45 protein-coding genes and 2 pseudogenes (1 of these 47 cut by a window edge) are annotated in these 49,501 nt (G+C 59.7%); 25 read left to right on the top strand and 22 right to left on the bottom strand.

The window, feature by feature from the left end:
* A protein-coding gene (locus tag GWQ22_RS04555) for an EAL domain-containing protein (RefSeq protein WP_275929573.1) crosses the window boundary here: on the top strand, window positions 1–1,036 show its 3' portion. 1,415 nt of this gene lie to the left of the window's left edge; only the last 1,036 of its 2,451 coding nucleotides appear in the window; the start codon falls outside the window, past its left edge; the stop codon is at window positions 1,034–1,036.
* Between the two features lie 25 nt (window positions 1,037–1,061).
* Here GWQ22_RS04555 and GWQ22_RS04560 read toward each other — a convergent pair whose 3' ends face one another.
* The gene (locus GWQ22_RS04560) at window positions 1,062–1,367 is read right to left on the bottom strand and encodes a hypothetical protein (RefSeq protein WP_042035839.1); all 306 of its coding nucleotides are present in this window, start codon (window positions 1,365–1,367) and stop codon (window positions 1,062–1,064) included.
* 168 nt (window positions 1,368–1,535) lie between these two features.
* Between GWQ22_RS04560 and acs the strand changes: the two genes are divergently transcribed.
* The 7 genes from acs to GWQ22_RS04595 all read left to right on the top strand — a co-directional run bounded on the left by acs (window position 1,536) and on the right by GWQ22_RS04595 (window position 9,675).
* On the top strand, window positions 1,536–3,482 hold the full coding sequence (gene acs / locus GWQ22_RS04565; RefSeq protein ID WP_042035840.1) for an acetate--CoA ligase: 1,947 nt from the start codon (window positions 1,536–1,538) through the stop codon (window positions 3,480–3,482).
* Between the two features lie 378 nt (window positions 3,483–3,860).
* Entirely contained in the window at window positions 3,861–4,310 is a 450-nt protein-coding gene (gene aroQ, locus GWQ22_RS04570) for a type II 3-dehydroquinate dehydratase (RefSeq protein WP_065402637.1), read from the top strand.
* A gap of 36 nt (window positions 4,311–4,346) precedes the next feature.
* Window positions 4,347–4,802, top strand: a complete 456-nt coding sequence (gene accB, locus GWQ22_RS04575; RefSeq protein ID WP_042035842.1) for an acetyl-CoA carboxylase biotin carboxyl carrier protein — start codon at window positions 4,347–4,349, stop codon at window positions 4,800–4,802.
* A 15-nt stretch (window positions 4,803–4,817) separates the two neighbouring features.
* Window positions 4,818–6,158 carry an acetyl-CoA carboxylase biotin carboxylase subunit gene (gene accC / locus GWQ22_RS04580; protein WP_275929574.1) on the top strand — a complete coding sequence of 447 codons (1,341 nt, stop codon included), beginning with the start codon at window positions 4,818–4,820 and terminating at the stop codon, window positions 6,156–6,158.
* Between the two features lie 274 nt (window positions 6,159–6,432).
* Window positions 6,433–6,711, top strand: coding sequence for a YhdT family protein (locus GWQ22_RS04585; RefSeq protein ID WP_275929603.1), 279 nt, complete (start codon window positions 6,433–6,435; stop codon window positions 6,709–6,711).
* Window positions 6,701–8,158: a sodium/pantothenate symporter gene (gene panF, locus GWQ22_RS04590; RefSeq protein WP_275929575.1), complete on the top strand. Its 1,458-nt coding sequence runs from the start codon at window positions 6,701–6,703 to the stop codon at window positions 8,156–8,158. The genes GWQ22_RS04585 and panF overlap by 11 nt, the downstream gene beginning before the upstream one ends.
* Window positions 8,159–8,247: 89 nt before the next feature.
* On the top strand, window positions 8,248–9,675 hold the full coding sequence (locus tag GWQ22_RS04595; RefSeq protein ID WP_275929576.1) for a PTS transporter subunit EIIC: 1,428 nt from the start codon (window positions 8,248–8,250) through the stop codon (window positions 9,673–9,675).
* A gap of 2 nt (window positions 9,676–9,677) precedes the next feature.
* Here the strand turns inward: GWQ22_RS04595 and GWQ22_RS04600 are convergent.
* Window positions 9,678–9,863 (bottom strand): annotated as a pseudogene (locus tag GWQ22_RS04600) (LysR substrate-binding domain-containing protein); the annotation flags it as partial.
* A gap of 20 nt (window positions 9,864–9,883) precedes the next feature.
* Here GWQ22_RS04600 and GWQ22_RS04605 point away from each other — a divergent pair.
* From GWQ22_RS04605 to GWQ22_RS04620, 4 genes and pseudogenes are all read left to right on the top strand, one after another.
* Window positions 9,884–10,084 (top strand): annotated as a pseudogene (locus GWQ22_RS04605) (zinc-binding alcohol dehydrogenase family protein); the annotation flags it as partial.
* A 142-nt stretch (window positions 10,085–10,226) separates the two neighbouring features.
* Complete coding sequence (prmA, locus tag GWQ22_RS04610; RefSeq protein ID WP_212513051.1) at window positions 10,227–11,105, top strand: 50S ribosomal protein L11 methyltransferase; 879 nt, start codon at window positions 10,227–10,229, stop codon at window positions 11,103–11,105.
* Window positions 11,106–11,313: 208 nt separating this feature from the next.
* On the top strand, window positions 11,314–12,288 hold the full coding sequence (locus GWQ22_RS04615) for a D-2-hydroxyacid dehydrogenase family protein (RefSeq protein ID WP_275929577.1): 975 nt from the start codon (window positions 11,314–11,316) through the stop codon (window positions 12,286–12,288).
* A 110-nt stretch (window positions 12,289–12,398) separates the two neighbouring features.
* The gene (locus GWQ22_RS04620; RefSeq protein WP_275929578.1) at window positions 12,399–12,953 is read left to right on the top strand and encodes a sugar O-acetyltransferase; all 555 of its coding nucleotides are present in this window, start codon (window positions 12,399–12,401) and stop codon (window positions 12,951–12,953) included.
* 395 nt (window positions 12,954–13,348) lie between these two features.
* Here GWQ22_RS04620 and GWQ22_RS04625 read toward each other — a convergent pair whose 3' ends face one another.
* Window positions 13,349–13,897, bottom strand: a complete 549-nt coding sequence (locus GWQ22_RS04625) for an NAD(P)H nitroreductase (RefSeq protein WP_108536450.1) — start codon at window positions 13,895–13,897, stop codon at window positions 13,349–13,351.
* A gap of 114 nt (window positions 13,898–14,011) precedes the next feature.
* Window positions 14,012–16,039, bottom strand: coding sequence for an NADPH-dependent 2,4-dienoyl-CoA reductase (locus GWQ22_RS04630; RefSeq protein ID WP_275929604.1), 2,028 nt, complete (start codon window positions 16,037–16,039; stop codon window positions 14,012–14,014).
* Window positions 16,040–16,369: 330 nt separating this feature from the next.
* Here GWQ22_RS04630 and sppA point away from each other — a divergent pair, with 330 nt between their 5' ends.
* Complete coding sequence (gene sppA, locus GWQ22_RS04635; protein WP_275929579.1) at window positions 16,370–18,214, top strand: signal peptide peptidase SppA; 1,845 nt, start codon at window positions 16,370–16,372, stop codon at window positions 18,212–18,214.
* A gap of 263 nt (window positions 18,215–18,477) precedes the next feature.
* Here sppA and GWQ22_RS04640 read toward each other — a convergent pair whose 3' ends face one another.
* Entirely contained in the window at window positions 18,478–19,035 is a 558-nt protein-coding gene (locus GWQ22_RS04640; RefSeq protein ID WP_275929580.1) for an NUDIX domain-containing protein, read from the bottom strand.
* 6 nt (window positions 19,036–19,041) lie between these two features.
* Window positions 19,042–19,842: a DUF2989 domain-containing protein gene (locus tag GWQ22_RS04645; RefSeq protein ID WP_275929581.1), complete on the bottom strand. Its 801-nt coding sequence runs from the start codon at window positions 19,840–19,842 to the stop codon at window positions 19,042–19,044.
* Window positions 19,843–20,039: 197 nt separating this feature from the next.
* On the opposite strand from GWQ22_RS04645, the gene GWQ22_RS04650 reads away from it, so the two are divergent.
* Entirely contained in the window at window positions 20,040–21,470 is a 1,431-nt protein-coding gene (locus tag GWQ22_RS04650) for a glyceraldehyde-3-phosphate dehydrogenase (RefSeq protein WP_275929582.1), read from the top strand.
* A gap of 39 nt (window positions 21,471–21,509) precedes the next feature.
* A complete protein-coding gene (locus GWQ22_RS04655) occupies window positions 21,510–21,803 on the top strand; it encodes a DUF1315 family protein (RefSeq protein ID WP_275929583.1) in 294 nt (97 codons plus the stop codon).
* Between the two features lie 245 nt (window positions 21,804–22,048).
* Here the strand turns inward: GWQ22_RS04655 and ansA are convergent, their stop codons facing one another.
* Complete coding sequence (gene ansA / locus GWQ22_RS04660) at window positions 22,049–23,056, bottom strand: asparaginase (RefSeq protein WP_042035704.1); 1,008 nt, start codon at window positions 23,054–23,056, stop codon at window positions 22,049–22,051.
* Window positions 23,057–23,531: 475 nt separating this feature from the next.
* On the opposite strand from ansA, the gene gltS reads away from it, so the two are divergent.
* On the top strand, window positions 23,532–24,731 hold the full coding sequence (gene gltS / locus GWQ22_RS04665) for a sodium/glutamate symporter (RefSeq protein ID WP_275929584.1): 1,200 nt from the start codon (window positions 23,532–23,534) through the stop codon (window positions 24,729–24,731).
* A 235-nt stretch (window positions 24,732–24,966) separates the two neighbouring features.
* Here gltS and GWQ22_RS04670 read toward each other — a convergent pair whose 3' ends face one another.
* A complete protein-coding gene (locus GWQ22_RS04670) occupies window positions 24,967–26,838 on the bottom strand; it encodes a methyl-accepting chemotaxis protein (RefSeq protein WP_275929605.1) in 1,872 nt (623 codons plus the stop codon).
* A 262-nt stretch (window positions 26,839–27,100) separates the two neighbouring features.
* Here GWQ22_RS04670 and prfB point away from each other — a divergent pair.
* Together prfB and lysS are read left to right on the top strand one after the other, a co-directional pair.
* Window positions 27,101–28,199 (top strand): peptide chain release factor 2 gene (prfB, locus tag GWQ22_RS04675; protein ID WP_275929585.1). Its coding sequence is split into 2 segments (ribosomal slippage): window positions 27,101–27,175 and window positions 27,177–28,199, totalling 1,098 coding nucleotides; the frame shifts between segments, so codons are not numbered across the junction.
* A gap of 22 nt (window positions 28,200–28,221) precedes the next feature.
* A complete protein-coding gene (lysS, locus tag GWQ22_RS04680; protein ID WP_275929586.1) occupies window positions 28,222–29,760 on the top strand; it encodes a lysine--tRNA ligase in 1,539 nt (512 codons plus the stop codon).
* A 120-nt stretch (window positions 29,761–29,880) separates the two neighbouring features.
* Here lysS and GWQ22_RS04685 read toward each other — a convergent pair whose 3' ends face one another.
* A complete protein-coding gene (locus GWQ22_RS04685) occupies window positions 29,881–30,621 on the bottom strand; it encodes a PhzF family phenazine biosynthesis protein (protein WP_275929587.1) in 741 nt (246 codons plus the stop codon).
* Between the two features lie 242 nt (window positions 30,622–30,863).
* On the opposite strand from GWQ22_RS04685, the gene GWQ22_RS04690 reads away from it, so the two are divergent.
* Genes GWQ22_RS04690 through GWQ22_RS04700 form a run of 3 tightly spaced genes read left to right on the top strand, consistent with a single transcriptional unit; the run spans window position 30,864 to window position 35,162 of the window.
* Window positions 30,864–32,654, top strand: coding sequence for an assimilatory sulfite reductase (NADPH) flavoprotein subunit (locus tag GWQ22_RS04690; RefSeq protein WP_275929606.1), 1,791 nt, complete (start codon window positions 30,864–30,866; stop codon window positions 32,652–32,654).
* Window positions 32,654–34,378 carry an assimilatory sulfite reductase (NADPH) hemoprotein subunit gene (gene cysI / locus GWQ22_RS04695; RefSeq protein WP_275929588.1) on the top strand — a complete coding sequence of 575 codons (1,725 nt, stop codon included), beginning with the start codon at window positions 32,654–32,656 and terminating at the stop codon, window positions 34,376–34,378. The genes GWQ22_RS04690 and cysI overlap by 1 nt, the downstream gene beginning before the upstream one ends.
* On the top strand, window positions 34,368–35,162 hold the full coding sequence (locus GWQ22_RS04700; protein ID WP_275929589.1) for a phosphoadenylyl-sulfate reductase: 795 nt from the start codon (window positions 34,368–34,370) through the stop codon (window positions 35,160–35,162). The genes cysI and GWQ22_RS04700 overlap by 11 nt, the downstream gene beginning before the upstream one ends.
* Window positions 35,163–35,260: 98 nt before the next feature.
* Here the strand turns inward: GWQ22_RS04700 and proX are convergent, their stop codons facing one another.
* The 7 genes from proX to GWQ22_RS04735 form a co-directional block, all read right to left on the bottom strand.
* Window positions 35,261–36,232, bottom strand: a complete 972-nt coding sequence (gene proX, locus GWQ22_RS04705) for a glycine betaine/L-proline ABC transporter substrate-binding protein ProX (RefSeq protein WP_275929590.1) — start codon at window positions 36,230–36,232, stop codon at window positions 35,261–35,263.
* Window positions 36,229–37,383 (bottom strand): glycine betaine/L-proline ABC transporter permease ProW, encoded by a 1,155-nt coding sequence (proW, locus tag GWQ22_RS04710; RefSeq protein WP_275929591.1) that lies wholly within the window; start codon window positions 37,381–37,383, stop codon window positions 36,229–36,231. Before proW ends, proX begins: the two co-directional genes overlap by 4 nt.
* The gene (proV, locus tag GWQ22_RS04715; RefSeq protein WP_275929592.1) at window positions 37,380–38,576 is read right to left on the bottom strand and encodes a glycine betaine/L-proline ABC transporter ATP-binding protein ProV; all 1,197 of its coding nucleotides are present in this window, start codon (window positions 38,574–38,576) and stop codon (window positions 37,380–37,382) included. Before proV ends, proW begins: the two co-directional genes overlap by 4 nt.
* Window positions 38,577–39,053: 477 nt before the next feature.
* Window positions 39,054–39,548 (bottom strand): type 3 dihydrofolate reductase, encoded by a 495-nt coding sequence (gene folA, locus GWQ22_RS04720; RefSeq protein WP_275929593.1) that lies wholly within the window; start codon window positions 39,546–39,548, stop codon window positions 39,054–39,056.
* 24 nt (window positions 39,549–39,572) lie between these two features.
* Window positions 39,573–40,040: a threonine/serine exporter family protein gene (locus GWQ22_RS04725; protein WP_042035715.1), complete on the bottom strand. Its 468-nt coding sequence runs from the start codon at window positions 40,038–40,040 to the stop codon at window positions 39,573–39,575.
* Window positions 40,037–40,834: a threonine/serine exporter family protein gene (locus tag GWQ22_RS04730; protein ID WP_108536287.1), complete on the bottom strand. Its 798-nt coding sequence runs from the start codon at window positions 40,832–40,834 to the stop codon at window positions 40,037–40,039. The genes GWQ22_RS04725 and GWQ22_RS04730 overlap by 4 nt, the downstream gene beginning before the upstream one ends.
* Before the next feature lie 232 nt (window positions 40,835–41,066).
* Entirely contained in the window at window positions 41,067–41,408 is a 342-nt protein-coding gene (locus GWQ22_RS04735) for a DUF3135 domain-containing protein (RefSeq protein ID WP_275929594.1), read from the bottom strand.
* A gap of 409 nt (window positions 41,409–41,817) precedes the next feature.
* Between GWQ22_RS04735 and mog the strand changes: the two genes are divergently transcribed.
* Window positions 41,818–42,348, top strand: a complete 531-nt coding sequence (gene mog, locus GWQ22_RS04740) for a molybdopterin adenylyltransferase (protein ID WP_108536289.1) — start codon at window positions 41,818–41,820, stop codon at window positions 42,346–42,348.
* A gap of 38 nt (window positions 42,349–42,386) precedes the next feature.
* Here mog and GWQ22_RS04745 read toward each other — a convergent pair whose 3' ends face one another.
* The 4 genes from GWQ22_RS04745 to GWQ22_RS04765 form a co-directional block, all read right to left on the bottom strand.
* Window positions 42,387–42,701, bottom strand: a complete 315-nt coding sequence (locus tag GWQ22_RS04745) for a DUF2541 domain-containing protein (protein WP_345893620.1) — start codon at window positions 42,699–42,701, stop codon at window positions 42,387–42,389.
* A gap of 192 nt (window positions 42,702–42,893) precedes the next feature.
* Window positions 42,894–43,019 (bottom strand): hypothetical protein, encoded by a 126-nt coding sequence (locus GWQ22_RS04750; RefSeq protein WP_275929607.1) that lies wholly within the window; start codon window positions 43,017–43,019, stop codon window positions 42,894–42,896.
* 253 nt (window positions 43,020–43,272) lie between these two features.
* Entirely contained in the window at window positions 43,273–44,028 is a 756-nt protein-coding gene (locus GWQ22_RS04760) for a DNA/RNA non-specific endonuclease (protein WP_042035741.1), read from the bottom strand.
* Window positions 44,029–44,277: 249 nt separating this feature from the next.
* Window positions 44,278–45,255: a cytochrome-c peroxidase gene (locus GWQ22_RS04765; protein WP_275929596.1), complete on the bottom strand. Its 978-nt coding sequence runs from the start codon at window positions 45,253–45,255 to the stop codon at window positions 44,278–44,280.
* Window positions 45,256–45,703: 448 nt separating this feature from the next.
* Here GWQ22_RS04765 and GWQ22_RS04770 point away from each other — a divergent pair, with 448 nt between their 5' ends.
* The gene (locus tag GWQ22_RS04770) at window positions 45,704–46,429 is read left to right on the top strand and encodes a carbonic anhydrase (RefSeq protein ID WP_275929597.1); all 726 of its coding nucleotides are present in this window, start codon (window positions 45,704–45,706) and stop codon (window positions 46,427–46,429) included.
* Between the two features lie 71 nt (window positions 46,430–46,500).
* On the opposite strand, the gene GWQ22_RS04775 is transcribed toward GWQ22_RS04770, so the two are convergent.
* Complete coding sequence (locus GWQ22_RS04775) at window positions 46,501–47,409, bottom strand: pseudouridine-5'-phosphate glycosidase (protein ID WP_042035745.1); 909 nt, start codon at window positions 47,407–47,409, stop codon at window positions 46,501–46,503.
* Window positions 47,403–48,494 carry a PfkB family carbohydrate kinase gene (locus GWQ22_RS04780; protein ID WP_042035746.1) on the bottom strand — a complete coding sequence of 364 codons (1,092 nt, stop codon included), beginning with the start codon at window positions 48,492–48,494 and terminating at the stop codon, window positions 47,403–47,405. The genes GWQ22_RS04775 and GWQ22_RS04780 overlap by 7 nt, the downstream gene beginning before the upstream one ends.
* Before the next feature lie 197 nt (window positions 48,495–48,691).
* Here GWQ22_RS04780 and GWQ22_RS04785 point away from each other — a divergent pair, with 197 nt between their 5' ends.
* Window positions 48,692–49,213 (top strand): RNA methyltransferase, encoded by a 522-nt coding sequence (locus tag GWQ22_RS04785; RefSeq protein ID WP_275929598.1) that lies wholly within the window; start codon window positions 48,692–48,694, stop codon window positions 49,211–49,213.
* 13 nt (window positions 49,214–49,226) lie between these two features.
* Window positions 49,227–49,325, top strand: a complete 99-nt coding sequence (locus GWQ22_RS04790; protein ID WP_275929599.1) for an RNA methyltransferase — start codon at window positions 49,227–49,229, stop codon at window positions 49,323–49,325.
* Window positions 49,326–49,501: the final 176 nt, after the last annotated feature.

Raw genomic sequence — 49,501 nt, forward strand, 5'->3', positions numbered from 1 at the left:
GCTGATCCCCTATTTCGAGCAGCAGGAAGAGCTGGAACGGCTCGCCGATCAGCTGCTGGCCCGCCTGCGCGAGCCGGTCGAGCTGGCACACGAGCAGGTCGCCGTCTCCGCCAGCATAGGCATAGCCCTCTACCCTGAACACGCCCAGAACCCGGATGCCCTGGTCAGCGCAGCCGACAACGCCATGTATGAGGCCAAGAGCCGGGGCCGCAACGGCTATCTGTTCTACACCCCCGACATGGCCGAGCAGCTCCGTGAGCGAATGAGCATGGAGCAGGGACTGATCAAGGCCATAGAACAGCATCAGCTCTGCATCATGTACCAGCCACTGACGGACCTGAACAGCAACCGCCTGAGCGGGCTGGAGGCTCTACTGCGCTGGCAACATCCCAACGAGGGCATGATAGCCCCCGCTCGCTTCATCCCGGTGGCCGAGGAGTGCGGTCTGATAGAGCAGATTGGGGAGTGGGTGATGCGCACCGCCTGTCAGCAGGGACAGACGTGGCTGACGGCTGGCCTAGCGGTGCCACGGCTCTCGGTCAATGTCTCGGTGCGGGAGATGCGAACTCCTGGCTATGTGGAGCGGGTCGCCGCCATTCTGGCGGAAACAGGTTTCCCGCCGGATCGGCTGGAGATAGAGGTCACAGAGAGCATCATACAGCGGGTCGATCAGAGCATGCAGCTGTTCACCCGCCTGAAGGCGCTGGGGGTGCAGATCGCCATCGACGACTTCGGGACCGGCTTCTCATCCCTGAGCCTGCTGAAAAGTCTGCCCATCGATCGCATCAAGATAGACCGCACCTTCGTGCAGGCCCTACCGGATGACAAACACAGCCGGGAGTTGTGCCGTACCATCATCAACCTGGCAGACAGCCTGAACATGGCGGTCACCGCCGAGGGGATCGAAACCCAGGCTCAGCGCCAGTTTCTGCAATCCCTGCACTGCCAGGAGGGACAGGGCTATCTGTTCAGCCATCCCTTGACCGAGCCCCATCTCGCCGCTCAACTGGCCCCCGGCAAGGGGGTCTGGTGTTGACCTGGGATAGAACCGGGCACATCACTTATTCGTTGAACGTCAACCCTAACTCTGTATCCCAAACCTCACTCCGGGCCTGGTGCGGATCAGCCAGCAAGGGATCCTGAGGGTAACGTAAGTCGGGCTGTCGAAGCGTCACTGTCACCGGGGGCTTGCGCGCCAGAAATGCATTGCCCATCTGATCGGCAATACGCTCCCGCACTGCTGGCGAGCCGCCCTGCACGCGAGTCACGGGGAACTCTTTGGGCTGGGGATCAGCAAGCGCGGCTTCATCAACCAGCGTAGAGGCATCGGACTGCCAGAGGGCGGTGCAAAGGAGCAGGGACAACATAGCGATCTCCATCGATAAAACCGATGTTTTTACGCTATCACCTATGAGTTGTCACGAATGGCACTGTAAGTAACTGTTTCCATCTATCCAAAAGTCTAATTGCCCTCCCTCGCCAAAGGTATAAGTTGTTACTTAATCATTACAAGAATGTATCAAAAGGAGTGACACATGAGCGAGAGCAAGGTCTACCCGATCAAGGCCCACATCAGCAAGGACGCCCTGTTGGACAAGGCAGGCTACGAGGCCATGTACCAGGCCTCGGTGCAGGATCCGGATGCCTTCTGGGGTGAGCAGGGAAAGATCCTCGACTGGATCAAGCCCTATACCAAGGTCAAGAACACCTCCTACGACCCGGGCCACGTCTCCATCAAGTGGTATGAAGATGGCCTGCTCAACGTCTCGGCCAACTGCCTGGATCGCCATTTGGCACAGCGCGGTGACAAGGTCGCCATCATCTGGGAAGGGGACAACCCCGCCGAAGATCGCAAGCTGACCTACCGCGAACTGCACAGCGAAGTGTGCAAGTTTGCCAACGTATTGAAAGCACAAGGGGTTCACCGAGGTGACGTGGTCTGCCTCTATATGCCCATGGTGCCGGAAGCCGCCATCGCCATGCTGGCCTGTACCCGTATCGGCGCCGTGCACAGCATCGTCTTCGGCGGCTTCTCGCCGGAGGCCCTGGCCGGTCGCATCATCGACTCCGGCTCCTCCATCGTTATCACGGCCGACGAGGGGCTGCGCGGCGGCCGCCCGGTCCCGCTCAAGAAGAATGTGGATGAAGCGCTCACCAACCCGGATACCCAGGTCAGCAAGGTGATAGTGCTCAAGCGCACCGGCGGCAAGGTCGCCTGGCATGGCCACAGGGACATCTGGTGGCACGAAGCCATCGCGACCGTCAGCGCCGACTGCCCGCCCGAAGCCATGGGTGCCGAAGATCCCCTGTTCGTCCTCTACACTTCAGGCTCGACCGGCAAGCCCAAGGGCGTGTTGCACACCACAGGCGGCTATCTGGTCTATGCCACCCTCACCTTCAAGTACATCTTTGACTACCACGAGGAGGACATCTACTGGTGTACCGCCGACGTGGGCTGGGTCACGGGCCACTCCTATCTGGTCTACGGGCCGCTCGCCAACGGCGCCACCACCATCATGTTCGAAGGGGTGCCCAACTACCCGGCCACCAACCGTATGAGCCAGGTGGTGGACAAGCACCAGGTCTCCATCCTCTACACGGCACCGACGGCGATCCGCGCGCTCATGGCCAAGGGCCGGGATGCGGTCGAGGGCACCTCTCGCCAGAGCCTGCGCATCATGGGCTCCGTGGGTGAACCCATTAACCCGGAAGCCTGGGAGTGGTACTACCGCACTATAGGCGAGGAGCGCTGCCCCATCGTCGATACCTGGTGGCAAACCGAAACCGGTGGCATCCTCATCAGCCCGCTGCCCGGCGTCACCGATCTCAAGCCAGGCTCAGCCACTCGTCCCTTCTTCGGTGTGCAGCCAGCGCTGGTAGACAACATGGGCGAGCCGCTGGAGGGGGCCACCGAGGGCAATCTGGTGATCTCCGACTCCTGGCCGGGTCAGATGCGCACCGTGTTCGGCGATCACGAGCGCTTCGAGCAGACCTACTTCTCGACCTTCCCAGGTCGTTACTTTACCGGCGACGGCGCCCGTCGCGATGAGGATGGTTACTACTGGATCACGGGGCGAGTGGATGATGTACTGAACGTCTCGGGACACCGCATGGGCACAGCCGAAATTGAATCGGCGCTGGTCTCCCATCCCAAAATTGCCGAAGCGGCTGTGGTGGGGGTGCCTCACGAGATCAAGGGTCAGGGCATCTACGCCTATGTCACCCTGATCGCCGGGGAAGAGCCGAGCCGCGAGCTGCACAAAGAGGTGAAGGAGTGGGTCCGCAAGGAGATTGGCGCCATCGCCACCCCGGATGTGATCCACTGGGCCGAGGGGCTGCCCAAGACCCGTTCCGGCAAGATCATGCGCCGAATTCTGCGCAAGATCGCCACCGGTGAAACCGATAGCCTGGGGGATATCTCCACCCTGGCTGATCCGGGTGTAGTGGACAAGCTCATTCGCGAGAAGTCGGAAGCCGCATGATCATGCCCCATATCCTGCCGCCGGCGAAACCGATAGCTTGGGGGATATCTCCACCCTGGCGGATCCGGGTGTAGTGGACAAACTCATCCGCGAGCAATCCGAAGCGGCCTGATCCCGCCCCTTCGCAGCCCCCAAAGCCGGCCCAGTGCCGGCTTTGTCGTCTCTGCTACCGAGCCATTGAATAGCGAGCCCAAGAGCTCAAAAAAACAGACAGATGTAGAGATTAGACCAGTAAAATGCTGCTAATTTTCACGAAATCAATATAATTGCGAAATCTGTGTACCAGTGCACACCGAATTGCTCAGAAAATGGCTAGATTTCTGGTAGTCCACAAGATAGCGGATAGATAGCAGCATTATCATCGAGGATGTACTCAATATGTCGCAAAATCACCGTATTCTCCTGCTCAACGGGCCGAACCTGAACCTGCTGGGCAAACGGGAACCGGGCATCTACGGCAGCAAGACGCTCGACGAGATCGTTGCCGATCTGACGCACAACGCCAGCGAACTCGGTGTCACACTGGAACACCTGCAATCCAACGCCGAACATGAGTTGGTCAGCCGCATTCATCAGGCCATGGGCCAGGTGGATTTTATCATCATCAATCCGGCAGCCTTCACCCATACCAGTGTCGCCATCCGCGATGCACTGCTGGGTGTGGCCATCCCCTTTATCGAGGTTCACCTGTCAAACGTCCATGCCAGGGAGCCCTTCCGTCATCACTCCTATCTGTCTGATGTCGCCAGGGGGGTGATCTGCGGGCTGGGTGCCGATGGCTACCAATTCGCTTTAACCGCGGCCGTGCATCAGTTGCGCGCGGCTTGATAATCACTGATCAGATAAAGAAGAAAGAGAATGCTAATGGATATCCGCAAAATCAAGAAGCTGATTGAACTGGTTGAAGAGTCCGGCATCGCCGAACTGGAGATCTCCGAGGGTGAAGAGTCCGTTCGCATCAGCCGCAACTTCTCCGGTCAGGTGACCACCGCCATGCCGCAGATGATGATGCAGCCAGCCATGGCCCCTGCCGCCGCACCGGCCGCCGCCGCCACAGCACCGACCGCCGATGCGGCCGCGCCGAGTGGCCATCTGATGCGCTCCCCCATGGTGGGCTCCTTCTATCGCTCCTCCAGCCCGGAAGCCAAACCGTTCGCGGAAGTGGGTCAGCACGTCAATGTTGGCGATACCCTGTGCATCGTCGAAGCCATGAAAATGATGAACCAAATCGAGTCTGACAAGGCCGGCGTGATCAAAGCGATCCTGGTTGAAAATGGTCAGGCCGTCGAATTTGACGAGCCGCTGTTCATCATCGAATAAGGGAAATTGCCACCCATGTTGGACAAAGTAGTCATCGCCAACCGCGGTGAAATTGCCCTGCGGATCCTGCGCGCTTGCAAAGAGCTCGGGATCAAGACAGTGGCCGTTCACTCCACCGCCGATCGGGAGCTCAAGCATGTGCTCCTCGCCGACGAAACCATCTGCATCGGCAAGCCTGCCAGCGGTGAATCCTACCTCAATGTGCCGGCGATCATCGCCGCCGCCGAGGTCACGGGAGCCGTTGCCATCCACCCGGGTTATGGCTTCCTCTCCGAGAACGCCGATTTCGCCGAAGTGGTCGAAAAATCCGGCTTCATCTTCATCGGCCCTAGGCCTGAGACCATTCGCCTGATGGGTGACAAGGTCTCCGCCATCGAGGCGATGAAGAAGGCCGGCGTACCTTGCGTACCAGGCTCCGACGGTCCCGTCGACAGCGATGCCAAGCACAACGCCGCCATTGCCAAGCGCATCGGTTATCCGGTGATCATCAAGGCCGCCGGTGGCGGTGGTGGTCGCGGCATGCGCGTGGTACGCAGTGAAGCCGAGCTGGCTGCCGCCATCGCCCTGACCAAATCCGAAGCAGGCCAGTTCTTCAAGAACGACATGGTCTACATGGAGAAGTACCTGGAAAACCCGCGCCATATCGAAATTCAGATATTGGCAGACGGCCAGGGCAACGCCCTCTATCTGGGCGAGCGTGACTGCTCCATGCAGCGTCGCCACCAGAAAGTGGTCGAAGAGGCACCGGCACCCGGCATCACCGAAGAGATGCGCAAGTTCATCGGCGAGCGCTGCGTGCGCGCCTGTATCGAGATCGGCTACCGCGGCGCGGGGACCTTCGAGTTCCTGTACGAAAACGGCGAGTTCTATTTCATCGAGATGAACACCCGTATCCAGGTTGAGCATCCGGTCACCGAGATGGTCACCAGCGTGGATCTGATCAAGGAGCAACTGCGCATCGCCGCCGGTCAGCCCCTGTCGATCACCCAGCAGGACATCCTCATCCGTGGCCATGCCATCGAATGCCGGATCAACGCCGAAGACCCGGCTACTTTCATGCCGTCTCCGGGCCTGATCCAGCGCTTCCATGCGCCGGGTGGTCTGGGCGTACGTTGGGATTCCCACATCTACGCCGGTTACAAGGTTCCGCCTTACTACGACTCCATGATCGGCAAGCTGATCTGTTACGGCGAGAACCGTGACGTCGCCATCGCCCGCATGCGCCAGGCGCTGGACGAGCTGGTGGTGGAAGGGATCAAGACCAACGTCTCCCTGCAAAAAGAGATCATGAAAGACGAAAACTTCCAGCACGGTGGCACCAATATCCACTACCTGCACAAGAAGCTGGGTCTGTAAGGATCGCGGATAGAGACCCGATGACATTGCACGGTGGCAGTACCAACGCCCACTACCTGCACAAGAAGCTGGGTCTGTAAGGATCACTGATAGAGACCCGATGACATTGCACGGTGGCGCAGTACCAACGCCCACTACCTGCACAAGAAGTTGGGTCTGTAAGGATCTAAGGCAGAACAATGACTTCCGATAGAAGTCAGCTCCGTAAGGAGCCTCTGTTGAAAAAGGGCCATGGCGACATGGCCCTTTTTTGTTATCCTTGCGCCCCTCAAAATTGTCGGAGGCCAAGGTGAATCGTTTCGCGCTCGCTCGCCGGGAAGCAGCCCTCTGCCTGCTGCTGACCCTGCTCTACTTCCTTGCCTGGTATGGCACTGCGTACTTCATCCCCGAAGAGATCGAATACTGGGACATGCCGCTCTGGTTCCTGCTCAGCTGCATGGTTATGCCACTGTTGTTCATCGTGCTGTGCGGCCTGATGGTGGATCGCCTGTTTGTGGATATTCCCCTCGATACGCCCCCCCCCCATGCCAAGGAGCCCCCCCATGAATCTTGAGCTGATGCTGCCGCTCATCCTCTATCTGGTGCTGGTGCTCGGGATCGGCTTCTGGGCCAGCCGCCACCGCGCCGGCGGCGACTTCGTGCAGGAGTACTTCATCGGCAACCGCAGCATGGGCGGCCTGGTACTGGCCATGACGCTGGTAGCCACCTATACCTCGGCGTCCTCTTTCATCGGCGGCCCGGGGGCAGCCTACAAAATAGGCCTTGGCTGGGTGTTGCTGGCGATGATCCAGCTGCCCACCGTCTGGCTCACCCTGGGGGTGCTCGGCAAGAAGTTCGCCATCATAGCCCGCCGGGTCAATGCGGTGACCATCAACGACATGCTGTGGGCCCGCTATCAGAGCAAGGCCGTCGTCGTGCTGGGCTCGGTCACCATCATCCTCGCCTTTATCGCGACCATGGTGGTGCAGTTTATCGGCGGCGCCCGCCTGCTGGAGACGGCGACCGGCCTGAGCTATCAGCAGGGGCTTTTCCTGTTTGCCAGTTGCGTGCTGCTCTATACGGTGATCGGCGGCTTTCGCGCCGTGGTGATGACCGATGCCCTGCAGGGGATCATCATGCTGATCGGCACCGGCGCCTTGCTGGCGGGGATTTTGATTGCCGGTGACGGCATGCCCAATCTCATCCACCAGCTCAGGGAGATCGATCCCAAGCTGGTGAGCCCGCAGGGGGCCGGCGACATGCTGACCCAGCCCTTCATGCTGAGCTTCTGGATCCTGGTCTGTGTCGGGGTTGTGGGGCTGCCACACTCGGCCTTGCGCTGCTTTGGCTACCGCGACAGCAAGGCGCTGCACAGAGGCATTCTCATCGGCACCGTGGTCAGTGCCCTGCTGATGTTCGGCATGCACCTGGCCGGGGCGCTCGGTCGCGCCATCCTGCCCGGCATGGACAGCCCGGACAAAATCATGCCCTCGCTGATGATGGAGGTGCTGCCCCCCTGGCTGGCCGGGGTCTTCCTGGCGGCGCCCATGGCAGCCATCATGTCCACCATCGACTCCCAGCTGATCCAGGCCTCTGCGACCCTGGTGAAGGATCTCTACCTCAACTACCTCAATCCGAAGCAGGAGAAGCTGGAGGTGCACATTCCCCGCCTCTCCCTGCTCTGCACCCTGATCCTGGGCACCCTGGTGCTGCTCGCGGCGCTACAGCCCCCCGAGATGATCATCTGGCTCAACCTGCTCGCCTTTGGCGGCTTGCAGGCGGTATTCCTCTGGCCGCTGGTGCTCGGCCTCTACTGGTCACGGGCCAACGGCCCGGGCGCGCTGGCCAGCATGGTGTCCGGCATCGTCTGCTATGGCGTGTTGAGTCAGTGGGGGATCAAGCTGGCCGGACTGCACGCCATAGTGCCGAGCCTGGGGCTGGGATTGGCTGCCTTCGTGGTGGTCAGCCTGCTGACACCACCACCCGATCAGGGCGTGCGGCGATTGTTTGAGCAGCAATAACAAATAGATTAATGAAGGGCTCCAAAACCATCCTCAAATGGGTGTTTTGCAGGTAAAATGTGCGCCACGTCACAAAACCACGTTCCCTTATGCCAATACAGAACGCCAGACAGATCCTGACTCAAGCCCTGCAACGACTCGGTTATGCCCTGCTGTTGCCGGTCTCCATAATGCCGCTGGCGGCCATGTTCTATCGGCTCGGTCAACCGGATGTGCTGGATCTGGCGGTGCTCTCCCTCACGGGACGTGCCCTGTTCAGCCAGATGCCGCTCATCTACGCGGTGGCCATCGCCTTCGGCCTGAGCCGGCAGGGAGAGGGTACCCAGGCGCTGGCCGGGGCCGTCAACTTTCTGTTGCTGAGTTCGGCACTGGGCACCCTGGCCCCCGGCCTGCATGCGGACATGATCTGCGGCCTGCTGGCGGGCATGACCACGGCCATCGTCTACCCCTGGGTGAAGCGGCATACACTGTCGGGCTGGTTGCAGAGAGTGAATCGGGACTTTCTCTGCCTGTTCGCCTCGGCGCTCAGCTGCCTGTTGCTGGCGTTCCCTCTCTCCCTGTTCTGGCCCCTGCTGGAGCAGGGCATCACGCTGCTGGCCTCAGAGCTGCTCACCACCCCGCTGGGGGCTTTCTGCTATGGCGTGCTGAACCGCTTGCTGATCCCCCTTGGCCTGCATCAGGTATTGGGCAGCCTCATGGGGCTGGGCGAGAGCAACCTGCAGGCGCTGGCCTCTGCCCAGCCTCTGCACGAAGGGTATGTGGCCGGGCTCTACCCCATCATCATGTTCGGCCTGCCGGGCGCCTGTTTTGCCATCTGGCTGCACCGCCAGCGCATGCAGCGACTGCCGCAAGGGGGCCTGCTGCTCACCCTGGCACTCACCTCGGCACTGGTGGGGATCACGGAGCCCATCGAGTTTCTGTTCGCCTTCACCGCCCCCTGGTTGTTTCTGGCCCATGCCCTGCTGACCGGGCTGTCGCTCGCCATCTGCAATGCTCTGGGCATCCAGGTGGGCAGTTACTTCTCCGCCGGCCTGCTGGATCTGATGCTGAGCTATCAGTCCGGCGTGCACAGCTTCTGGCTCATTCCGGTCGGTATCCTGTTCTTCGTCGCCTATACCCTGCTCTTCTATCAACTGCTGGAGCGCGCCCCCCTCAGACTGCCGAGCAAGCCCATCGCCAACGAGTATCCACGGCTGGCGAGCGTCGCCCCCTCCGACCCCCAGATGCTGGCGATCCAGTACCTCAAGGTGCTGGGCGGGATGGACAACCTGCAGGCCATGAGCGTCTGCCTGACCCGCCTCAGCCTGCGGGTCCGCGACATAGCGCGGGTGGATCAGTCTCGTCTGCTGGGGCTGGGTTGCCTCTCCTGGCTCCAGCTCAACGATCACCAGCTGGTACTGGTGCTGGGCCCCAATGCCAGCCTGATCGAAGGGCAGATCCGCATGCTGGCGGAGCGCCAGTCGGTACCGCTCGGCCTCAAGCCCAACCAGGAGTCCGCCAGCCAGAGCAACTGGTAACCTCAGGCAAACGGCAGCCGCTCGGCGACGAAATCCATCAGCGAGCGCAAGGCGGGCGCCAGATGTTCCCTGCTCGGGTAGATGAGGTAAAGGGGATTGGGCGGTATGGGGTGATCCGGCAGCACCTTGTGCAACCGCCCCGTCGCCAGATCCTGCTGGCAAACGTGGTGTGGCAACAGGGCAATCCCCCTTCGTGCAACGCCATTGCTGTACCAATGCCACCGAGCAGCACTGGGATGCCATGGCCAACCTCATTCGCCCGTTCGGCCATATCTGCACTATCGCCGAATCGAGCGAGCCCTGGGATCTCTCCCTGCTCAAGAGCAAGAGCGTCACCTTCAGCCAGGAGTTTATGTTCACCCGCGCCCTGTTCCAGACCCCTGACATGATCGAGCAGCACAGGTTGCTTCCCGTCACCCAATGAGAAAGACATTAACCGAGCCGACTCGGCGGCGTTCTCTTCCTGCGTCATGCCGACATGGGCAAACCACGACAGCACAGGCCCATGATGGTAGAATCTCGCGGTTTCACATTTATGAAGAGTCGACGCCATGCCCTGGATACAAATTCGAATCAACGCCACTGCCAAGACAGCAGACAAGGTGAGCAACATGCTGCTGGGGCGTGGAGCCCAGGCCGTGACCTTTATGGATGCCCAGGATGTGCCCGTGTACGAGCCGCTGCCGGGTGAAACCCCGCTCTGGGGCGAGACCGAAGTGATGGGCTTGTTCGATGCCGAAACCGATCCGGCCCCCACCATCGCCTTCTTCCAGCAGATCTTCGGCGAAGACATGGGCTACAAGGTCGAGCAACTGGAAGACAAGGACTGGGTGCGCGAGTGGATGGATCACTTCCACCCCATGCAGTTTGGCGAGCGCCTCTGGATCTGCCCGAGCTGGCGCGATGTGCCGAACCCCGATGCGGTCAACGTCATGCTGGATCCGGGGCTGGCCTTCGGTACCGGTACCCACCCCACCACGGCGCTCTGCCTGCAGTGGCTGGACGGGCTGGATCTGACCGGTAAAACCGTGGTCGACTTTGGCTGTGGCTCCGGCATTCTCGGCATCGCCGCCCTGAAACTGGGTGCCGCCCGCGTCATCGGCATCGACATAGACCCGCAGGCCATCCAGGCCAGCCACGACAACGCCGAGCGTAACGGCGTGGCGGGCCAGATTGAACTCTACCTGCCTGCCGACCAGCCGCAAGACGTCGAAGCGGATGTCGTCGTAGCCAACATCCTGGCCGGCCCGCTGCGCGAACTGGCACCGCTTATCGCCGGCCACGGCAAGGCGGGCAGCCTGATGGCCCTCTCCGGCGTGCTGGAAAGCCAGGCCCCGGAGCTGGAAACCATCTACGGCCAGTGGTTCGACATGGACCCGACCGCAGTGAAAGAGGAGTGGTGCCGCCTCTCCGGCCGCAAGCACGGCTGATAAAATCCGCCACGTCCTATACAAGCAGGGCTCCCGTACGGGGGCCCTGCTCGTTTCAGTCCCCATGAAACCTGACCAGCCAATACGAGGCTCGTTGGCTTGCCCATAGTGCTAACCCGCCGAGAAAAATATCCACTCGAGAACAAATTCCGATTCGATTCCGGTAGGATGACCATCAAACGAGGAATGAGGGGAACGGAGACTCTTTATGCGCATTGCCATTCTGGATGATTATCAGGATCAGGTTCGTCATCTACCCTGCTTTGCCATGCTGGCGGGACATGATGTCATGGTACTCAACCAGAGTGAGCCAGATGCAGCACGTCTTGCCGCCATGCTGGAAGGCATTGAGGCTCTGGTACTGATCCGCGAGCGTACTCGCATCGACGAACACCTGCTGATGGGGCTTCCCTCACTCAAGCTCATCAGCCAGACCGGCAAGATCAGCCAGCATATAGACCCGGTACAGTGCCAACAATACGGTGTTGCCATCGCTGAAGGGGTCGGCAGCCCCATTGCGCCTGCCAAGCTCTGCTGGGCACTCATCATGGCGGCCTCGCGCCATATTCCCGCTTACAGCAAAGCGTTGGGCCAAGGCCAATGGCAGCAATCTGGCAGCCTCGGTCTGGGTCGAACTCTGCACGGTCTGACACTCGGCATCTGGGGCTATGGCAAGATAGGCCAGCACATAGCCCGCTATGGCAAAGCATTTGGCATGTCGGTACTGATATGGGGCAGTGACTCATCCCGTCAGCGGGCAGAGCAGGATGGGCTGGAGGCCGCTGCTGGCAAGGACGCATTTTTCCGGCGGGCCGATGTCTTGTCCCTCCATCTGCGGCTCAACGAGATCACTCGAGCCTGCGTTACCCGTGCCGATCTGGCTCGCATGAAAGCAGACTCTTTGCTGGTCAATACCAGCCGGGCCGAGCTCATCGAGCCGGGAGCCCTTTATGCCGAGCTCACCGCCAATCCGCTCAAGCAAGCTGCGCTGGATGTGTTCGATCTCGAACCAGCCACACTCGACAGCGAGCCCCTGCTGCGTCTGCCCAACGTGCTGGCCACACCGCATCTGGGTTATGTGGAGCAAAACAGCTATGAGCTCTACTTTCGCAAGGCATTTGAAAATGTGCTGGCCTTTGCCGATGGCAGGCCACAAAACCTGGTGATACCGGCGCAGGGCTGAAGCTCACGCTTATTCTGCTGACAAGGCAGTCATATATGCCTCTGTCCGTACGCGTGTGCGGCAGCCAGCTGCCCCACTCACCTCATGCCAATCAGAGAGCAGAATGCCCCATGACCGAATATCAAAAGATGATCAGTAGCCAAGTCTATAACTGCATGGCGCCGGAGCTGGATGTCCTGCGCCGCGAGACGGCGCGCCGCTATCGCCGTTTCAATCGCAGCGAGGAGGAGGAGGAACTGCTGACGCTGCTGCAGGAGATAGTCGGCGAGCTGGCGCAGGGGGCCTTTATTTGTCCGCCCCTCTACTGTACCTATGGCCGCCATATCAGCCTGGGAAAAAATTCCTATATCAACATGGGGGCCACTCTGCTGGACAACGCACCGATCCGCATCGGCGCCAACGTCATGATAGGACCGAACGTGCAGATCTACACCGCCGCCCACGCGCTGGCAGCCGATGAGCGCATTCAGGGGATGGAGACGGCATTGCCGGTGACCATAGAAGACAAGGTCTGGATAGGTGGCGGCGCCATCCTGCTGCCCGGCGTCACCATAGGGCGGGAGGCCATCGTCGGCGCGGGCGCCGTGGTGACCAAAGACGTGCCAGCCGGTGCGCGGGTGGTGGGCAACCCGGCCCGGATCCTGCCTGCCAACGCGGGGCGCTGACCTCTTCCCGTTGCCAGGCGGTCGCAGCAACTGCCGAGCGGGCCGCGCAGTGAAGTAAGGGCAGGCATGCGGCAGTTAACAGGAACCCATAAAAATGAAGCCCAATGTCACGAAGACGTTGGGCTGTAAAAAGGTGCTACGGAATTGCGACTCTCATCGCAGAAAATCAGAAGGGGTCACCTTCTAAACTGGCATAGAGATATTAATAAGGCGCAAACGTTTTACATAGCGTAATCAACCAAGATTGAGAACAGCCTCTCACTATTTAAAAAATTCCCTGCCAAGCCCCATCCCCCTCTTGGCAAGTATTTATTTATCAGTACAGCCTTAGGAACATAATCGGGCAGGCTCAAAAAAGCCCTGACAAGTCAGGGCTTTGGCTAAAAAGATGCCGATTAGAAACGACGGACAAACTCATCTGGCGGCAGTTCGCGCAACTTGCGCGCCTCCAGCATGGGGGTACCGAGGTAGAGGAAACCCACCAGTTGATCCTCCGGTGCCAACCCCAACCCCTCGTTGACCCGCTCATCGAAGATGAACCAGCCGGAGCGCCAGATACCGTTGAAGCCCTGCGCCTGCGCTGCCATCTGCATCGCCATCAGCGCGCAACCGGCAGAGAGCTCCTGCTCCAGTTTCGGCACTTTGGGGTGGGCCTGATAGCGGGTGGCGACGGCCACCAGCAAGGGCGCGCGCAGCGGCGCCTCCTGGCACTTCTTGATGCTATCGTCATCCTCGCCACGGGCGCGGGCGGCCTCGGCCAGCAGGTTACCCAACCGCTCACGACCCTCCCCTTCAAACAGAATGAACTGCCAGGGGGTCAGGGTGCCGTGATCCGGCGCGCGCAGTCCCGCCTTGAGGATATTGTCGAGCACCTCACCGCTCGGGGCGGGATCGGCGAGACGGCCACAGGAGTGGCGGTTGAGCAACAGGGTGAGGGCATCCATGGGCAATTCCTTCTCTGGGGCAATGATGGCGCTACCTTAGCACAGCACCGAATGAAGAAAACCCCTGAGGCTCAGGGGTTTATCGCACGATAGAGGGTCAGAGGGTATGGCTGGCTAGATAACGGCAGCCAGCTCGGCCCCTTGCCGGATAGCGCGCTTGGCATCCAGCTCGGCCGCCACGTCGGCACCACCTATGATATGCACCGGCTTGCCTGCCGCCTGCAACCCGGCCTGCAGCTCCTTGAGTGGCTCTTGCCCTGCGCAGATGATCACCTGATCCACCGGCAGACACTGTTTGGTCTCGCCCACCTGAATGTGCAAGCCCTCGTTATCGATCCCCAGATATTGCACCCCGGAGAGCATCTGCACCTTGCGGTTCTTGAGCACGGTACGGTGGATCCAGCCGGTGGTCTTGCCAAGGCCGTCACCCACCTTGCTCTCCTTGCGCTGAAGCAGCCAAACCTGGCGCTCGGGGGCGTCGATCTCGGGGGCGATCAAGCCGCCACGCTGGTCGAGTTGCTTGTCGATGCCCCACTCCTTGAGCCAGTGATCACGATGGCCGTTGGCATCCATCTCCACCTTCTTCTCCACCAGATATTCGGCCACATCGAAACCGATGCCACCGGCACCGATCACCGCCACCTTCTGGCCAACCGGCTTGTGATCCCGCAGCACATCGAGGTAGTTCATCACCTTGGGATGCTCAATGCCCGGAATATTTGGAGAGCGCGGGCGGATACCGGTGGCGAGGATCACCTCGTCAAAACCGCCGCCGAGCAGGCTCTCGGCACTCTGGCGCTGGCCGAGGTAAAGCTCGACGCCACACTTCTCCAGTCGCTTGGCGAAGTAGCGCAGGGTTTCGTGAAACTCCTCTTTACCGGGGATCTGCTTGGCGAAGTTGAACTGACCGCCAATCTCGCTCGCCTGATCGAACAGGCTCACCTGATGGCCGCGCTCGGCAGCGTAGCAGGCAAACGCCAGCCCGGCCGGGCCCGCCCCCACCACCGCCAGCCTTTTGGGCTGGGGCACGCGACCAAACGTCAGCTCGGTCTCGAAACAGGCGCGGGGATTGACCAGACAGGAGGCCCGCTGCTGCTTGAACACATGATCAAGGCAGGCCTGATTGCAGGCGATGCAGGTGTTGATCTCGTCCGCCCGGTTTTCGGCCGCCTTGATGACAAATTCAGGATCCGCCAGGAAGGGGCGCGCCATGGAGACCATATCCGCCTCACCACCCGCCAGAATACGCTCGGCCACCTCGGGGGTGTTGATCCGGTTGGTGGTGATAAGTGGCACTGTGAGGTGCTTTTTCAGCTCGGCAGTGACCCAGCTGAAGGCACCGCGCGGCACGCTGGTGGCGATGGTGGGAATGCGCGCCTCATGCCAGCCGATGCCGGTGTTGATGAGGGTCACCCCCACCGCTTCCAGCGCTTTGCCAAGGGCGATCACCTCTTCCAGGGTGGAGCCCTGCTCCACCAGATCCAGCATGGAGAGGCGGAAGATAATGATGAAGTCAGTGCCGACCCGCTCGCGGATGGCGCGCACTATCTCCACCGGGAAGCGCATCCGGTTCTCGTTGCTGCCGCCCCAGCCATCGGTGCGCTTGTTGGTGCGCTCGCAGATGAACTGGTTGATGAGATAGCCTTCCGAGCCCATCACCTCGACGCCGTCGTAACCGGCCGCCTTGGCCAGCGCAGCGGTAGCGGCGAAGTCGCGAATGGTGCCGCGGATCTGCCGCTCACTCATGGCGCGCGGCTTGAACGGGGAGATGGGCGCCCTGAGGGAGCTCGGCGCCAGACTGAACGGATGGTAGGCATAACGACCGGCATGGAGGATCTGCAGCGCTATCTTGCCCCCCTCCTGATGCACGGCCTGGGTCACCTTCTTGTGCTTGGCGACCTGCCAGGGGAAGCTCAGTTGCGAACCGTGGGGCACCAGCCGCCCACGCAGGTTGGGGGCGATGCCGCCGGTGACGATGAGACCGACACCGCCGCGGGCGCGCTCGGCATAGAAGGCGGCCAGCTTGTCAAAGCCGCCCTTCTCCTCTTCGAGGCCGGTGTGCATGGAGCCCATCAATACCCGGTTGCGCAACTGGGTAAAACCGAGATCGAGGGGGGTCAGCAAAGTCGGATAACGGCTCATCATGAACTCCTTTTCGAGGCCGGTGCGCAGGAATCCATACGCAATACCCGGTTCTTGAGCTGGGTGAAGCCAAGGTCGAGAGGAGTCAGAAGCGTAGGGTAGCGGCTCACAAGGCCTCCGGTTAACTTTTTGTTATCAAATTGAAGCTAGAGTAAAGAATCGAAAATGCTTTTTCAAACAAATGTTTGGACATTTTTTCAGCGAACAGACGTGTTCCGAAGCAAGAAAGGACGATGACGCTGCCGATCGCCCCAAGCGGAAATGGCAATTGGTGGGCCAACTGGTTAATAATGATCCTTCTCTACCCATTAACAGGGCGATAACGCGACTATGTCTATTTTCAAAGGTCTGGGTTGGTTGTTCCGCAGCCTGTGGCGCCTGCTCAATTTCACCCGGCTGATGCTGGTCAATCTGCTGTTTCTCATCGTAGTGCTGGTCATCGTCTACAGCGTGGGCCAGAAAAAAGCCCCTCAGGCTCCCATCGAAGGGGCGCTGACCCTCAATCTCAATGGGATACTGGTGGAGCAACGCTCGCAGACTGATCCCACAATGCAGTTGCTGCGCCAGCTGAACAGCAGCGAAGAGCAGCCGGGCGAAATCGTCCTCTCCGATCTGCTGTGGGCCATCAAAAGTGCCAAGGATGACGATCGCATCAAGGCGCTGGTGATCAAACCGCAAGGGCTACAGGGTGCCAGCATCTCCAAACTGCAGGAGGTGACGAGTGCCATCGATGAGTTCAAGGAGAGCGGCAAGCCGGTCATCGCCATGGCCGACTACTACAACCAGGGCCAGTACCTGCTGGCCGCCCACGCCGATCACGTGCTGCTCAACCAGAGCGGCGCCGTGGTGATCGAGGGGCTCGGCGTCCACCAGACCTACTTCAAGTCGGCGCTGGAAAAGTTCAACATCACGCCGCATGTGTTCAAGGTCGGTACCTACAAATCCTTCGTTGAACCCTATATCCGCGACGACATGTCCCCCGAGAGCAAGGAGGCCAACCAGCGCTGGCTGGATCAGCTGTGGCAATCCTATGTGACGGACGTAGCCGGGCAGCGGGAGATAGAACCCGAGGCAGTCGCGCCGACCAAGGATCGCTTCCTCGAGCTACTGCGCAAGGCTGGTGGCAATGCTGCCAACTACGCCCTCGACAACGGGCTGGTGGATCAGCTGGCAACCCGCGACGAGATGACCCAGGCGGTCATTAAAGAAGTCGGGGAAAACGACGATCACGGTTGGAAAGGGGTCGGCCTGAAAGAGTACCTGGCCGCTGCGCCCGAGCAGTATCCACAAAGCGGCAAGGATGAGGTGGGTCTGGTGGTCGCCAGCGGTGCCATCATGGATGGCGTGCAGCCTGCCGGTACCATCGGCGGCGACACCCTCTCCGAACTGCTGGCTGATGCCCGTCGCGACGACAAGATCAAAGCTGTGGTGCTGCGGGTAGACAGCCCGGGCGGTAGCGCCTTTGCCGCCGAGCAGATCCGTGCCGAACTGCTGGCCCTGAAACAAGCTGGCAAACCGGTGGTGGTCTCCATGGGCAGCTATGCGGCTTCCGGTGGCTACTGGATCTCTGCCGATGCAGACAAGATCTTCGCCTCCCCCACCACCCTCACCGGCTCCATCGGGGTGTTCGGCATGTTCGCCACCTTCGACAAGGCGCTGGCTCATTTCGGTGTGCATACCGACGGCGTCGGTACCACCGATTTCGTCGGGGTCGGCCCGACCCGCGCCCTGCCGGATCACGTGGGTCAGGCAATCCAGCTGAGCGTGGAGGATACTTACCAGCGTTTCGTCGGTCTGGTGAGCAAGGGCCGCGGCCTGAGCCAGCAAGACGCAGAGAAAGCGGCCGAAGGTCGGGTCTGGACTGGCGAAGATGCCAAGGCCCTTGGTCTGGTGGACGAGTTCGGTAATCTGGATGACGCCATCAAGGCAGCGGCCGAACTGGCCAACCTCAAGGAGTGGCAGGTCACCCCCATCGAGCAGGAAGAGTCAGCCAAAGACAAGTTCCTGCGCCAGCTGTTCGACAGCAGCGCCCAGGCGCTGGCCCCACACCTGCAAAGCTGGTTGCCCGCAGGCGTTGGCAAGACACTGCAGGAGGTGAACCGCAGCCTGGATCCGCTGACCCGCTTCAACGACCCGCAGGGCACCTACGCCTTCTGCCCGGTCTGCGTGCAGTAATCGTTAACTCGCAAAAAAACCGCCCTTGGGTGGTAAGAATGTGAGTCTCAGCCCGCGAGGTATAAGGGCCAAAGAGTGAGGGAGGCATCATGCCTCCCTCTTTTAATTGGATGCCAGTCAGGGCAAAGGTGTCAGCCACATTGATGCTTTGACCATGGCACCGTTCCTGCCATTCAAACTTTCCAATATTCAGTCACAAAAAATCCTTAGCTGACTGGCATGACCCTTGGGCGGTTTTTTATATCTGCCTCAAGGGGCCTGAGTCATGCCAGCAGGCCGGATTCGTGCCAGTAGTGCAACTCGGCCAGCACCCGGGTCTCCCGCGCCGTCCACTGAGGGCAAGGGCCCGCCAGCTGGGTCTTGTTGGTCTGCAGGGCATCATCCAGCTCGAACCAGCCGGGAGTGAAGCCGAGCCGCACCTCGTAAGGCTGTGGCTGGGGCTCGTTCCAGTCTTCCCCCACTTGACAGAGGTAGTAAAAGGAGCGGATGCAGTAGGCATCATAGTCGGCCTCGCGGGCGGCGCGATACTCCCGCGTCTGCCCGAGCAGGGCACCGATCGCCACCAGCTCGGCGCCACACTCCTCCCGCAGCTCGCGCGCCAGAGCAGCACTGTGACACTCCCCCTGCTCGATGCCGCCACCGGGAAACATGAGATCGCCGTTGACCCGGGAGTGAACCAGCAGCAGCCGGTCACCGCGCAGGACGATGGCCCTGACGGTGACGCGCTCCAGCTGGCGACCACCGGTGGTCACCTGGCCGTGCAGGAACTGGATGTCGAAGGGGTGAGGCCAGTCACTGGCCAGTTGTTCAATGTGATTCATCAGGATTCAAGGACGGTAAGTCCCGCTTTTTAGCTGCTCGACTATGGTGGCGGCCTGGCTGTCCCAGGCCTCCTGATCGGCTTTGCTCAGGGAGTGATAGAGGCCGAAGCGCTTGGCCGAGACCTCGGGCGTATTCTGGAACGACTCGCTCACCTTGCCCCACAGATAGGCCAGGCCGTACTCCTTCTGGCCCATATAGAGGGTGCTGAGAGAGGTGAGGATCCTGCCGTTGACCGCATCCCCTTCCCGATAGAGGGAGAGTGCATGATGCATGAACGCGATGGCCTTCTGCGGCTCGCTCTTGGCATGGATACCTCCCAGCGCCAGCTGCAACTCGGGCTCTTCCAGCACGGGCTGCCCCTCCAGCGCCAAGAAGTGCTGGCGTGCCAGCTCGTTGGTGTTGTTGGTCCAGTGCCAAAGCAACAGGTAGGGATCCTGCGAATTGCGGGTAGCGGCATCGAGCTGGGCAAGCTGATCGCCCGCCGCCAGCATTCCCTCCACCCGAGGGCTCTTCTGCTCCCGGGCTGTCTTGTATTCGATATTGGTAGAGCGCTCGGCGCACTTGAGGTAACGCTCTAGGCTGCGCATCAAATCATATTTGCGCCTGTCCGTCCCCTCTTCCTGCAGATGGTAGCGAGCCCGAATGATGTCGGTCCGCTCATAGCGACACCAACCGTCGTCCACCAAGTCCTGACAAAGAGTCGGATGATTGGCACAGATGTTGTGGATCCTGTCGTCGTTGCAGGCGGTGAGGGTCAGACCGCAACTGAGGCCGAAGAGCAGGGAACGCGCTGAAAAATGGGTCATGGCTCACATCTTGTTGGTAACAATTGCAGCCTGTCACGGCCACCCTTGGCTAGCAAACAGATTACATATCCATTACAATGCGCGCGCCATATAAGGCCGCGACTGCAGAATAATATAACGAAATCTACATCCCTACACTGATCTGCATTCGACGAATTTCTATTTGCCCCAACAACGTGAAATAAAGGATCTGGTTAATGACCCACGAGCACTACTTGCAAGCGTGGCAGGAGAGCCAGGAGCTCGCCGAAGCCATGCAACCCTTGATAGGTCGCCTCTACCGACAGCAAGGGATCGAGATCACCGTCTACGGACGTCCCCTGCAAAATGCCTCCACCATCGACATTCTCAAAGCCCACAGAGTCGTTCGCCGTCATCAGGGCGCCCCGCTACCAATCCAACAGAGCTTCCCCCTGCTGCAGGCCATCCTGGCCCTGAACCCGACCGCTGCCGAGATCGATCTGGGCAAGCTGGCGGTCGACTACTGGCAGGATCACCAGGACGAGGCAGGCATAGACGACTACCTGCGCGCCAAGCTGGCACCGGCCCTGGGGCGCGACGTGCCACCTGCCACCGACGTAGTGCTGTACGGCTTTGGCCGCATCGGCCGCCTGCTGGCCCGACTGCTGATCGAGCGCACCGGCGCCGCCAACTCTTTGCGTCTGCGGGCCATAGTGGTGCGCGGTGGTCGCGAGGGGGATCTGGAGAAACGCGCCAGCCTGCTGCGCCGCGACTCGGTACACGGCCCCTTCAACGGCTCCATCGAGGTAGATGTGGAGCGCAGCGCCATCATCGCCAACGGCACCTTCATCCAGGTGATCTATGCAAACAGCCCGGCCGACATCGACTACACAGCTTACGGCATTCACGATGCGCTGATCGTCGACAACACCGGCGTCTGGCGTGACGAAGCGGGTCTTTCCGAGCATCTCAAGTCACGCGGTGCCGCCCGTGTGCTGCTGACCGCCCCCGGCAAGGGCGAGATGAAGAACGTGGTGTTCGGGGTTAATCACGAGGTGATCGGACCGGATGACAAGATCATCTCGGCCGCTTCCTGCACCACCAATGCCATCACCCCTGTGCTCAAGGTGATGCAGGACAAATATGGTATCCGCCACGGCCACGTGGAGACGGTGCACTCCTACACCAACGATCAGAACCTGATCGACAACTATCACAAGGGGGAACGACGCGGTCGCAGCGCCGCCCTCAATATGGTGATGACCAGCACGGGCGCAGCCAAGGCGGTGGCCAAGGCACTGCCTGAGCTCAAGGGCAAGCTGACCGGTAGCGCCATCCGGGTACCAACTCCCAACGTGTCGCTGGCCATCATCAATCTGTCGCTGGAGCAGGCCACAGATAGGGAAAGCCTCAACGCCTATCTGCAGCAGATGGCGCAAAGCTCCGCCCTGCATCGCCAGATCGACTTCAGCGCCAGCACAGAGCTGGTCTCCTCTGACATGGTGGGATCGCGCTTCGCGGGCATCGTCGACTCCCAGGCGACCATAGCCGAAGGGGATCACTGCGTGCTCTACGTATGGTATGACAACGAGTTCGGTTACAGTTGTCAGGTAGTGCGGGTGATGGAGCAGATGGCTGGCGCGGTTCGCCAGGATCTGCCCGTCTGATCCCGCGGTTCATGGCGCAATAGTTCAAGGAGAGGCCGGATGTCGTTTCAACTGGGTGAGTTTCAACAGGCCATCAGACAGATGCCCAAAGAAGTGTATGAGCGGCTCAAGACCGCGGTTGAGCTGGGCAAATGGCCCGATGGCAAGCCCCTCACCGACGACCAGAAGGCCACCTCGCTGCAGGCGGTGATGGCCTGGCAGGCGATGCACATCGACAATCCCGAGCACATGAACATAGGTCGTGACGGCAAGATAGTAATGAAGAGCAAGAGCGAGCTCAAGCGTCAGTATCGGGACGAGGAAGAGATAGTCAGGATCGACCTCAACCACTGAGCCTGACCCGGCAGGCCGCTCGCGGCGGCCACAACAGAGAGGGGAGCCACTATGGCTCCCCTCTCTTTTTCCACTCTCTGCAGGATGCGGATACCCCCTCATCCCCAACCTTTCTCCCACCAGAGGAGAAGGGGACGGATCGGCAGTCTGCGGATCGTTCGTGGATCACCTGTCGATGTTCCCCATGGCGAACCTCCAACAGCACCTCGATCTATCCCCTCTCCCTCCGAGCTAGGGCCCAACACTCAGGGCGTCAGCTCGCCGCGCAGGGATTGCTGCATCAGCTCGCGGATTCGCGGCGCTGGCAAGCCCTGGCTCAACAGGAAGTGCAGCTTGGTCAGCGCCGCCTCGGCTGTCATGTCAAAGCCAGAGATGACCCCGGCGCGGGACAGGGCATTGCCGGTAGCATACCCCCCCATATTGACCTTGCCGTGCAGGCACTGGCTCAGGTTGACTATGATGACGCCGCGGGCCGAGGCCTCGGAGAGCAGCGCCAGCATGGCCGGGTTCTGCGGCGCATTGCCCACCCCGAACGACAGCAGGATCAACGCCTTCACCGGTTGCTGCAATATGTTGGCGATCACCTCGCTGGAGATACCCGGATAGAGGGTCACCACGCCGATAGGCTGGGGGGTGATGTCGTGCAGCACCAGCGGCCGCTCGGACGGGGCACCCAGCTCGCCCGCTTCCAGCGAGATGGCGATGCCGGCGTTGAGCAGCGGCGGGTAGTTCGGTGAATCGAAGGCGTGGAAGCCGTCGGCGTGCACCTTCTTGCTGCGGTTGCCGCGATAGAGCTGGTTGTTGAAAAAGAGCGTCACCTCGTGGATCGGGTAGTTGGCCGCGATGTAGAGGGCATTGAGCAGGTTCTGCTGACCATCGGAGCGCAGCTCGGCAAGCGGGATCTGGGAGCCAGTGATGATCACCGGCTTGTGCAGATCTTCGAGCATGAAGGAGAGTGCCGAGGCGGTGAACGACATGGTGTCGGTGCCGTGCAGGATCACGAAGCCATCGTATTTCTCGTAGTTGTCTCGAATGTCCTCGGCGATACGCTGCCAGTCCGCCGGGGTCATGTCGGAGGAGTCGATGAGGGGATCGTATTCGTGAATATGGTAATCCGGCATCTCGGGACGATGAAACTCGGGCATCCGCGCCAGACAGTCTTCCATAAAGCCCGCCATCGGCACATAGCCGTGGTCGGAGCGCTGCATCCCTATGGTGCCGCCTGTATAGGCAATGTAGATAGACTTCTTCACACCCTCTCCTCTTTGATGGGTACAACACCCGCGTTAATGGGCTCAATACCCGCAAACCATGAATCCCCATGGGAAACGAACCAGGGTCTTCACATCCCGTCCGTTGCCACCTGATGGGCTGAAAACTGGCGAATTATAGAGACTGGCGCCCCAAATGACAGCCGTTGAATCGCAGTTACCAGGCATAAACAGACAACCAACCCAATAGTGTTAAATATCATAACAAATTACAAAACAGACCATTAAACTGACAAATGTGGATATATTTGGTGTTTTTTGCTACTATCTGCCGGATTTTTCATAAATCTCATCTGGATGCCTGATTCATTCAGGCCCACATAGATCCCATTTTTGCGTGGGACGGGGGGAATATCACCCCTTCTTTGTTGGCACATGAGCCACACTGTTTTTATCCCGGCTGAATCTGTGAGTCTTCATCAACGAAAGACACAGCCAATCAACATGGGAGTACTGAATGCTACAACTTGATTCCTACGCCACCCTGGTCGCAGCCACCCTGGTGTTGCTGCTCGGTCGTTTGCTGGTGACCCGAGTCGGGCTACTGCGAACCTTCAACATCCCCAAACCGGTTGCCGGCGGCCTGGTGGTCGCCCTGGTGCTACTGCTGCTGCGCTCGACCCTGCAGCTGGAGTTGCAATTCGACACCAGTTTGCAGACCCCGCTGATGCTGGCCTTCTTCGCCTCCATCGGACTCTCCGCCGATCTCGCCAACCTCAAACGCGGCGGCAAGGCGGTGATCACCTTCCTGATGGCAGTGACCGGCCTGCTGCTGATGCAAAACAGCCTGGGGGTGGGTCTGGCGACCCTGCTCGGTCTGGATCCCCACATGGGGCTGCTGGCCGGCTCCATCACCCTCTCAGGCGGCCACGGCACAGGCGCGGCCTGGAGCGCCACCTTCGCCGAGAAGTACGGGGTGCAATCCGCCGCCGAACTCGCTATCGCCTGTGCGACATTCGGCCTGGTGTTGGGCGGCCTGATCGGGGGCCCGGTTGCCCGCTATCTGGTCAAGAAGGTGCAGGTGCCCGGTGCAGAACACAACAGAGATGAGGCGCCCAAGGGCTTCGAAATGCCCGACATGGAGCGCCCGCTCACCACATTCAGCCTGATCGAGACGCTGGCGCTGATCGCCATCAGCCTGAAAGGGGGCGAGCTGTTATCCGCCGCCCTCAAGGGCGGCGCCCTCGAGCTGCCGAGCTTTGTCTGCGTGCTGTTTGTCGGTGTGCTGCTACGCAACCTGTTGACCCTGCTCAACTGGCATGAGGTGAGTGATCGCGAGGTTTCCCTGCTCGGCAACGTCAGCCTGTCGCTGTTCCTGGCCATGGCGCTGATGAGCCTGAAGTTGTGGGAGCTCTCCAGCCTGGCCCTGCCCATCTTCATCCTGCTGGCCACCCAGACGGTGGCGATGGCGCTCTACGCCATCTTCGTCACCTTCCGGGTCATGGGCAGCAACTATGACGCGGCCGTGCTGGCGGCCGGCCATTGCGGCTTCGGCCTGGGGGCCACCCCGACTGCCATTGCCAACATGCAGGCCGTCACCCAGCGCTTCGGCCCGTCCCATCTGGCGTTCCTGGTGGTGCCCATGGTAGGGGCCTTGTTCATCGACATCATCAACGCCATGGTGATCAAGCTGTTTATGGCGCTCCCCTTCCTGTAAACCGCTCAGCCAGACGTGATATGAACAAGAGCCCACCTCATGGTGGGCTCTTTGCTAACCGCCATCCTGGCGGTGCGGCGCCATCGTCCAATGCCCCCCCGGTGACAACGGCAATCATGGGCACCAGCCAGCGTCCCCTGTCATGAAGCAGCCAGACCGCAGATAACAAAAAGCCCCGCACCAAGGTGCGGGGCTTTGTTCAGGATAGGACGCAGGCGTCCCGTCGCATCATCCCTTACAGGATAAAGGTCGAGACCTGCTGGTTCAGATCGGTGGCGCGACCCTTGAGGCTATGGGCCTGATCCAGATCGCGCATGGCAGCGGCGGTGATCTCGTCACTCACATCCTTGATGGCGGTGGTGTTCTGAGTGATCTCGCCAGTCACCTGGGTCTGCTCCTCCGCGGCGGTGGCAATCTGACCCGCCATGTCGGAGATGAGCGACACGGCATGGGTGATCTCTTCCAGCGCGGCGGCGGCGGCATCGGCGTCTTTCACGCTGTTGTCGGCCAACCCCTGGCTGGTCTGCATCAGGCTCACCGCACGTGCCGTGGTCTGCTGCAGTGTTTCTATGGTGGACTGGATCTCCTGGGTGGAGTCCTGGGTACGACGAGACAGCACCCGCACCTCGTCCGCTACCACAGCGAAACCACGACCCTGTTCACCGGCTCGCGCCGCTTCGATGGCCGCGTTCAGTGCCAGCAGGTTGGTCTGCTCGGCGATGCCCTGGATGGTGGAGAGGATGCCGGAGATGGCTTGGGCGTGACGGCTCAGCTCGCCGATCACCTCGGTCGCCTGCCCCACCTCTTCGGCCAGGCCGTTGATGGACTGGCGAGTCTGGTTCACCAGCAGCTTGCCCTGCTCACTGCTCTGGGCGGATTGCTGGGCAGCAGCAGCCGTGTTTTCGGCGTTGCCGGCGATCTCCATGGTGGCGCTCGCCATCTCGGTGACAGCGGTGGCGACCATGGTCACTTCCTGCTGCTGACGCTGCAACTCGTCCACGGAGGCCTGGTTGGTCACCAGACTGCGCTCGGCATCGGCATTCAGCTCGTTGGCCAGCTTGCGGATGTTGCCGATCAGCTGGTGCTGGCTGCCGACGAAACGGTTGAAGCTGTTGGCCAGCTGGCCCACTTCGTCGTTGGCGTCGATCTTGATGCGCTGGGTCAAATCGCCGTTACCGTCGGCGATGCGGGCCAGGGCCTGGGAGACCTTGCTGAGCGGGCCGAGCAGCAGGCTGACCAGCCAGGAGATGGCAATGATGCTGACCACCAGCACCAGCAGGGCCAGGCCAAGCTGGGTCATCAGCAGGGAGGAGAGCGGGGCTTCCAGCGTCTCCTTGTCCAGTACCAGAACCAGCGCCCAGTCAGTATCCGGGATATCCACGGACCACAACAGCTTGTCGCGGCCTTCGTTGTCAAAGTAAGCCGGGAGCAGGCTGTTGCTGGCCTTGCTCTGCTCGATCAGGGCGTTGGTCAGATCGTTGTCGATCTCGGTGGCCGGCTTCATCGCCTTGGCCGCGTCCTTGTAGGCGATGACGGTGCCGTCCTTGTGCATCATAATGGCGATGCCGTCGGCGGGCAGCTTCATCTTGGTGATGTCTTCCACCAGGGAAGCGATGGAGAGATCACCACCGACCACGCCGCCTTGCGCCGGCTGGGCCAAGGTTACCACCATGATGTTGTAGGCCACATCCAGATAAGGTTTGGTCACGATAAGACCCCCCTTGCTCATGGCTTCCTGATACCAGCCACGAGAGCGCGGGTCATAGCCGTCACGATTGATGGAAGGGTCTGAGTCATGCATCTTGCCGTTGCTCTCACCAAAATAGGTGAGCTGAAAGCGACCCGAGACTTGCGCCTGTTGCAGGGCATTGAGGGGTTCGGCACCGCCCTTGTTGCCAAGCGCCTGGATCACGTCGCGACGTGCAGAGAGCCAATCACTGACGCTGGCGGCCTGCTGGCGGCCCAGTCGTTGTACCTGTTCCTGACTGCCTTGCAGCAACAGGGACTTCTGGCTGGTATAGCTCTGCCAGGAGAGCAGCAGGATCACCAATGACAGGGCGATCACCACTGACAACAGTATCTTCTGCTTGAGTGATAGGTTTTTCATCATGATTTCTTCTTATGAGGTCAGGAACCGGATTTCCCAAAAGTGCACAGCACAGCACAGCACTGCGTCGTTGTTAGCGACCCGTCAGGCCGAAACTGAACCTGAAAATGAGTCTGCGGGCGATATTTTCCACCGAGTTAGGGAAAACTGCACCAGAAATTGACTACAGGACGCCCACAAGGACAGGCGACCCTGTTTATTCCTTCCACAATTGGCTAGAATATCCCGTTTTTAAATCACATCGACCCCGAGAGTTTTCACGATGTTTGAAGTCAATCCTGTATTAAACAAGCTTAAGGAGCTGTCTGAGAGGACCGAGCTTCTTAGGGGGTACCTTTGACTATGACGCGAAGAAAGAGCGTCTAGAAGAGGTCAACGCCGAGCTGGAACAGCCGGACGTATGGAATGAGCCGGAGCGCGCACAGACGCTGGGCAAGGAGCGCGTCACGCTGGAAAACGTGGTGGGCACCATCGATGCCCTGACCCAGGGCGCCGAAGACGTCGAGATGCTGGTGAGCCTGGCGGTGGAAGGGGAAGACGAAGAGACCTTCAACGAAGCCGTGGCCGAAGCCGATGTGCTGGAAAGCAAGCTGGTGGATCTGGAATTCCGCCGCATGTTCTCCGGTCAGCACGACGCCTCCGACTGCTACATCGACATCCAGTCCGGCTCCGGTGGTACCGAAGCTCAGGATTGGGCCAACATGGTGCTGCGCATGTACCTGCGCTGGGGCGATGCCCACGGTTACAAGCCGGAGCTGATCGAGCTCTCTGACGGCGACGTGGCCGGCATCAAGTCCGCCACCATCAAGTTCACCGGCGAATACGCCTTCGGCTGGCTGCGCACCGAGACCGGCGTCCACCGTCTGGTTCGCAAATCCCCGTTCGATTCCGGTGGCCGCCGCCACACCTCGTTCTGCTCCATTTTCGTCTATCCCGAGATCGATGACGACATCGACATCGAGATCAACCCGGCAGACCTGCGTATCGACGTCTACCGTGCCTCCGGCGCCGGTGGTCAGCACGTCAACCGGACCGAATCCGCGGTGCGTATTACCCACGTTCCGACCGGCGTCGTGGTACAGTGCCAGAACGATCGTTCCCAGCACAAAAACAAAGATCAGTGTATGAAGCAGCTGAAAGCCAAGCTCTACGAGCTGGAAATTCAGAAGCAAAACGCTGAAAAACAAGCCCTCGAAGAGACCAAGTCCGATATCGGCTGGGGCAGCCAGATCCGTTCCTATGTACTGGATGATGCACGCATCAAGGATCTACGTACCGGCGTCGAAACCCGCAATACCCAAGCGGTCCTCGACGGCGACCTGGACAAGTTTATCGAAGCCAGCCTGAAGTCAGGCCTGTAAAAACAGAGCAGCAGGAATCACCATGTCTGAACAAACCACAACTCCGGAAGTAGACCACTCTCTCGAACTGAACAACGAGATGACGGAGCGTCGTTCCAAGCTGGCCGCCTTGCGCGCCCAGGGCAACCCCTTCCCCAACGACTTCCGTCGTGACAGCCTCTCCGGCGATCTGCACGCCGAGTTTGGCGACAAGAGCGCCGAAGAGCTGGTGGCCTTGGGTAAACAGGTGAAGATTGCCGGTCGCATCATGACCCGCCGGATCATGGGCAAGGCGTCCTTCGCTACCCTGCTGGACATGGCCGGCAAGATCCAGGTCTACGTCACCCGTGACGACCTGCCGGAAGGTTTCTACAACGAGCAGTTCAAGAAGTGGGATCTGGGGGACATCGTCGGTGTCGAAGGCACCCTGTTCAAGACCCAGACCGGTGAGCTCTCCGTTCACGTTTCCGATATCCGCCTGCTGACCAAAGCGCTGCGTCCGCTGCCCGAGAAGCACAAAGGCCTGACCGATCAGGAAGCGCGCTGCCGTCAGCGTTACCTGGATCTGATCGCCAACGAAGAGTCCCGCAAGACCTTCGTGATCCGCACCAAAGTGGTTGCAGGCATCCGCAAGTTCTTCAACGACAAGCAGTTCATGGAAGTGGAAACCCCGATGATGCAAGTCATCCCGGGCGGTGCCTCCGCGCGTCCGTTCGTCACTCACCACAATGCGCTGAACATCGACATGTACCTGCGTATTGCACCCGAGCTCTACCTGAAGCGTCTGGTGGTCGGTGGCTTCGAGCGTGTTTACGAGATCAACCGCAACTTCCGTAACGAAGGTATCTCGGTGCGTCACAACCCCGAGTTCACCATGATCGAGTTCTACATGGCCTATGCCGACTACATCGATCTGATGGACCTGACCGAAGAGTTGCTGCGCACCCTGGCGCAGGACATTCTGGGCGACACCCAAATCCGTTACGCCAAAGAGGGCGAAGAGGGTCTGACCATCGATTTCGGTCAGCCGTTCCAGCGCCTCACCATGGTGGACTCCATCCTGAAGTACGCCGAGGGCGTGACCCGGGAAGACCTCACAACCCTGGAGAGCGCCAAGGCCGTTGCCAAGCGTCTGCACATCGAACTGATGAAAGGTTGGGAGCTGGGTCACGTGATCACCGCCATCTTCGAAGAGACAGTGGAGCACATGCTGCTGCAGCCGACCTTCATCACCGAGTACCCGGCAGCTGTCTCTCCGCTGGCCCGCCGCAACGACGTGAACCCGGACGTCACCGACCGCTTCGAGTTCTTCATCGGTGGCCGCGAGCTGGCCAACGGCTTCTCCGAGCTGAACGATGCAGAAGATCAGGCCAAGCGCTTCCAGGATCAGGTTGATCAGAAAGAAGCAGGCGACGACGAAGCCATGTTCTATGACGCCGACTTCGTCACCGCGCTGGAACACGGCCTGCCGCCGACTGCCGGTCAGGGTATCGGTATCGACCGTCTGATCATGCTGTTCACCAACAGCCACACCATTCGCGACGTCATACTGTTCCCGGCCTTGCGCCCGCAGCAAAAATAAGCCCGGTACGCAGGCCTGTCCTGCGCCTCGATGGCAATGAAACGCCCCGCAACTGCGGGGCGTTTTTTATGGCGAAGGTAGCCCGGTAGCGAGCCCTCGAGAGTGGCGCACGCTGGCACCTCATGGGGTAGGTGGCAGCAACCACTCCCCCTGCCACAGGATCAACCCCTGACCCGCCATCAATACCCGCTCGCCCCGCAGATCCAGCCTGAGATCACCGCCTCTGGACGAGACCTGACGGGCCCGCAACTGCTGCCTGCCGAGCCGTTCAGCCCAGAAGGGTGCCAGAGCGCAGTGGTTGGAACCGGTGACAGGATCCTCATCCACCCCGACCCAGGGGGCAAAGTAGCGGGAGACAAAATCATCATCCGCCCGGCTCGACGGGGCGGTGACGATCAGCCCCCGTCCCGGCAGGGCACGCAGGGCATGGAAATCAGGCGAAAGAGTGCGGATCTCCTCTTCACTTGCCAGCTCTAGCAAGAACTTGGCCCCGGCCGCCAGAGTCTGTCGTGGTTGGCAACCGATCGCGGCAGCATAGGCGGGATCCAGCGTCAGTGGCGTCAACGCGATACGCGGAAAATCGAGCCAAATCCACTCCCCTTCGCGCCGGGCCAGCAGCTCACCACTGCGGGTCTCGAAGCGGATCGTCTCGTGTGCGGCTACTGCCCCTGTCTGCCACAACACATGGGCAGCTGCCAAGGTGCCATGACCGCAGAGATCAACCTCGACTGTCGGCGTGAACCAGCGCAACTGGTAATGGGCCCGGCCAAGTTGCACCAGAAAGGCAGTCTCAGAGAGGTTGAACTCGGCCGCCATCGCCAGCTGGCTGGCATCCGGCAGGGCGGGTCCCAGGATTGCCACCAAAGGGCTGCTGGCTGAAGGCATTGACATGAAACAATCTAATATTCGACATTGCACTTCCTGTGTTATCAAGTAGCACTCATTTAACGCCCTTTATACCACGATCCTCTTTTGCTGCGGGCGCAAGCGTGCCCCACCCCCTTTTAATGCATTAATAGAATAAAGAAGACATTTTTATTCTTTGTTGTTATTGAACACGCCCTTTAATCTGACCAAAAATCAGACCATGGAAGACGTGTGTGATGCAATTGAAGGATTCTCTGACCAACCTAGCCCCCCTCTCTGATGAACAACAACGTCAGTTGAACCAGGCGCTCTCGACCCTCAATACCCAGCAACTGGTCTGGGTGAGCGGCTATCTCTACGGTCTCTCCCAATCCGGCAGCCAGCCTGCGGCGGCCAGCGGTACGCTGGCGGCGCCCGGCGGCAGTCTGACCATTCTCTACGGCTCCCAGACAGGCAACGCCAAGGGTGTCGCCAGTGCCATCAAGGCGCAGGCCGAGGCCCGTGGTCTGCCGGTCACGCTCACCTCCATGGCCGACTACAAACCCAAGCAGCTCAAGAAAGAGAGCCACCTGCTGGTAGTAGTGAGCACTTACGGGGAGGGTGAGCCGCCGGAGAGCGCCGTCGATCTGTTCGAACAGCTTAAAAAAGGCAAGATTGGCAAACTGGACGGGCTCAAGTTCGCCGTGCTGGGGCTGGGTGACAGCTCCTACGAATTTTTCTGCCAGACCGGCAAAGATTTCGACAACTTCCTCGCAACCGCTGGGGCCGAGCGAATTTATGAGCTCGCGAGCCTCGATGTGGATTATCAGGATGCGGCCAAGAGTTGGGGCGAGCAGGCACTCAACGCCATTGCCGCGACGCTCACTACCGGGGCAGCCAGCAGCAAGGTAGCAAACGCGGTGCAGCAGGCGGTAGGCCTGAGCCACTACAGCAAGGAGAACCCCTTCCCTGCCCGCCTGTCGGTCAATCAGAAGATCACAGGCCGGGATTCCACCAAGGATATCCGCCATATCGAGATCAGCCTCGAGTCCTCCGGACTCGCCTATCAGCCGGGGGATGCCCTCGGCATCTGGTTCGACAACGACGCCGATCTGGTGGGCGAAGTTCTGGCCCTGGCTGGCCTTTCTGGCGATGAAGACACAGCCCACGGCACCTTGCGCGCAGCACTGTTAGGTCACTTCGAACTGACCCGGCTGCACGGCGGCTTTATCACAGGACTCGCTGACATCTCGGACAACGCGGCGCTGAAAGATCTGGCGGGCGACAAGGCCCAGGTCAATGCGCTGGTGGCCTCTGCCCAAGTGGTGGATGTACTGAAGCGCTTCCCGACCGCGCTCACTGCCGAGCAGCTGGTTGGCCTGCTGCGCCCCCTCACCCCGCGCCTCTACTCCATCGCCTCCGCCCAGAGCGAGGTGGAAGAGGAGGTGCACTTGACTGTTGGCGTGGTGCGTTACCCGCAAGAAGATGGCACCGTGCGTTCTGGCGCCGCCTCCTCCTATCTGGCGGACCGGCTGATTGAGGATGGCGAGGTGCGGGTGTTTGTCGAACACAACGACAACTTCCGCCTGCCCGCCAATCCTGACACCCCCGTCATCATGGTGGGCCCCGGCACAGGTATCGCCCCGTTCCGCGCCTTTATGCAGGAGCGGGAAGCTCAGGGAGCGGAAGGCAAGAACTGGCTCTTCTTCGGCAACCCCCACTTTACCCAGGATTTCCTCTATCAGGTGGAGTGGCAGCGTTATGTGAAATCGGGCCTGCTGTCGAAGATCTCGCTGGCCTTCAGCCGGGATCAGGCCAACAAAATTTATGTGCAGGACCGCCTGCGTGAAGCGGGCCAGGAGCTCTATCAGTGGCTGGAAGCAGGTGCTCACTTCTATGTGTGTGGTGACGCCAACAAGATGGCCAAGGATGTGCAGGAGGCCCTGCTGGATGTGATTGCCGAACACGGTCACAAGAGCCGTGAGGAAGCAGAAGAGTATTTGAGCGAATTGCGTCGTGCCAAACGTTATCAAAGGGATGTCTATTGATGAGCAAGCAAACAATCTCGGAACAGAAAGCGGGGCCAGTGGAGGGACCGCAGGCTGACAACGAACGCCTCAAGCGCGAGAGCAACTTTCTGCGCGGCACCATAGAGCAGGATCTACAGGACCCGCTCACCGGTGGCTTCAACGGCGACAACTTCCAGCTGATCCGCTTCCACGGCATGTACCAGCAAGATGACAGAGACATTCGCCCCGAGCGTGCCGCCCAGAAGCTGGAGCCGCTGCACAACGTCATGCTGCGCGCCCGCCTGCCGGGGGGGATCATCACCCCGGCCCAGTGGCAGATCATCGACAAGTTCGCCGAGGAGCACAGCCTGTACGGCAGCATCCGCCTGACCACCCGTCAGACCTTCCAGTTTCACGGGGTGCTCAAGCGCGACATCAAGCTGATGCACCAGACCCTCAATAGCACCGGCATCGACTCCATCGCCACCGCCGGCGACGTGAACCGCAACGTGCTCTGCACCAGCAACCCGGTGGAGTCCGCGCTGCATCAGGAGGCCTACGAGTGGGCCAAGAAGATCTCCGAGCACCTGCTGCCCAAGACCCGCGCCTACGTGGAGATCTGGCTGGATGGCGAGAAGCTGGGGGATGACGAGGAGCCGATCCTGGGTTCCAACTACCTGCCGCGCAAATTCAAGACCACTGTGGTGATCCCCCCCCACAACGACGTGGATATCCACGCCAACGATCTCAACTTCGTAGCGATTGCCGAGCACGGCAAACTGGTGGGATTCAACGTGCTGGTGGGCGGGGGGCTGGCCATGACCCACGGCGACACCAGTACCTATCCGCGCAAGGCGAGCGATTTTGGCTTTATTCCGCTCTCCCACGTACTGGAGGTGGCGGCCGCCGTGGTCAGCACCCAGCGGGACTGGGGCAACCGGGTAAACCGCAAGAACGCCAAGACCAAGTACACCCTCGAGCGCGTCGGCGTCGAAGCCTTCAAGGCCGAGGTGGAGAACCGCGCCGGCATCCCCTTCGCCGAGAGTCGTCCCTATGAATTCACCAGCCGTGGCGATCGCTTCGGTTGGGTCGAGGGGATCGACGGCAAGCATCACCTCACCCTGTTTATCGAGAATGGCCGCCTGCTGGACTTCCCAGGCAAGCCGCTCAAAACCGGCATGCTGGAAATCGCCAAGGTGCATCAGGGGGATTTTCGCCTGACCGCCAACCAGAACCTGATCATTGCCGGGGTGCCTGCCAGCGAGAAGGCCCGCATCGAAGGGCTGGCACGCCAATACGGCCTGCTGGATGACAGCGTGAGCGAGCAGCGCAAGCAGTCCATGGCTTGTGTGGCACTGCCTACCTGCCCGCTGGCGATGGCCGAGGCCGAGCGCATGCTGCCGGCGTTTGTCACCGACATCGAGGGCTTGCTCACCAAACATGGGCTGGCGAATGACGCCATCATCTTCCGTGTCACCGGTTGCCCCAACGGCTGCGGCCGCGCCATGCTGGCAGAAGTGGGTCTGGTGGGCAAGGCGCCTGGCCGCTACAACCTCCATCTGGGGGGCAACCTGGAAGGCACCCGCATTCCGCGCCTCTATCAGGAGAACATCACCGAGCCGCAGATTTTGGCCGAACTGGACGCGTTGATCGGCCGCTGGGCCACCGAGCGCAATCAGGGCGAATGCTTCGGCGACTTCGTGATCCGGGTTGGGGTAATTGCCCCCGTTATCGACTCCGCGAGGGACTTCTATGCCGCTTAATCTGCCGCTTAATGTCACTGAAGATGGCCGCCTTGACCTGCATGCACTGCTGGCCCTCGGCCGTGAGGAGCAGGCCGAGGCGCTGGCGCCCCTCAACCGGGCGCTGGATGCCATGAGTGCCCCCGAGCGGGTGCGTTGGGCCCTGGCCAATCTGCCGGGGGAGCATGTGCTCTCATCCAGCTTCGGCATTCAGGCGGCACTGATGCTGCATCTGGTAAGCCGCGAACGGGCCGACGTGCCCGTGGTGCTGACCGATACCGGTTATCTCTTCCCCGAGACCTACCGTTTCATCGACGAGCTGACCGAGCGCCTCGCGCTCAACCTGAAGATCTACCGGGCCGAGCTCAGCCCTGCCTGGCAGGAGGCTCGCTTCGGTCTCCTATGGGAGCAGGGGGTGGAGGGGATCACCCGCTACAACCAGCTCAACAAGGTGGAGCCGATGGACCGCGCCCTGCGGGAGCTGGGGGCCCAGACCTGGTTCTCCGGCCTGCGCCGGGAGCAGTCCGGCAGCCGTGGCAAGCTGCCAGTGCTGGCCATACAGCGCGGCCGCTTCAAGTTCCTGCCGGTGATCGACTGGAGCAACAAGGATGTCTTCTACTACTTCAAGGAGTTCAACCTCCCCTACCATCCGCTGTGGGAGCAGGGCTACCTGTCGGTGGGCGATGTCCACACCACAGCCAAGTGGGAGCCGGGCATGAGCGAGGAGCAGACCCGCTTCTTCGGCCTCAAGCGCGAGTGCGGCCTGCACGAAGAGAGCGGCGAGCACGACGGCTCAGGTATCTGATCCCTCTTCATGGGTCTGACAATGAAAAAGCGCCCAGCAACTGCCGGGCGCTTTTATGGATGATATTCAGCGCGTGAAGGCGCACCCTGATTATCCGCTTACTTGGCGGCGCGAGCCTGAGTCAACCAGTCGTTTACCTGGGCTTCGTGTCCCTTGATCCAGGCATTTGCATGACGCTCAATATCTGCCGGCTTGTTCTGCCCCTGCTTCATCAAACCGTTTTGCACGTTGATGTCATTGATGGGCAGCTTCATCTCGGCAAACAGCTTGGCAGCAGCAGGGTTTTCCTCGGCGAAGGCCTTGTTGGCGACTATGTGCATGGTATTCATCTCAAAACCATAGTTTTTGCCATTCGCTAACTTGGTGTCACCCTTACGCCCCTCTGGCAAAGCGGTATAAGGCACTTCCAGCCATACCACATCCTTGCCCGGCACCAGCTCGCCGCTTACCCAGTAAGGCGTCCAAGTGTAGTAAAACACCGGTTTGTGTTCCTTGTAACGGGTGATGGTGTCGGCAATGATGGCTGCGTAATTCCCCTGTTGATGAGTGACTGTATTGTCCAGACCGTAAGTCTTGATCTGATGATTGATCACCATCTCACAGCCCCAGCCCGGGTTACAGCCAGCCAGGTCGGCCTTGCCATCGCCATCGCTGTCAAACAGAGCTGCCAGCTTGGGATCCTTCAACTGGGCTATGTTGGTAATGCCGTATTTGTCGGCAGTGACCTTATCGATGAGATAGCCCTGTGCCGCGCCGGTTACATAAGTCCCCTTACGGTAGAACTTGGCATCGCCTCCGGCCTTCTCATACTTGTCTTTGTGGAGCGGATTCCAGTTGAAAGTGAGAAAGGTCGCATCGCCGCTGGCAACCGAGGCATACCCCACATTGTAGTCAGCCTCCTTGGCTGCCTTGACATCATAGCCCAACTCACCCAGCAGCTTGCTCACCAGCAGGGTCTGAAACGCTTCCTCCGGCAACGTGCTCTGGATGGGTTGAACAGTTACACTGGCCATGGCGGCCGTGCTCAGCAGCAGGGTACCCAACGTCAATCCCTTGGTGATGGTTTTCATACTTGCTCTCCTTTGGTGTGAGTCTTGTTGCGCTGTGCGAATGGGATTAGCAACAGAGCAATGGGGCCACGTTGATACCAGCGACCAAGATGTCCTGATTTGGAGTGGCCCATAGCCTGAGTCAGACGGTCGAGCACGATGGCCAGCAGGACTATGCCAAGCCCCCCCACCGAAGCCATGCCCATGTCGAGACGACCGATACCACGCAGTACCATCTGACCCAACCCACCGACCGCGATCATGGAGGCGATTACCACCATAGAAAGGGAAAGCATCAGCGATTGATTGACTCCTGCCATGATGGTGGGCATGGCGAGCGGCAGCTGTACCTTGAACAGCAGCTGGGAGGGACTGGCACCAAATGAATGTCCTGCCTCGATAAGATCTTCCGGCACCTGACGAATGCCAAGAATGGTCAACCGGATCATGGGTGGCAGTGCAAAGATGATGGTCACCACCACGCCGGGCACGTTACCGATACCAAACAGCATGACGATGGGGACGAGGTAGACAAAGGCCGGGGTGGTCTGCATGGCATCCAGCAGTGGTCGGGTCCAAGCTGTTGCCTTCTCGCTACGAGCCAGCAGAATGCCGACCGGCAAGCCGATCAAAATGCAGAAGAAGAGCGAGGTCAGCACCAACGACAGAGTCACCATGGCATCAGACCAGGCACCGATAAGGCCAATACCGATCAGCGAGACCAGCGTGCCCAGTGCCATCCGCCCACTAACCAATTGCCAAGCAACCAGGGTCAACAAGGCAACCATGAGAGTGGAAGGTATGCTCTGCAAGGTACTGGTCAGTGCATTGAGGGTCACTTCGACCGGTGCCCGAATAATCTGGAACAGGGGTCTGAAGTTGCTCACCAGCGCGCCTATGCCCTGTTCGACCCAGCTGTCGAGTGGCACCCAAGCATGCTGAAAAAGATCCAGAGGGTCGAGAGCCGGCGTTTCCGCTTTTACCGCGATCTTGGTCTGCCAGTCATTGCTGGCCACTGCTGTTACCGTTGTACTGCCCCAGGGATCCGCAGCTACATCCATGACTTCGCTGCTAGCAATACCATCTTGAGTATTGGCAGTACCTTCTTCAGCCCAAACGGGATTGCTTGCCAACATCAACGTCAGCAGGCCAAGAGATATGAGCTTCTTCATACCGGGGTACTCCTGTCCAGGGTGTTGAGCAGATTGGCCTTGGAGATGAGGCCCAGGTAAGAGCCATCCTCCTCGACCACGGGCACCTGACAGGGTGCGGCAGCCACCTGGCTGATCAGTTCATTGAGGGAGGTATCGGCTAGGATCGGCTGGATATCGGCCAGCAGCGCCTGCTCCAGACTCCCCTTGCCACGAACGGCCTCACTGAGCGACTCGACCGAGACGACCCCGAGGAAGCGGCGGCGGCGATCCACCACGTAGCCGAACTCCCGCTCCTGCTCCTTGAGCTGGCGCAGGGCGTTGCCAGGCCCGTCGGTGGTGTGCTTCTTGATAAGCGGCATCTGCTTGCGACTGACGATATCGCGGGCACTGAACACATTGGCCAGATCCACGCCGCGAAAGAAGGCACGCACATAGTCGTTGGCGGGCTGGCTCAGGATCTCGTCGGGGGTGCCGACCTGGATCACCTGACCGTCCTGCATGATGGCGATGCGATCACCGATACGCATCGCCTCGTCCAGATCGTGGGAGATAAAGACAATGGTGCGCTGATGGCTGGCCTGCAGCTTGAGCAGTTCATCCTGCATCTCGGTGCGGATCAGCGGATCCAGTGCGGAGAAGGCCTCATCCATCAGCAGGATATCGGGGTTATTGGCCAGTGCCCGGGCCAGACCGACCCGCTGCTTCATGCCACCGGAGAGGGCATCGGGGAAGGCATCGATCCACTGACCCAATCCCACTTGATGGAGCGCCTGACGGGCACTCTGCTGGCGCTCGGCCAGCGGCACACCGGCCAGCTCCAGCCCGAAGGCGGTATTTTCCAGCACACTCAGATGAGGCATCAGGGCGAAAGATTGAAACACCATGCTGATCTTCTTGCGCCTGACTTGACGCAGGTCGCTGTCCGAGATGGCGGCGATGTCCTCACCGTCGATCAACACCTGACCACGGGTCGGCTCGATAAGGCGGTTGAAGAGCCGCACCAGAGTGGATTTGCCCGATCCGGACAAGCCCATTACCACAAAGATCTCCCCCTCGTGGATGGCCAGATCGACCCCATGCACTCCTAGTACTTGCCCAGTTTTTTGCAGGATACTGGCACGGTCATACCCTTTCGCCAGCAATTTGAACGCCTTTTCCGGCTGTTCTCCGAAGATTTTATAGAGTGATTTCACTTCGAGTTTGACTGTCATACTGTCCTTTTTTCATGGTCGACATCTTGGTAATTAACCTGCCGAACGCGAACCAATTACTTCCCACACTAAGCAATTTTCATGAAAAACAAAAGAGCCATAAGAGTTCATGCAAAACAATAAAAACATAAGCAATTGATTTTTATGGTTTATTTTTGACAATAAAAAGCCATAAATAGACAAGCATGGTTAATTTGATTAGATAACTAATTATCTTGGTGTTTTGACAGGCTAATAGGAGGAGGAAACCAGGCAGATCAGGGGGATGCCGCCAGGCAGGATCCTGAACAGGCAGCAGGGCTGGAAAAAATCATTACAACCCTAATGATATGCAGGCGAAAAACGAGGGGATACAGGGGAGCGGTTGAGCGCAGCCATGGCGAAGGCCTTGCCTGCCGGCCCCGCCCTTTGTGGCAAGAAAAAAGCCCCCAGTGCAGCACAAGGGGCTTTTCGGCTTCAACAGTTATTCAATACGGTTCAGCGCCGTTGCCAGGTTTCGAAACTGTAGGGATGGGGGTTCTTCTCGTCGGGCTCATGGGGTTCGCGCTCAACGCAATGCCACTCGTCCTCCTCGAAGGCGGGGAAACGGGTATCCCCTGTCACCGCCAGATCGATGCGGGTCAGATAGAGGCTGTCGGCCCGTGGCAGCAGCTGACCATAGAGATGACCGCCACCTATCACCATCAGCTCGTCTACCGTCTGACCATCGGCCAGCAGCGCCAGCGCGGCCTCCACCGAATCGACCACTTCGACCCCGTCGGTCTGGTAATCGGGGTTGCGGCTGATCACCAGATTGCGCCGTCCGGGCAGCGGCCGACCTATGGATTCGAAGGTCTTGCGCCCCATCAACACCGGTTTGCCCAGAGTCACCCGCTTGAAGTGGGCCAGATCTGCCGGCAGGTGCCAGGGCATCTGGTTATCCAGGCCAATCACCCTGTCGTGGGCCATGGCGGCAATCATGGAAATCTTCATGGGGTCAGCCTCTCACACCGTCTGTCAAATAATGGGCCGGTTACGGTACACGACCAGGGAGGGGATCGCCAAACCGAAACTGAGGGCACCCACGATAAACAACGCCTTGAGGCCGTTCTCCACCGCGCTCTGGATAAGGTCCATGGTCACCCCGGAGATGTTGAGCTCGACCACGGCGATCATCGCCTTGAACGCATAGCTGCCCGGGATCATTGGGATGATGGAGGCAACGCTAAACACGGGGCGCGGCGCCAGCAGCCGACGGGACCAATAGACACAGACAAAACCGACCGTGGTCGCCGCCGTCAGTGTCGCCCACTCGATGGGCATACCGTAATGAATGAGCAGGGTCCGCAGGCTGTGGGCCAGGGCACCGCCCATGGCGCAGTACTTCAACATGCGTGGCGGCACGTTGAACAGCATGGCAAACCCTACCGCCGGAATGGAGGACCAGAAGGCATCCTTGGCCAGCAACCAGACAAGATCCATCATACCTTCCACCCCCAGATCCCGGTGACCGACATGGCCAAAATGATACCTATGGCGGCGCTGATGGTGAGCAGGGTCGCCGTGCCCCAGCGCGCCAGCCCCATGTTGAAGTAACCCTTCACCATGTCGGAAACCGCATTGATGAGCGGGAAGCCCGGCACCAGCAAGAGTACGCTGGCAGCCATGGCGAGATAGGGCTGGGCCCCCCAGTTGAAGAAGTTGGCACTGGAGGAGAGCAGGGTGGCGATGAAGCCGGTCGCGGCAAAGTTGATAAGCGGGCTGTGGTGATGACGGGCGATCAGCTGGCGCACTCGCATCGCCACGGCGGAGGAGAGGCAGGTCACCAGGAAGATGGGCCAGTCGCCGCCAAACAGCAGGCTGAAGGCGCCGCAGGAGAGTCCCACCATGGGCACCACCAGCCAGGGGTGGTAATGAAACGGCACTATGCCGTCGAGCCGCTGACGCACCTCGCGCGCACCGATCAGCTCCTTCTCCGCCATGATGCAGATGCGCTGGATCTCGCACACCACCTGCATGTTGATGCCGTGCTCCCGTACCCGGCGGGTAGTGGTGACACAACTGCCCTGATAGAGGCTGGTGAGCACGATGGCACTGGAGGAGATGGCCATCTCGACGCTCTCCAGCCCCAGCGCCATACCAAGCCGGACCGTGGTCTGCTCTATGATGCGACTCTCGGCCCCGAACTGGGCCAGCATCTGGCCCACCTTGACGATGATACGGGTGATCTCTGTCTGCTGCTCCTGCGACAGCACCCGTCTTGGAGTGATACTGCTCATAATCCCTGCGAGTCGTGGCAAAATTAAAAGATCGCCATATTAGCCTAACTGTCGGCGCCATACATCCACACCGATCACGGCAATAATCAATTTTTAATAAAACAGCGAATGCCACGAAAACACATCAAACAGATTACAAATCACCTCAGATAAATTAACGTCAGTAAACGAACCTCACCCGATGACAGATATATAACGCAGAATAATAATAAGAATGCCATCAAGGGGACGTTTATTTCTTCTTGCGATAATAATCGAAGAAAGAAACCACATTATTTTCTCTGTAGACGGGGGGCTGGTCAGCATAGAGATTGGCATTGAGCTGGATCATCTGACTGCGCATGGAATAAAAGGAGGCGTGCATCATGCCCGCAATACGAATACAGCTATCCAGATTGTTCTTGGCCAATTGACGCTGACAGTCGATACGGAACTGCAGGCCGCGCAATCGCTGTTGCTGCTCCGGACTGACCCGGTCGATCAACCCCTCTATTTGCTGGTGCAGCAACTCATCGAGTCGTTCCGGCTCCGTCACCGCCAGTCTCCTCAAGGTATCAAAATCAGGCAATTCCATATGCCCTCCTGCGGTCAGCCGCTGTATGGTGATACTCAAACAACAACGATCAGTACAATATTCAACCAGACGTATAATGAGTTATATAAGACGATTGCCCTCCTGGTTCAATCCATACCACAACCTTTCGAGGCTGACTGCGCCAAAACAGGATCAACAATCGGGGAGTTATTTTCTTATTCGTTATGGATCAACCAATTATTCATCAATACGGCTGTTTTTTTCGTTTATACATTTTAGGCTGGCGATACCCAAGTCTTATGTCTTATTGAAAGGGCATCGGCAAGAAAGCTTTTCATTCGGCACTCGATGCTATGCCCCACCCTCGCCAACACCTGACCTCGTTTAACATATCTCACTGATTATGTTATTTTATTTGCTACTTATTCTAGGCAACCAAGGGCAGACCATGAGCAAGGCAAGAATCGGCATCGTCACCGTCAGCGATCGCGCCAGTGCAGGCATCTACGAAGACCTCTCCGGCAAGGCCATCATAGACACGCTGAACGCATATTTGACCTCGGCGTGGGAACCCCTCTATCAGGTGATCCCGGATGAACAGGATCAGATCGAAACGACCCTGATCCGGCTGGCAGACCAGGAACAGTGCTGCCTCATCGTCACCACGGGCGGCACAGGTCCGGCCAAACGGGATGTAACCCCTGAGGCCACAGAAGCGGTGTGCGATCGCATGATGCCAGGCTTTGGCGAGCTGATGCGGGCCGAATCCCTCAAGTTCGTGCCGACTGCCATTTTGTCGCGCCAGACTGCAGGCCTGCGCGGCGGCTCCCTCATCGTCAACCTGCCGGGCAAGCCCAAATCCATCCGCGAGTGCCTAGATGCGGTCTTCCCCGCCATCCCCTACTGCATCGATCTGATGGAGGGGCCCTATCTCGAATGCGATGAAGCCGTCATCAAGCCGTTTCGACCCAAGAAATAAGCCCTGAGTGGGCGGGGGATGTGAACCCCCGTCCATATTTACTTGCGACCATATACCTTGACCCCGGCCTTACTCCCCTTCGAATTGCCATAGACCTCGATCCGCTTGATGCAGAGCCGGCTGCCGAGAGATTTCCACCCCGATTCCTGATCCTCTTTCAGATCCTTGTCGAAATTAAGGGTCTTGCTGCGATCATTGCCGTAAAACACCTTGACCCTGTCCAGGGTCAATTCCCGTCCTGCCTTGACCATGATGGACTTGGCCGGTCGGCAAACGATGATGGGAATAATGGCCGGGTGGTCACCGACGCCGAGCAGCATGGTGTTGCCCAGCCGAAATTCATCATCGGCCATGGCCGGTGCAGGCAGCGCCAATAAAAGGGTGGACAGCAAGAGCGCATTGAAACCTGGGCGCAGGCGGAGTTGAGCAGAGAAAACAGCAGATGGAACAGACATTATGCCTCCCGAAAAATGGGAGGCATATTAATTCATCAAGGCTAAACCCAGGCTGTACCGGCGCCCTGCCCGCAGGCAAGGTGCGCGGCTTCAGGACCAGCGCTTGAAGATGAGGGAGGTGTTGATGCCGCCAAAGGCGAAGTTGTTGGACATCAGATAGTCCACCGCCAGCGTGGTCATGCCGGTTACTCTTGCCGCTTCATACCATACCGCCATTCCTGGAGATAACCTGTCGGGCTGCATTAGCCACCGCATCAGCGTCATGCCATGCCCCCGTTGATGGAGATGACCTGGCGCGTGACATAGCCGGCGATGTCCGTCATCAAAGACGCGGGCAAAACCGCAGGGGATATCACCCGCAACGTGACCCGCGAAATCGGTCACGGTACCCGGGATACCGTCAAGAAAATCGGTGACGATCTGAGCGACTGACAACAGGGGTCCAGGCCCCTGTTGTCATAGGGGTGGATCAATTGCTCCACATGGCCATCAGCCGGGATTCCATGGCCTCTTCCTGCTCATCCGGCAGTTCGGCGAAGAAATCGAGCCCTGTCAGCTCCTCTACCGCATCCACAGTCACTATGTAATCCGCAAGCCGGCTGGCCGACACGTTCTGCTGCGGCAGGACAAAGGCGATCGCCTTCTGGTTGGCCACGTCCATCACCACCCGATAGTAGGCGTGGGGCACAGTCACACCGTTGCCGATAGCGCCATCGGAGTTGGTGAAGATGGGGCCTGTGATCACCTGGACATCCTGATAGGCAATGGCCCACTGGCGGGTCTTCTCCTCCAGAATGCGCCAGGCCCCCTGATTGAGCGCCGGCAACTGTGGAGTCATGTTGGTCAGCAGGAAGCTCTGCTTCATGGTGGTGGCGGTGGAGCGCATGTCCGCCGCGGGGGCCTGATGGCCGCGGTCATAACCCGAGCCCTTGTAGTCCGCCAGGGTGGCGCGGTACTGCACCGGCACCTCCCTGTCTTCGGCGAAGGCGTCCTTGCGCGGTACCGGCCCCTGGGCGCTGGTCGCCGTCATCCGATAGGAGACCCAGTCAGAGACCTTGGTGTCATAGTTGTAACCTGCGGCGTAACCGTCCCGGCACAACAGCTGACTGGATTGGCTGGGGACCCCGAGCTTGACGTGGTCCTTGCACTGGAAGCCCGCCGCCAGGGTCGGGAAGGTGGTGAGAGTGAATCCGATAGCCAGAACTAATTTATTGATATTATTCATTATTATGCCACTCCTTGTATTAGGCGGAGTGATTTGACACCAGGTCGGATGAGTTAGGCAATCGAACAGATTATGAGCGTGTTGAAATTGTGAAGAGGGCTGCAAATCGTTGAAATCCCCGTCGCCAGCTGGGGGATTGTCATCCCCTTGTCATTATGCTGAATACCACACTTTGGCTGTGTTATCAGATAGATAGAGCCATGAAGAAGCGGGACCTCAGCCCCGCTTGAATTCAGGCTCACGACCCGCTCAGCTCTTGACCTGAGGCCTGGGAGTATCAGGTTGGGAGGGCGGCAGGAGCGGCAGCACTATCTGCGGCTGCTCGCCGGTCAGGCTCTTGAGGTAGGCTGTCATGTCGTCGGCCTCCTGCTCGCTCAGCGCCTGGCCCAGCTGGATATCGGCCATTATCCGCACCGCCTCCTTCAAATCCCACACAGACCCGTCGTGGAAGTAAGGGTAGGTCAGCTCTATATTGCGCAGGGTCGGCACCTTGAACCAGCCGATGAACTGCTTCTCGCCCGTCACGCCACCGCGCCCCTGGGCCGGATTGTCGGTCTTGAACGGCTTGACCAGCCCCATCTTCTGATAGGAGTTGCCACCGATGGCCACGCCGTTGTGGCAGGCGGTGCAGCCCTTCTCCTTGAACAGCTGATAGCCCTTCAACTGCTGCGCCGTCAGCGCCTTGCCGTCTCCCTTCAACCAGCGATCGAACGGCGCGTTGGGGGTAACCAGGGTCTCTTCGAAGGCGGCGATGGCGTCTGTGACCTCATCAATGCCGAAGTCCGCCTTGCCGTAAACGGCGCCGAAACGGGTGCGATATTCGGGCAGGGTGTGCAATGTCTCGACCGCCAGCTTGTGGCTGAAGGCCATCTCCAGCGGATTCTCGATGGGGCCCGCCGCCTGCGCCTGCAGATCCTTGGCGCGACCGTCCCAAAACTGCACGAAGTTGAGGCTGGCGTTGAGCACGGTGGGCGAGTTGATCGGCCCCTCCTTCCACTTGTGGCCAAGGGAGCTGACCTGGTTGTCCACCCCGCCGGTAGCCAGGTTATGGCAGGAGTTGCAGGAGATGGCATTGGATTTGGAGAGCCGCGGCTCGAAGAACAGCATCTTGCCCAGCTCGACTTTTTCCGGCGATGCCACCTTGGGTACCTCTACCGGTTGTACCGGTTCGGTCGCCCACCCCATCCCGGGCAGACCCAGCGCCAGCAAAAGACAATATTTATTCATTTCCTCTCTCCCTTGTGACTGTGCATAACTGCAGCATCAGCCTGACCGGGAAAGCCTGATTATTATTTGTTCAAGATCAAATGAGACCCAAAAAACCACATTAAAAACAATCGATTAATATATTTTAGGCGAACCAGTGGCGGGGACTTGCGAGGCAAAAAAGAGCTGATTTTTGATGAGTAAATTATGAGCTAATTCATCTGCGATGACAGCCAATTAATTAGATTGCTGTTATTGAATAAAGCGATTGTTCAATATGCAGGCGTGGCTGACTGCTGAATAGATTCATATTAAATACATCATAAATATGATCAGAAATACGGCTGTTAATAACAAACAATCTGTGTCTGACACTCCGTCTCTCGCATTTCAGATAATGCCATCTGTTGTTTCTTCACTTACCAAAGAAACGGATGGCTGTGCTTTTCAAGCAAAATAAGGATGTATGATGAGAAAGTCCCTGTTGGCCGGTGCCCTGTTGCTGTGTCCCACCGCCTTTGCCGCCACCGTGCACTGGGAATACAGTGGCGAGGCCGGCCCGGCACAATGGGCCAAGCTGACTCCCGAATTTGGCCAGTGTGCAGGCAGCAACCAGTCGCCAATCAACCTCGATGGTCTGGTAGAGGCAAAGCTAGCCCCGCTGCAGTTTCACTACCGGGCGGGCGGCCAGAGCGTCACCAACACCGGCCACACAATACAGGTCAGCTATGCCCCGGGCAGCACACTGCAGCTCGACGGCATGGCCTTCGAGCTCAAGCAGTTCCACTTCCACGCCCCCAGTGAAAACCTCATCAAAGGCAAATCCTACCCGCTGGAGGGGCACCTGGTGCACGCCAATGCCAAGGGGGAGCTGGCGGTGGTGGCCGTGATGTTCGTGCCGGGCCACGCCAACCCGGCGCTGAACCAGGCCTGGCAGCCGTTGCCGGCGAAGGCGGGCGACAGCCGATCGCTGGTAACGCCGCTATCGGCGGATCAGCTGCTGCCCACCAAGCGTGATTACTACCGCTTCAGCGGTTCGCTGACCACCCCGCCCTGCTCGGAAGGGGTGCCCTGGCTGGTGATGAAGCAACCGGTGCAGGTGAGCCAGGCCCAGATCGATGCCTTCAAGGCGGTGATGCACCACCCCAACAACAGACCCGTACAGCCGCTGCATGGTCGGCTGGTGTTGCAGTGATCGGCGGATGCCATGGCTGAGTTGCAACGAAAAGAGGGTCAATTGACCCTCTTTTCGTTCATGGACTTTATTTACAGACTGGCGGCGATGCGCGCCCCCAGCGCGGCGTTGTTCAGCACCAGCTGGATGTTGGCTGCCAGCGAATTACCGCCGGTCAGCTCGCACACCCGGGCCAGCAGGAAGGGGGTGGACGCCTTGCCCTTGACCCCCTGCTCGTCCGCTTCGCGCAGCGCCTGTTTGATCGCGGCGTCTATGTCGGCCTTGGGCATGGCAAACTGGGTCGGGATCGGGTTGGTGACCACGGCGCCACCGGCCAGTCCCAGCTCCCACTTAAGGCGCAGCGCCTCGGCGATCGCTGCCGGACTCTCCAACCGGTAATCCACCTTGAAGCCGCTCTCGCGGGTGTAGAAGGCGGGCAGCTCATCAGTCTGATAGCCGATAACGGGCACACCCTGGGTCTCCAGATACTCCAGCGTCAGACCGATGTCGAGGATCGACTTGGCGCCAGCGCAGACCACGGCCACCGGCGTCTGGGCAAACTCCTGCAGATCAGCCGAGATGTCGAAGGTCTCCTGGGCACCGCGATGCACGCCGCCGATGCCGCCGGTGGCAAACACCCGAATGCCGGCCATGGCGGCGATGATCATGGTGGAGGCGACCGTGGTCGCGCCCAGCCCCTTGTTCGCCAGCACGAAGGGGATATCCCGTCGGCTACACTTGGTGGCGGCATGACCGGCCCGACCCAGCGCCTCCAGCGCCCCCGCATCCAACCCCACTTTGAGGCGGCCATCCAGGATGGCAATGGTGGCCGGCACGGCGCCGTTGTCGCGCACCACCTGCTCTACCTGGCGCGCCGTCTCCACGTTCTGGGGATAGGGCATGCCGTGGGAGATGATGGTGGACTCCAGGGCAACGACAGGTTTGCCGGCGGCCAGGGCCGCAGCGACGTCAGGTTGGATATCGAGGTAAGCGTTCAACATGGGTACTCCTCCAGCATGCGTTCAACAGCGGCCTTGGAGAGGCCGGAAAAGACGGTATCGGAACAATTGACGGTGAGGGCGGCGCAACCGAGGGCGAAACGGGTGGTATCGGTCATGTCGCTCTCCTGTAACCAGGCATAGGCCAGCCCCGCCATAAAGGCATCGCCACCGCCGGTCACGTTGACGACCGGACTGCCGAGCACGGGCAGATGGCCCTGGCACTCCCCGTCGCTATAGAAAATCCCCTGATCGCCGAGACTCAGGAATAACCTCTGCACCCCGGCGCGGTGGAACCAGGCCGCTGCCATGGGCCAGGTATCTGGCCCGGCGATGGTGAAACCGCACAGCTGCTCGGCCTCGCTGCGGTTGGGTTTGAGGGTGTGGATCCGGTGCAACCAGGGGCGGATCTTCTCCACCTTGGCCACCGAGACGGTGTCGACGAAGATGATGTGCTCCCCCTGACGCTCGAACAGCCAATCGAGGGTATGTGTGGCGAGGTTGGTGTCGAGCACCCATAGCCGCGCCGCCCCGAGGAAACCGGTGAGCGGGGTGAGCCGGGCTGGTGTCAGTTGATCGATGATCGCCATGTCGTTGACGGCGCAGCTCATCTCGCCGCTGCCATCGTGCAGGCTGAGGTAACAGGACGTTGCCTGCCCCTCCAGCACCAGCACCTGACGCACGTCGACGCCAGCACGCTGGCTCACCTCCAGCAGGTGATGACCGTATTGATCGTTGCCCACTGCGCTCAGCAGCCGGGTGTCGGTACCAAGCCGCGCCAGGTTCTCGGCGATGTTGCGCCCCACCCCGCCGGCGGAGGTACGCACCTTGCCGGGGTTAGAGTCGCCGATACGCAAGTTGTCATGACTACAGCCGCAGATATCCATGTTGGCGCCGCCAATCACCACGGCGTAGGGGCCTTCCCGCAGCACATAGCCACGCCCCTGCACATAGCCCTGGCGCATCAGGCTGGAGATGTGACTCGCCAGCGCCGAGCGGCTGATGCCGAGGCGATCCGCCAGCTCCTGCTGGGCAATCATGGGATCCTGGCGCAGCAGGGCGAGGATCTCTTGTTCACGCTCAGTCATAGACAAACATCCAGTTGCAAACGTTTGTCCATTATTTATGAAAAACGTTCTCCTGCCATCGCCGTGTGCAAAAACTGTCGGTTTGCGCACAAAAAATCAGCAGCAGGCTGCAACGGATTTCTCATATCTGCACGCCACTTTTCATGTGCGGGTGGGCGACTGCCGCTTATAATGCGGCCGCCACAGAGGAGAACAAGATGAAAGAGTCAGGTTATAGCTGCGCAGAGCAGGCCGATACACGGTCACCAACGCAGGAGGCACCGGGCTATTGCTGCATCGGACTGGTCAATCCCAAGTCACCGGAAAACGTGGGGGCTGTGATGCGCGCAGCCGGTTGCTATGGGGCTGACGAGGTCTACTACACGGGCAATCGCTTCGAGCTGGCGCGCCGTTTTGCCACGGATACCAAGCAGATGGTGGACAAGATACCCCTGCTCGGGGTCGATGATCTCATGGAGATAGTCCCGGCCGGGTGCGTCCCCGTGGTGGTGGATCTGATCGAGGGGGCCACACCGCTGCCGGATTATGTGCACCCCGAGCAGGCCTTCTATATCTTCGGCCCCGAGGATGGCACCCTGGATCCGGCCCGATATGGCTCGGTGAAGGACGTGGTCTATGTGCCGACGCAAGGCTGCATGAACCTGGCGGCCTCGGTCAACGTGATCCTCTATGACCGCTTGGCCAAACGCATACGGGCCGGGGCCGAGCGAGCAGAGTAAACTGGTGGTCTATGTGGCCACACAGCAAGGCAGCATCAACCTGGCAGCTTCGGTCAACGTGATCCTCTATGACCGCTTGGCCAAACGCATGCGGGCCGGGCGAGCAGAGTAAACTGGTGGTCTATGTGACCACACAGCAAGGCAGCATCAACCTGGCAGCTTCGGTCAACGTGATCCTCTATGACCGCTTGGCCAAACGCATACGGGCCGGGGCCGAGCGAGCAGAGTAAACTGGTGGTCTATGTGGCCACACAGCAAGGCAGCATCAACCTGGCAGCTTCGGTCAAC

The sequence above is a fragment of the Aeromonas sp. 1HA1 genome (assembly GCF_029237385.1).
GTDB classification, from domain to species: Bacteria; Pseudomonadota; Gammaproteobacteria; order Enterobacterales; family Aeromonadaceae; genus Aeromonas; species Aeromonas popoffii.

Bases quoted from the DNA above. Each gene is read 5' to 3' on its own strand.
- GWQ22_RS04560 (WP_042035839.1), bottom strand. From the start codon at position 1,367: ATGTTGTCCCTGCTCCTTTGCACCGCCCTCTGGCAGTCCGATGCCTCT.
- acs (WP_042035840.1), top strand. From the start codon at position 1,536: ATGAGCGAGAGCAAGGTCTACCCGATCAAGGCCCACATCAGCAAGGAC.
- aroQ (WP_065402637.1), top strand. From the start codon at position 3,861: ATGTCGCAAAATCACCGTATTCTCCTGCTCAACGGGCCGAACCTGAAC.
- accB (WP_042035842.1), top strand. From the start codon at position 4,347: ATGGATATCCGCAAAATCAAGAAGCTGATTGAACTGGTTGAAGAGTCC.
- accC (WP_275929574.1), top strand. From the start codon at position 4,818: ATGTTGGACAAAGTAGTCATCGCCAACCGCGGTGAAATTGCCCTGCGG.
- panF (WP_275929575.1), top strand. From the start codon at position 6,701: ATGAATCTTGAGCTGATGCTGCCGCTCATCCTCTATCTGGTGCTGGTG.
- GWQ22_RS04595 (WP_275929576.1), top strand. From the start codon at position 8,248: ATGCCAATACAGAACGCCAGACAGATCCTGACTCAAGCCCTGCAACGA.
- prmA (WP_212513051.1), top strand. From the start codon at position 10,227: ATGCCCTGGATACAAATTCGAATCAACGCCACTGCCAAGACAGCAGAC.
- GWQ22_RS04615 (WP_275929577.1), top strand. From the start codon at position 11,314: ATGCGCATTGCCATTCTGGATGATTATCAGGATCAGGTTCGTCATCTA.
- GWQ22_RS04620 (WP_275929578.1), top strand. From the start codon at position 12,399: ATGACCGAATATCAAAAGATGATCAGTAGCCAAGTCTATAACTGCATG.
- GWQ22_RS04625 (WP_108536450.1), bottom strand. From the start codon at position 13,897: ATGGATGCCCTCACCCTGTTGCTCAACCGCCACTCCTGTGGCCGTCTC.
- GWQ22_RS04630 (WP_275929604.1), bottom strand. From the start codon at position 16,039: ATGAGCCGTTATCCGACTTTGCTGACCCCCCTCGATCTCGGTTTTACC.
- sppA (WP_275929579.1), top strand. From the start codon at position 16,370: ATGTCTATTTTCAAAGGTCTGGGTTGGTTGTTCCGCAGCCTGTGGCGC.
- GWQ22_RS04640 (WP_275929580.1), bottom strand. From the start codon at position 19,035: ATGAATCACATTGAACAACTGGCCAGTGACTGGCCTCACCCCTTCGAC.
- GWQ22_RS04645 (WP_275929581.1), bottom strand. From the start codon at position 19,842: ATGACCCATTTTTCAGCGCGTTCCCTGCTCTTCGGCCTCAGTTGCGGT.
- GWQ22_RS04650 (WP_275929582.1), top strand. From the start codon at position 20,040: ATGACCCACGAGCACTACTTGCAAGCGTGGCAGGAGAGCCAGGAGCTC.
- GWQ22_RS04655 (WP_275929583.1), top strand. From the start codon at position 21,510: ATGTCGTTTCAACTGGGTGAGTTTCAACAGGCCATCAGACAGATGCCC.
- gltS (WP_275929584.1), top strand. From the start codon at position 23,532: ATGCTACAACTTGATTCCTACGCCACCCTGGTCGCAGCCACCCTGGTG.
- GWQ22_RS04670 (WP_275929605.1), bottom strand. From the start codon at position 26,838: ATGAAAAACCTATCACTCAAGCAGAAGATACTGTTGTCAGTGGTGATC.
- lysS (WP_275929586.1), top strand. From the start codon at position 28,222: ATGTCTGAACAAACCACAACTCCGGAAGTAGACCACTCTCTCGAACTG.
- GWQ22_RS04690 (WP_275929606.1), top strand. From the start codon at position 30,864: ATGCAATTGAAGGATTCTCTGACCAACCTAGCCCCCCTCTCTGATGAA.
- cysI (WP_275929588.1), top strand. From the start codon at position 32,654: ATGAGCAAGCAAACAATCTCGGAACAGAAAGCGGGGCCAGTGGAGGGA.
- GWQ22_RS04700 (WP_275929589.1), top strand. From the start codon at position 34,368: ATGCCGCTTAATCTGCCGCTTAATGTCACTGAAGATGGCCGCCTTGAC.
- proX (WP_275929590.1), bottom strand. From the start codon at position 36,232: ATGAAAACCATCACCAAGGGATTGACGTTGGGTACCCTGCTGCTGAGC.
- proW (WP_275929591.1), bottom strand. From the start codon at position 37,383: ATGAAGAAGCTCATATCTCTTGGCCTGCTGACGTTGATGTTGGCAAGC.
- proV (WP_275929592.1), bottom strand. From the start codon at position 38,576: ATGACAGTCAAACTCGAAGTGAAATCACTCTATAAAATCTTCGGAGAA.
- folA (WP_275929593.1), bottom strand. From the start codon at position 39,548: ATGAAGATTTCCATGATTGCCGCCATGGCCCACGACAGGGTGATTGGC.
- GWQ22_RS04725 (WP_042035715.1), bottom strand. From the start codon at position 40,040: ATGATGGATCTTGTCTGGTTGCTGGCCAAGGATGCCTTCTGGTCCTCC.
- GWQ22_RS04730 (WP_108536287.1), bottom strand. From the start codon at position 40,834: ATGAGCAGTATCACTCCAAGACGGGTGCTGTCGCAGGAGCAGCAGACA.
- GWQ22_RS04735 (WP_275929594.1), bottom strand. From the start codon at position 41,408: ATGGAATTGCCTGATTTTGATACCTTGAGGAGACTGGCGGTGACGGAG.
- mog (WP_108536289.1), top strand. From the start codon at position 41,818: ATGAGCAAGGCAAGAATCGGCATCGTCACCGTCAGCGATCGCGCCAGT.
- GWQ22_RS04745 (WP_345893620.1), bottom strand. From the start codon at position 42,701: ATGGCCGATGATGAATTTCGGCTGGGCAACACCATGCTGCTCGGCGTC.
- GWQ22_RS04750 (WP_275929607.1), bottom strand. From the start codon at position 43,019: ATGGCGGTATGGTATGAAGCGGCAAGAGTAACCGGCATGACCACGCTG.
- GWQ22_RS04760 (WP_042035741.1), bottom strand. From the start codon at position 44,028: ATGAATAATATCAATAAATTAGTTCTGGCTATCGGATTCACTCTCACC.
- GWQ22_RS04765 (WP_275929596.1), bottom strand. From the start codon at position 45,255: ATGAATAAATATTGTCTTTTGCTGGCGCTGGGTCTGCCCGGGATGGGG.
- GWQ22_RS04770 (WP_275929597.1), top strand. From the start codon at position 45,704: ATGAGAAAGTCCCTGTTGGCCGGTGCCCTGTTGCTGTGTCCCACCGCC.
- GWQ22_RS04775 (WP_042035745.1), bottom strand. From the start codon at position 47,409: ATGTTGAACGCTTACCTCGATATCCAACCTGACGTCGCTGCGGCCCTG.
- GWQ22_RS04780 (WP_042035746.1), bottom strand. From the start codon at position 48,494: ATGACTGAGCGTGAACAAGAGATCCTCGCCCTGCTGCGCCAGGATCCC.
- GWQ22_RS04785 (WP_275929598.1), top strand. From the start codon at position 48,692: ATGAAAGAGTCAGGTTATAGCTGCGCAGAGCAGGCCGATACACGGTCA.